This is a genomic window from Desulfatibacillum aliphaticivorans DSM 15576 (assembly GCF_000429905.1).
In the GTDB taxonomy this organism is placed as follows: Bacteria; Desulfobacterota; Desulfobacteria; order Desulfobacterales; family Desulfatibacillaceae; genus Desulfatibacillum; species Desulfatibacillum aliphaticivorans.
The window spans coordinates 1-57,535 of the sequence record NZ_AUCT01000022.1; the positions used below are offsets into that span (position 1 = coordinate 1).

General features: G+C 54.8%; 50 protein-coding genes and 1 pseudogene (1 of these 51 cut by a window edge). 29 read left to right on the top strand and 22 right to left on the bottom strand.

Annotated features, from left to right (window positions below):
- The coding region (locus G491_RS31415) for an IS4 family transposase (RefSeq protein ID WP_028316533.1) at positions 1–313 on the top strand (313 nt) is incomplete at its 5' end.
- Positions 314–536: 223 nt separating this feature from the next.
- On the opposite strand, the gene G491_RS0118390 is transcribed toward G491_RS31415, so the two are convergent.
- The 4 genes from G491_RS0118390 to alr all read right to left on the bottom strand — a co-directional run bounded on the left by G491_RS0118390 (position 537) and on the right by alr (position 5,580).
- Positions 537–2,471, bottom strand: a complete 1,935-nt coding sequence (locus G491_RS0118390; protein ID WP_168161177.1) for a tetratricopeptide repeat protein — start codon at positions 2,469–2,471, stop codon at positions 537–539.
- Between the two features lie 90 nt (positions 2,472–2,561).
- Positions 2,562–3,365: a formate dehydrogenase accessory sulfurtransferase FdhD gene (locus G491_RS0118395; RefSeq protein ID WP_015946976.1), complete on the bottom strand. Its 804-nt coding sequence runs from the start codon at positions 3,363–3,365 to the stop codon at positions 2,562–2,564.
- Positions 3,366–3,367: 2 nt separating this feature from the next.
- The gene (locus tag G491_RS0118400; protein ID WP_015946977.1) at positions 3,368–4,453 is read right to left on the bottom strand and encodes a mechanosensitive ion channel family protein; all 1,086 of its coding nucleotides are present in this window, start codon (positions 4,451–4,453) and stop codon (positions 3,368–3,370) included.
- Positions 4,454–4,488: 35 nt separating this feature from the next.
- Positions 4,489–5,580: an alanine racemase gene (gene alr / locus G491_RS0118405; protein WP_015946978.1), complete on the bottom strand. Its 1,092-nt coding sequence runs from the start codon at positions 5,578–5,580 to the stop codon at positions 4,489–4,491.
- A 130-nt stretch (positions 5,581–5,710) separates the two neighbouring features.
- Between alr and mpl the strand changes: the two genes are divergently transcribed.
- Complete coding sequence (gene mpl, locus G491_RS0118410) at positions 5,711–7,132, top strand: UDP-N-acetylmuramate:L-alanyl-gamma-D-glutamyl-meso-diaminopimelate ligase (protein ID WP_015946979.1); 1,422 nt, start codon at positions 5,711–5,713, stop codon at positions 7,130–7,132.
- Between the two features lie 629 nt (positions 7,133–7,761).
- Here mpl and G491_RS0118415 read toward each other — a convergent pair.
- The gene (locus tag G491_RS0118415) at positions 7,762–9,183 is read right to left on the bottom strand and encodes a tetratricopeptide repeat protein (protein WP_028315629.1); all 1,422 of its coding nucleotides are present in this window, start codon (positions 9,181–9,183) and stop codon (positions 7,762–7,764) included.
- Positions 9,184–9,496: 313 nt separating this feature from the next.
- On the opposite strand from G491_RS0118415, the gene G491_RS0118425 reads away from it, so the two are divergent.
- A complete protein-coding gene (locus G491_RS0118425) occupies positions 9,497–10,540 on the top strand; it encodes a hypothetical protein (RefSeq protein WP_028315630.1) in 1,044 nt (347 codons plus the stop codon).
- Here the strand turns inward: G491_RS0118425 and G491_RS34180 are convergent.
- The 4 genes from G491_RS34180 to G491_RS0118445 form a co-directional block, all read right to left on the bottom strand.
- Positions 10,516–11,121, bottom strand: a complete 606-nt coding sequence (locus G491_RS34180; RefSeq protein WP_051327368.1) for a type II TA system antitoxin MqsA family protein — start codon at positions 11,119–11,121, stop codon at positions 10,516–10,518. The two genes, G491_RS0118425 and G491_RS34180, sit on opposite strands and share 25 nt — an antisense overlap.
- Positions 11,118–11,417, bottom strand: coding sequence for a DUF4258 domain-containing protein (locus G491_RS0118435; RefSeq protein ID WP_084511584.1), 300 nt, complete (start codon positions 11,415–11,417; stop codon positions 11,118–11,120). Before G491_RS0118435 ends, G491_RS34180 begins: the two co-directional genes overlap by 4 nt.
- Positions 11,418–11,464: 47 nt before the next feature.
- Positions 11,465–12,469 (bottom strand): tetratricopeptide repeat protein, encoded by a 1,005-nt coding sequence (locus G491_RS31425; RefSeq protein ID WP_169829468.1) that lies wholly within the window; start codon positions 12,467–12,469, stop codon positions 11,465–11,467.
- A 238-nt stretch (positions 12,470–12,707) separates the two neighbouring features.
- Positions 12,708–15,041 (bottom strand): tetratricopeptide repeat protein, encoded by a 2,334-nt coding sequence (locus tag G491_RS0118445; RefSeq protein WP_169829469.1) that lies wholly within the window; start codon positions 15,039–15,041, stop codon positions 12,708–12,710.
- A gap of 300 nt (positions 15,042–15,341) precedes the next feature.
- Here G491_RS0118445 and G491_RS0118450 point away from each other — a divergent pair, with 300 nt between their 5' ends.
- On the top strand, positions 15,342–16,748 hold the full coding sequence (locus G491_RS0118450) for a B12-binding domain-containing radical SAM protein (RefSeq protein ID WP_028315633.1): 1,407 nt from the start codon (positions 15,342–15,344) through the stop codon (positions 16,746–16,748).
- Positions 16,749–16,751: 3 nt separating this feature from the next.
- A complete protein-coding gene (locus G491_RS0118455; RefSeq protein ID WP_028315634.1) occupies positions 16,752–18,185 on the top strand; it encodes a B12-binding domain-containing radical SAM protein in 1,434 nt (477 codons plus the stop codon).
- Here G491_RS0118455 and G491_RS0118460 read toward each other — a convergent pair.
- Positions 18,171–20,279, bottom strand: a complete 2,109-nt coding sequence (locus G491_RS0118460) for a tetratricopeptide repeat protein (protein WP_028315635.1) — start codon at positions 20,277–20,279, stop codon at positions 18,171–18,173. The genes G491_RS0118455 and G491_RS0118460 overlap by 15 nt on opposite strands.
- Positions 20,280–20,306: 27 nt before the next feature.
- The gene (locus G491_RS0118465; protein ID WP_028315636.1) at positions 20,307–21,041 is read right to left on the bottom strand and encodes a glycosyltransferase family 2 protein; all 735 of its coding nucleotides are present in this window, start codon (positions 21,039–21,041) and stop codon (positions 20,307–20,309) included.
- A 155-nt stretch (positions 21,042–21,196) separates the two neighbouring features.
- On the opposite strand from G491_RS0118465, the gene G491_RS0118470 reads away from it, so the two are divergent.
- From G491_RS0118470 to G491_RS0118480, 3 genes are read left to right on the top strand one after another with little or no spacing between them, the layout of a single operon-like run.
- Positions 21,197–21,577, top strand: a complete 381-nt coding sequence (locus G491_RS0118470) for a DUF2304 domain-containing protein (RefSeq protein ID WP_015946987.1) — start codon at positions 21,197–21,199, stop codon at positions 21,575–21,577.
- 2 nt (positions 21,578–21,579) lie between these two features.
- Complete coding sequence (locus G491_RS31430; RefSeq protein ID WP_051327370.1) at positions 21,580–22,680, top strand: glycosyltransferase family 4 protein; 1,101 nt, start codon at positions 21,580–21,582, stop codon at positions 22,678–22,680.
- Positions 22,677–23,822 (top strand): glycosyltransferase family 4 protein, encoded by a 1,146-nt coding sequence (locus G491_RS0118480; protein ID WP_028315637.1) that lies wholly within the window; start codon positions 22,677–22,679, stop codon positions 23,820–23,822. Before G491_RS31430 ends, G491_RS0118480 begins: the two co-directional genes overlap by 4 nt.
- Here G491_RS0118480 and G491_RS0118485 read toward each other — a convergent pair.
- Complete coding sequence (locus tag G491_RS0118485) at positions 23,819–24,589, bottom strand: hypothetical protein (protein ID WP_015946992.1); 771 nt, start codon at positions 24,587–24,589, stop codon at positions 23,819–23,821. The genes G491_RS0118480 and G491_RS0118485 overlap by 4 nt on opposite strands.
- Before the next feature lie 293 nt (positions 24,590–24,882).
- Here G491_RS0118485 and G491_RS0118490 point away from each other — a divergent pair, with 293 nt between their 5' ends.
- Positions 24,883–25,743 carry a hypothetical protein gene (locus G491_RS0118490; protein WP_028315638.1) on the top strand — a complete coding sequence of 287 codons (861 nt, stop codon included), beginning with the start codon at positions 24,883–24,885 and terminating at the stop codon, positions 25,741–25,743.
- A gap of 266 nt (positions 25,744–26,009) precedes the next feature.
- On the opposite strand, the gene G491_RS36360 is transcribed toward G491_RS0118490, so the two are convergent.
- The 3 genes and pseudogenes from G491_RS36360 to pckA form a co-directional block, all read right to left on the bottom strand.
- The gene (locus G491_RS36360) at positions 26,010–26,720 is read right to left on the bottom strand and encodes a hypothetical protein (RefSeq protein ID WP_248635440.1); all 711 of its coding nucleotides are present in this window, start codon (positions 26,718–26,720) and stop codon (positions 26,010–26,012) included.
- 120 nt (positions 26,721–26,840) lie between these two features.
- Positions 26,841–27,887: pseudogene (locus G491_RS36750) on the bottom strand (site-2 protease family protein); the annotation flags it as partial.
- 212 nt (positions 27,888–28,099) lie between these two features.
- The gene (gene pckA / locus G491_RS0118500; protein ID WP_035219438.1) at positions 28,100–29,689 is read right to left on the bottom strand and encodes a phosphoenolpyruvate carboxykinase (ATP); all 1,590 of its coding nucleotides are present in this window, start codon (positions 29,687–29,689) and stop codon (positions 28,100–28,102) included.
- A 276-nt stretch (positions 29,690–29,965) separates the two neighbouring features.
- Between pckA and G491_RS31435 the strand changes: the two genes are divergently transcribed.
- The 6 genes from G491_RS31435 (at position 29,966) to tnpC (ending at position 35,112) form a co-directional block, all read left to right on the top strand.
- Entirely contained in the window at positions 29,966–30,667 is a 702-nt protein-coding gene (locus G491_RS31435; RefSeq protein WP_035219441.1) for a hypothetical protein, read from the top strand.
- Positions 30,668–30,818: 151 nt separating this feature from the next.
- Entirely contained in the window at positions 30,819–31,022 is a 204-nt protein-coding gene (locus G491_RS0118510; protein ID WP_015946998.1) for a 4Fe-4S dicluster domain-containing protein, read from the top strand.
- Positions 31,023–31,043: 21 nt separating this feature from the next.
- On the top strand, positions 31,044–32,102 hold the full coding sequence (locus G491_RS0118515) for a 3-methyl-2-oxobutanoate dehydrogenase subunit VorB (RefSeq protein WP_028315641.1): 1,059 nt from the start codon (positions 31,044–31,046) through the stop codon (positions 32,100–32,102).
- Positions 32,099–32,866 carry a thiamine pyrophosphate-dependent enzyme gene (locus tag G491_RS0118520; protein WP_028315642.1) on the top strand — a complete coding sequence of 256 codons (768 nt, stop codon included), beginning with the start codon at positions 32,099–32,101 and terminating at the stop codon, positions 32,864–32,866. The genes G491_RS0118515 and G491_RS0118520 overlap by 4 nt, the downstream gene beginning before the upstream one ends.
- Complete coding sequence (locus tag G491_RS0118525) at positions 32,866–33,405, top strand: 2-oxoacid:ferredoxin oxidoreductase subunit gamma family protein (protein WP_028315643.1); 540 nt, start codon at positions 32,866–32,868, stop codon at positions 33,403–33,405. Before G491_RS0118520 ends, G491_RS0118525 begins: the two co-directional genes overlap by 1 nt.
- Before the next feature lie 252 nt (positions 33,406–33,657).
- Complete coding sequence (tnpC, locus tag G491_RS31440; RefSeq protein ID WP_035219444.1) at positions 33,658–35,112, top strand: IS66 family transposase; 1,455 nt, start codon at positions 33,658–33,660, stop codon at positions 35,110–35,112.
- A 59-nt stretch (positions 35,113–35,171) separates the two neighbouring features.
- Here tnpC and G491_RS0118535 read toward each other — a convergent pair whose 3' ends face one another.
- Both G491_RS0118535 and G491_RS0118540 read right to left on the bottom strand, forming a co-directional pair.
- Positions 35,172–35,372 (bottom strand): dockerin type I repeat-containing protein, encoded by a 201-nt coding sequence (locus G491_RS0118535; RefSeq protein WP_157468396.1) that lies wholly within the window; start codon positions 35,370–35,372, stop codon positions 35,172–35,174.
- A 13-nt stretch (positions 35,373–35,385) separates the two neighbouring features.
- A complete protein-coding gene (locus G491_RS0118540; protein ID WP_028315645.1) occupies positions 35,386–36,564 on the bottom strand; it encodes an FG-GAP repeat protein in 1,179 nt (392 codons plus the stop codon).
- Between the two features lie 452 nt (positions 36,565–37,016).
- Between G491_RS0118540 and G491_RS34995 the strand changes: the two genes are divergently transcribed.
- From G491_RS34995 to G491_RS0118560, 4 genes are all read left to right on the top strand, one after another.
- Positions 37,017–38,240, top strand: coding sequence for a DNA methyltransferase (locus tag G491_RS34995; RefSeq protein WP_084511594.1), 1,224 nt, complete (start codon positions 37,017–37,019; stop codon positions 38,238–38,240).
- Positions 38,212–38,706, top strand: coding sequence for a DUF3124 domain-containing protein (locus tag G491_RS0118550; RefSeq protein ID WP_028315646.1), 495 nt, complete (start codon positions 38,212–38,214; stop codon positions 38,704–38,706). The genes G491_RS34995 and G491_RS0118550 overlap by 29 nt, the downstream gene beginning before the upstream one ends.
- A gap of 25 nt (positions 38,707–38,731) precedes the next feature.
- Complete coding sequence (locus tag G491_RS0118555) at positions 38,732–40,123, top strand: MFS transporter (protein ID WP_028315647.1); 1,392 nt, start codon at positions 38,732–38,734, stop codon at positions 40,121–40,123.
- A 102-nt stretch (positions 40,124–40,225) separates the two neighbouring features.
- Positions 40,226–41,035, top strand: a complete 810-nt coding sequence (locus tag G491_RS0118560; RefSeq protein WP_028315648.1) for an EFR1 family ferrodoxin — start codon at positions 40,226–40,228, stop codon at positions 41,033–41,035.
- Between the two features lie 127 nt (positions 41,036–41,162).
- Here G491_RS0118560 and G491_RS34185 read toward each other — a convergent pair whose 3' ends face one another.
- Positions 41,163–44,840, bottom strand: a complete 3,678-nt coding sequence (locus G491_RS34185) for a beta strand repeat-containing protein (protein WP_028315649.1) — start codon at positions 44,838–44,840, stop codon at positions 41,163–41,165.
- Between the two features lie 324 nt (positions 44,841–45,164).
- On the opposite strand from G491_RS34185, the gene G491_RS36130 reads away from it, so the two are divergent.
- From G491_RS36130 to G491_RS34190, 10 genes are all read left to right on the top strand, one after another.
- Positions 45,165–45,437 (top strand): response regulator, encoded by a 273-nt coding sequence (locus G491_RS36130; protein ID WP_211239161.1) that lies wholly within the window; start codon positions 45,165–45,167, stop codon positions 45,435–45,437.
- A gap of 3 nt (positions 45,438–45,440) precedes the next feature.
- Positions 45,441–46,517 (top strand): sigma-54 interaction domain-containing protein, encoded by a 1,077-nt coding sequence (locus G491_RS31455; protein WP_211239162.1) that lies wholly within the window; start codon positions 45,441–45,443, stop codon positions 46,515–46,517.
- 398 nt (positions 46,518–46,915) lie between these two features.
- The gene (locus tag G491_RS0118580; RefSeq protein WP_028315650.1) at positions 46,916–47,359 is read left to right on the top strand and encodes a universal stress protein; all 444 of its coding nucleotides are present in this window, start codon (positions 46,916–46,918) and stop codon (positions 47,357–47,359) included.
- A complete protein-coding gene (locus G491_RS0118585) occupies positions 47,359–48,282 on the top strand; it encodes a sulfite exporter TauE/SafE family protein (protein WP_028315651.1) in 924 nt (307 codons plus the stop codon). The genes G491_RS0118580 and G491_RS0118585 overlap by 1 nt, the downstream gene beginning before the upstream one ends.
- 2 nt (positions 48,283–48,284) lie before the next feature.
- Positions 48,285–49,076 (top strand): TIGR02186 family protein, encoded by a 792-nt coding sequence (locus G491_RS0118590; RefSeq protein ID WP_028315652.1) that lies wholly within the window; start codon positions 48,285–48,287, stop codon positions 49,074–49,076.
- Between the two features lie 74 nt (positions 49,077–49,150).
- Positions 49,151–51,739 (top strand): PEP/pyruvate-binding domain-containing protein, encoded by a 2,589-nt coding sequence (locus G491_RS31460; protein ID WP_084511586.1) that lies wholly within the window; start codon positions 49,151–49,153, stop codon positions 51,737–51,739.
- A gap of 17 nt (positions 51,740–51,756) precedes the next feature.
- Positions 51,757–52,167 carry a response regulator gene (locus tag G491_RS31465; RefSeq protein WP_035219446.1) on the top strand — a complete coding sequence of 137 codons (411 nt, stop codon included), beginning with the start codon at positions 51,757–51,759 and terminating at the stop codon, positions 52,165–52,167.
- Between the two features lie 15 nt (positions 52,168–52,182).
- Positions 52,183–52,995, top strand: a complete 813-nt coding sequence (locus G491_RS0118605) for a hypothetical protein (protein ID WP_028315653.1) — start codon at positions 52,183–52,185, stop codon at positions 52,993–52,995.
- A 44-nt stretch (positions 52,996–53,039) separates the two neighbouring features.
- Positions 53,040–53,921, top strand: a complete 882-nt coding sequence (locus tag G491_RS0118610) for a universal stress protein (protein ID WP_028315654.1) — start codon at positions 53,040–53,042, stop codon at positions 53,919–53,921.
- Between the two features lie 56 nt (positions 53,922–53,977).
- Positions 53,978–55,534: a sensor histidine kinase gene (locus G491_RS34190; RefSeq protein ID WP_051327371.1), complete on the top strand. Its 1,557-nt coding sequence runs from the start codon at positions 53,978–53,980 to the stop codon at positions 55,532–55,534.
- 159 nt (positions 55,535–55,693) lie between these two features.
- Here G491_RS34190 and G491_RS0118620 read toward each other — a convergent pair whose 3' ends face one another.
- The 4 genes from G491_RS0118620 to G491_RS0118635 all read right to left on the bottom strand — a co-directional run.
- Positions 55,694–56,602, bottom strand: a complete 909-nt coding sequence (locus G491_RS0118620) for a CBS domain-containing protein (protein WP_028315655.1) — start codon at positions 56,600–56,602, stop codon at positions 55,694–55,696.
- Positions 56,603–56,699: 97 nt separating this feature from the next.
- Complete coding sequence (locus G491_RS0118625) at positions 56,700–57,245, bottom strand: YIP1 family protein (protein ID WP_028315656.1); 546 nt, start codon at positions 57,243–57,245, stop codon at positions 56,700–56,702.
- Between the two features lie 30 nt (positions 57,246–57,275).
- A complete protein-coding gene (locus G491_RS35915) occupies positions 57,276–57,437 on the bottom strand; it encodes a hypothetical protein (RefSeq protein WP_169829471.1) in 162 nt (53 codons plus the stop codon).
- A 39-nt stretch (positions 57,438–57,476) separates the two neighbouring features.
- Positions 57,477–57,535, bottom strand: partial view of an SLC13 family permease gene (locus G491_RS0118635; protein ID WP_028315657.1) — the 3' end only. 1,795 nt of this gene lie beyond the right edge of the window; the window shows 59 of its 1,854 coding nt (coding positions 1,796–1,854); its start codon lies off the right edge, out of view — the gene reads right to left on this strand; it ends in the stop codon at positions 57,477–57,479.

Genomic DNA, 57,535 nt, shown 5'->3' on the forward strand with positions numbered 1-57,535 from the left:
TGATATTTACAAGGATCGGTGGCAGATTGAGCTGTTTTTCAAGTGGATCAAACAGAATCTGAGGATCAAATCCTTTTTGGGCAATAGCCGAAACGCCGTTCTAACCCAAATTTGGACGGCCATGATCTCGATGCTGATCCTGGCCTATTACAAATGGCGGGCAAAGATAGGAGCAACTCTAACTGAGATGCTCAAACTCCTACAACTTACGCTCATGGAGCGGAGAAATCTCTACGAACTCTTTGAACCGCCAGATCCAGGGGATACACCTATTACTCAGAACCAATTACCCTTGAATTTCAGTATCTTTTAACCGGACAGTAGTGCCCCAACTTTGTTTCTTATAAAAAATATTGTAAATGTCTCCAGTAGTCTATATTTTATCATGAAACAGGGTCCAATACAAGAAAGGCAAGCCCAATAGGAGCAATTACCCTCCCTAACCCGAAACCTTTTTTTTATTCACATAAACTTTTTGCGGAAGTCCTTGATTAATCCACTAACCACCAACTTCGCGGAGTAATGGTTCCCCAAGGCTATTCGGCCAGGCTCGGTTTCAATTGGACTCTTTCCCGCCAGGGCTTTTGGTGTTGATAAAATTCCAGGCGTTGTTCCATGTCGGCGCCGCCGGTTTGATCGCCGGCCCTGACTTTCTCCAGGGCGCGCTGCTGGACGGCGATGGCTTGTTGGAAGTCGCCGGTCTCGGCCAGGGCCGCTGCGAGGGTTTCCAGGTATGAGGCGGGCTTCTTTTTATTCACTAGGCCTTGGGCGATTTCCAGAGCCCGGGCGCCGTCCCGCACCTGATCGTCAAAGCTGACGGAAAGAACCCAGGCCAGCAGCCTGGAAGGCTCCTCCATGTCGGGTTTGCAGTCCAGATACTGCGACAACCAATCCACGGTCTTGAGGTCGTCGCCCATATAGCGAGCCGCGTATGCAGCCTGCAAATAAGCCCCGCACAAATCCGGATTGTATTGCACGGCTTTTTCCAAATCCCGGACCGCGGCCCGGTATTGCCGCAGTTGCATGTGCGCCTTGCCCCTTTCCATATAGGCCAGGGCGTATTCCGGATTGAGTTGAACGGCCTTGTCCAATTGCCTGATCGCGGCCTCCGGCATTTTCAGCAAGCCGTATGCGGTTCCCGTAAAATAAAGCACCAGGGGGCTGTCCGATTTCAGCGCCACGGCCTTTTCACTGTCGCTGACGCCTTCCGCCTTTTTTCCCAGGCGGGCGTTGATTACGGCTCTCCAGGCGTAGGCCATCACATGATTTTCGTTGACTTCAATGACCTTGGAAAAGTGTTCATAGGCCTTTTGGTTGGCTAAACTCTGGGCGTAGTTAACGCCAAGCCTGAAATGCCCTTGCACGGATTGAGGATTTAACTCCACGGCTTTAAGATAGTCTTCCAGGGCCTTTGGCTTTTGCCCCATGATCTCGTAAATGTTCCCTCTTTCAAAATACAGGGAGTCTTTTCCCGGAAACAGGGCGATGGCTTCGTCGGCGTTTTTCAGAGCCAGGTCATAATCGCCCTTCAAGCGGGCCGCATGGGCCTGCCCCAGGTATAGCGCCGGTTCATTGGGGGTGATTTCCAGGGCCTTTGTGTAACTCTCATACGCCTTTTCCGGCTCGTTCCTTTGCGTGTATATGGAGCCCAGGTAGTAATAGCCCAAAGCCTTGTCAGGGTCGTCCGCCACAACCTTTTGGGCGTCCGCCAGGGCCTTGTCATACTCCCCTGCCGCAGCGTAGGCCAAGGCTCTTCTGCCCAGAGCCTGATTGGAACCGGGGTCAAGGACCATGGCCTTGGTATACTGCTCCACGGCCGCATAATGGTCTCCCTCTTTGGAGTAGATCAACCCCATGGTCAGGTAGGGCTCCGCGCTTTGGGGGTCGCTTTTTGCGGCGTTAAGGCAGGTTTGAATCCCCTTTTCGGGATATCCCGCGTCGGCCTGAGCCTTGCCCATGAGGCACATGAGCGCTGCGTTATCCGGTTCAATTTCCAAAGCCTTCAGGTAGTACACCAAAGCCTGACCGTAATTCCCCTGCTGGCTGCAAAACCCGGCGATCTCCCGGTAGGGCCAGGCCTGATCAGGCAGCAAGGCGATCGCAGCGTCAAAATCCGCCCGGGCTTTTTCATAATCGCCCAAGGCGGCGTAGCTTTTCGCACGCTGGACGTAAGCCGCCGGAAAGCGGGCGATCATGTTAATGGCTTGGGTAAAATCCTGGACGGCCTGCTCGTGATCCCCCGTCCGGGCGTAGGCGCCTCCTCGTTGAAACAGGAGCACGGCGTTATCCGGGGAAAGTTTTGCAGCGGCGCTCAAGTCTTCAATGGCCTGATCCATGGTCGCCGGATCCTGGAGCGCCACTCTGGCGCTGTCCGAATAGGCCTGGGCCAGCATCTTGTCTTTGGGGATGCAGCCGGCGTTTAACAGCGCCGCCAGGATGAATCCCGCTGTAATGGCGAGGCTTGCTTTCATGACAGCCTTTTGGCCGTTTGCCGTGAAAAGCCCGATTAGAAAAAGTCGCATAGTTGTTTAGTCCGTTTCAGCAATAGTATGAGCAGGCTGTCAGCCGATGCGCTTCCGGCCGGAAAATACGTACACCCCGCCGTCCCGGGTGGACAGGGCCAGGGTCATGTTCAGTTTGCGGGCCATGAGGACCGCCGCCGTGGTGGGCCGGGATATGGAAAACACCACGGGAATGCGGGCGTTGGCGCATTTTCGAACCACGTCCTTATTCATGCGGCAGCTTACAATGATCACTTCCGCCTGAGCCGTTTTGCCGTCCAGAAAAACCATGCCCAGGGCTTTGTCCAGGGCGTTATGCCTGCCCACGTCTTCAGCCATGCTCAACTGGTTCAGGCCGCGGTCAAAAACAAAGGAGGCGTGGGCGCTTCGGGTGATATGGTGGATGTGCTGCTTGTTCCATATGGCCTGGGCGTGCTCATGGGCCTTAAGCCGGTCCACCTGGGGCTCGTCCGCGGTAAACGGGGCGATTGGGGAGCTTAGCAGGTCCGCTATGTCCTCGTCGCTGGCGCCGGGCGGAAAGGGCTGACCCTTGCCGCGTTCCTCAACCAGCTTTTGAGCTCTTTGAAAAGCCTCATCAGACGCCCGAACCTGAATATGAGTGCTATTTTCCGAGGCGTCCTCTTCGAAGCCTAAAAGATCCTCCCGGCTTGTTAAAATGCCGTCTCCCAGGCAAAGGCCGGCAGCCTGGGCCTTTTCCAACCCGGGAGTCCGCATGGTTGTGGCCAAAGTCAAGCCGTTGACGGAAACGGTCAGGGGCATTTCCCGGATGAGGTCCAAGTCCTCGCTGGAGGATTTGCCGGGGTCCAACCGGGGGATGGAGAAGGTTCTTTTAAAATTCTCCATGCTCACCCCCCTTGCCTGATGACGATGTCCCGCCGGGGAAAGGGAATTTCCACCCCGTGCTTGTCAAACTCCTCTTTGACCTTGTCCGTGATGTACGAAATGGTGTGAATGCGCTTGCGGGCGTCGTCTATCCAAACGCGCACCTGCAGATCCACGGAGGATTCGCCGTAATTGACCACCACGACAACCGGCGCGGGGTCTTTGGAGACCCAATCCATCTGATTGGCCACGTTGATGATCAGGGACTTGGCTTTGGCAATGTCGGCGTCGTAAGCGACGCCCATGTTGATGCGCACCCGGATGCGCTCGGACCCGGAGGTGTAATTGATGATGTCCCGGGTCATGATTTCGTTGTTTGGAATGACGATGGTGATGTTGTCCGTAGTCTGGATTTTGGTGGCCCGCATGCCGATTTCCATCACATCGCCCCAGGTGGCGCTGTTTTTAGGAGAGGTCCAGACCTCGATGCGGTCCCCCACTTCAAAGGGCCTGTCTATCAATAGCAGCACTCCTGCGATAAAGTTGGACAGGGTGTCCTTGGCTGCAAAGCCCACAGCCACGCCCATGACGCTGGCGCCTGCGATGATGGGCATGACGTTGATGCCGATGCGGTCCAGGGCGAATATTATCGCGGCCACATATATCAGCACACCGCCAAAGCGTTTGGTGATGTCGAAAACGATGTCATCGAGCTTGGTTTCGGTTTTTCCGGCGATACGGCTTTCCAGATAGGTCACGGAAAGGTAGATGATTTTTTTGCCCGGGGCTGCAAAAAACACGATCATAATGGCGAAAAAGGGATTTTTCACCGCCTCAAGGCCCAAAACCTCGATGAGGTACATGCCCGTGGCAAGGATGAGCCCGTAAAACAAGGCCTGTCGAGTGGCTGACAACACCTTTTGATTGGACTGGATAAACTCGTATTTTTCCAGCCGCGCGAAGACTACTTTCACCACCTTGCGAAAAATCATCCACAAAATCAGAGAGCCTAAAACGCCGGCGGCGGCCCGCATGGCCGCGCTTTGCCAGATGGCGTGTTCTTTGACCAGCTCTGCAAACATCTCGTTGATTCTATTCCAGAATTCCATTTTAAAATCCGTCTTAAATACGATAAATTGAAGGACTACTCTTTATATTGTCGCGGATTGGCATGCCCAAGGCTGCAATATATTTCGTAGCTGATGGTTCCGGCGGAGGCGGCAAGCTCATCCCCCGTCACCCGCTGCCCGTCCTTTTCCCCCAAAAGGACCACTTCGTCGCCCGGCTGCACCTCGTCCAGGCCGGTCACGTCCAGCATGGTCAGATTCATGCACACGGTTCCCACAACCGGAACCCGTTTGCCATGAACAATGGCCACGCCTTTGTTGGCCAGCCTGCGGAAATAGCCGTCCGCGTACCCCACGGGCACGGCGGCGATCAGGGAGGGCCGGGACGTGGTAAAGGTCATGCCGTAGCTGATGGGGCTTCCCTTGGGCAGGGTTTTGAGGGAGATGATCCGGGTCTTGAAGGTCATGACCGGCTTGAGCAGGTCCGCCCCTTTCATTTCGGGATCCGGCGCCGAGCCGTACAAGGCGATCCCCGGACGCGCCAGGGGAACTCCCTTGGCAAGCCCTTCCAGGACGGCGCCGCTGTTGGCCAGGGTGTCGTTGATCATGGAAAGGGACGCGCTCCGGAAGGCCTCCACCTGGGACTTTGTGTGGGGATGGTCGGGAATCTCCGAAGCGGCCAGGTGGGAGGCGATGCCCGTGACGCGAATTCCCTTCAAGGGCGCCAGGGCCTCCACAAAGGCGGGCAAATCTTCCGGGAATATCCCCAAACGGCCCATGCCGGTGTCCACCTTGATGATGACGTTTCCGGTCTCGCCCTTTTCCAGAAAGGCCTGGGACAGAGCCTGGGCCGCCTCCATGGAGAATATCACGGCGTCGATATTGTTCTTGGCCGCGTCCTCGGCCTCCCAGGGAAAAATCCCGGACAAGGAGACGATAGGGACATGAATCCCCTCTTGCCGGATGACGGCCGCGTCCGCCGGGTCGAATACCCCCAGGGCGTAGGTTCCGCAATCCACAAGGGTGCGGGCGGCCTGCTTCAATCCATGGCCGTAAGCGTCGGCTTTCACCACGGAAACCATTTTCGTCCCGGGCCCTGCCAGATCCGCCAAAACGCGGTAGTTATGCGCCAGGGCTTTTAAGTCTATTTCAAGATATTTGCGTTCCATATTTCGGGCTTAGCACAACCGGACGATGGTTTCAATCCGGCTTTGCATAGGGGATTGTGATTCCGTGTTCTATCCTGTATGGATAGGTGGAATCTGTTTATAAAAAAATCTCCAAATTTAGGGACGTCCTATGAATCCGGAAAAAAACGTCATTCCAGAAAAAGTACAAACCATTCATCTGACAGCCATTTGCGGCACGGGCATGGGCGCCCTGGCCGGCATGCTCAAGGAAGCAGGATACCAAATCACGGGCTCGGACCTCAATGTTTATCCGCCCATGAGCACCTTTTTGGAATCAAAAGGGATTCCGGTCATCCAGGGTTTTTCCGGCGACAACCTGGCTCACACCCCGGATCTGGTGGTGATCGGCAATGCGGTTTCCAAGGACAACCCCGAGGCCGTCGCGGTCATGGAGAAAGGCCTGCATTACTGCTCTTTCCCCCAGGCGATCGACCGGTTTTTCGCCTCCCAAAAGACGCCCATCATGGTCACCGGAACCCACGGCAAGACCACCACCTCGGCCCTCATCGCCTGGCTTATCGCCGCCGTGGGCCTGGACCCGACCTTCATGATCGGCGGCATCCTGACCAATTTCAAGAGCAACCACCAGGTGGGAACCGGAGCGTACATGGTCATCGAAGGGGACGAGTACGACACGGCATTTTTCGACAAAGGCCCCAAGTTTTTGCACTACACGCCGTCCCGGACCGTTTTGACCAGCGTGGAGTTCGACCACGCCGACATTTTCAAGGACCTGGATCACGTAAAAAGTGCGTTTACGTCCCTGGTGAAAAACCTGCCCAGGGAAAGCCTGCTGGTCTTTCAGGAAGCGGACGACAACATCAAGGACATCCTGCAACAGGCGGACTGCTGGCTCACCCCTTACGGATTCGGGGAGAAGGCGCCCTGGAGAATCGGCGAGATGAGGACCGAGCCGCCTTACACCTTCATCGAGGTGTTCCGGCGCGGAGAATTTTTTGCGGAATTCAAAGTCCCCCTCATGGGCAAACACAACGCGCTTAACTGCCTGGCCGCCATCGCCGTGGTGGACGATTTGCGAATTCCCGTGGAGGGCATCCAGGCCGGGCTGGAAACCTTCAAGGGCGTGGCCCGGCGCCAGCAGGTTCGGGGCGTGAAAAACAATATCACGGTCATGGACGACTTCGCCCACCACCCCACGGCCGTACGGGAAACCATCAAGGCGGTCAAGCCGTTTTACGACAAAGGCCGGGTGGCCGCCGTGTTCGAACCCCGGACCAACTCCAGCCGCCGCAAGGTGTTTCAGGATGTGTATCCCACGGTGTTCGACGATGCGGACATTATTTGCATTCCCCAGCCAACCTTGTTGGAAAAAATACCGCCCGAGGAACGGTTCTCGTCGGAAAAACTGGTGGAGGACCTCAAAGCCAGAGGCAAGGACGCCCATTTTTTTGCGGACGTACAGGGCATCATCGACTTTTTGGCCAAGACCCTGGAGCCCGGCGACCTGGCGCTTATCATGAGCAACGGCGGGTTTGAAAATATCCACGAGCGGCTGCTGGATGCCTTGTAGACACGGCGTGGATTGAGGGCCTGTTTTTAGGGTGGCCCAGGCAAGGCTTTTTGTGCCTGGGTTCGTAAGAACAAAAGGCGCGACCGGAAAAGACCGTAGATATCAGGGATGTCCAGCGGGCGTGCAGAGTTATTACAATTCGGGCAATTCATCCAATTATGAAACACATAGATAACAGATAAAAACCATTTGATTTCAAATAGTTTTATATGAATTCCCACGCAAAGCATGGGAACAAGCAAAAAGCAAGATTCAGGGCTTGCCCTGCAATATTTTTTTGGAACGGCCTGTATAGATTGTTGAAATTTGAAATAACCGGCGGATGGAGATGGGGCTCCCTGTTTTTGTATGGTTTTTAATAGATCGTCTGTTCGAAAAACTTCCTGGGCGTCCAGTTAAACCGAGGCCGAACCAAGAGCGCTTGCGCGCCCCGGCAGGATGCTGCTCTGCCGCGGCCCCCCATGCCCATTGGGCGGGATCTTACCTTTTGGATTTTAGAGGCAATGTAGGCGCACAGCTTGCTGTGCTTTTTGTGGGTGCATGGGCGCGAAACCCAACGATAAACAGCTTGGCAAGTTAACTGAAACTGAGTTGGGCTGGCCGGCGAACAGCGTTGCTGAACTCCAGGACTACCTGACAATGCTCCTTGGGGCGTTGTCCTTCATTTGCTCCAGCGTCTCCAGGTACAGGGTCTCTTCCGGTTGGTGAGAAACCGCCTGCTCCATGTCCTCAATGGCGCCTTCGAAATCCCCAAGCAGCCATTTGAGCTTGCCCCTGGCCCACCAAATCAGGTGGAGGGAGGAGTCGGCGCTCAGGATGTCAGTGGCTAATCCCTTAAACTCGACTACTGATTCTTGATATTCACTTTTCTTAGGTTTAACATTTACTGCGATGGAAATATCTTCAATCGCTCCTTTAAAATCTCCATAATGCCAACGGTGATAGGATCTCAACCACCTTTCCATGTGGTCGTCGGGAATTCGAGAAAGAGTGGAGTTTAAGGATTCTATCTGATCCTTATTCTTCATGTAATAGACTTCTTCGGGAGTCTTGCCTATGTACGAGACCTCTTTTTCGGCTTCATTCTTTAAGTTTCGGCACCAGAGCACGTGGGGCTGATAATAATCGGAAGGGAATAATTCCAAGGCTTTGGCCGCATCAGCCAGAACGCCTTCCCAGTCCTCCAGTTCTTTTCGCAGTTGAGCGCGTTCGAAATAGAGCGTTGGATTATCGGGATCATTACTGATGGAATTGGTATATGCTTGCTCCACTTGTTGTGTTCTTTCTAAAACAAAACTATCTACTATAGCCATGTCAGCCAAATAGCCTGTCTCATCTCCCAAAGATTGCTTTGCTATAGCTCGAAGCTCATAATCACGGGTATTGGGGCTACTTGGATGAAGTTCGATACACTCTGTGTAAACATCTATTGCGCTTTGTAATTTTCCAGCATTTTTTAATGCACTTGCTTTTGACCATAAAACGTATCTTTGGCCTTCTTTTCCCACAATATTAAGGTATGCGTCAAAATCATGTACGGCCCCTAAATAGTCTTTTTTACGATTTGCTTTGTAAAAGGCCCTGTTCAAATAGGATTTTGCATTTTGGGGAGCATTTAAAATTTCCTGATCAAGGTCTTCTAAAATATGATCTTTCCCGGAAGCAACTATTTGTTCTATAGCGGCTTCATCTTCCAAAGCGCCGCCTTCGTCGCCGGTTTTTCTTTTTAACCGGGCTCTCGTTTTTAGCGCTTCAGTGTGAGTTGGGGTAAGACCAATCGCCCTATCCAGATCACGCAAAGCGTTATCCAGGTCTCCATTTTCGAAATAGGCGTATCCTCGCACAGCCAGAATATCGGCATTCTCAGGGTAGTATTTTAACATTTCAGTCAAGCAGGAAATGGTGTACTCAGGAGTGGCGCCGACAAAAAAGCAATTTTGGAAATCGTCAGCATAGGCGTCTGGATAAGCCTCCATGGGATGCAGAACCGTTAAGAAACACCATAGGGCCAATAGCGCCAGTGATCGGACAGTCGTAATATTTAGGTTCATATTTTCGCCGCCTCTTGTTCAGAGTTATTTAAAAATTGCCGGAGTTTAAATTTCTCTATCCGACGGAGCCCCCGCATGCACAGCCCATTCCATAGGAAGTTTTTTGCCATTTTATTGCACAATTTTTCCTTATTTCCACAATTTCTCCCCAATTAATAGCTTGTAACAGTCTTTCTCAAAAGATACTGTACCGTCAACCTATGATTTATATAGCGGAATATAGGCGGATTTATGACAGATCCTTGCCGGGTTCAATTTCCTGCACATCCGCTATGTTTCGGCCCTGACCATTTTTTGCCAAAGGAGGCGCCCCTTGAAACAAATCGCTCTTGCCGCTTTGCTGGTTTTTTCCCTGTTCACTGCAGGATACGCCGGAAACAATACAGGATTCGACCAGCCCGTTGAATCCGTGCTCATGCCCTGGGAGGATTATCTTTCCCTGCGGGACCAAGCCGAGGGAGAGGAAAGCGAACGCACCTGGGCATATTCCTATGAAAGCGCCTTATATGAGGCCAAGGGCCGGGTGGAGGAAGAGGAAATGCTGTTGACCTTTTCGGCCTCCATCAGGGTAAGGCTTTTTGGCGAGGATGAAACCGGCGTTCCCTTCCTTTCTTCCGAGCATAACCTGGAGTCCCTGCAAATCGACGGAACGGACGCCTCCTGGGTTAAAAAGGGAAACCGGCTCCTGGCCTATGTTTCGGGCAAGGGCGCCCATACCATATCGGCGGATTTCACCAAAAAAATCAGCGCCCGGCACTGGCCCAGGACTATAGACCTAAGCCTGGTTCCCATCCCCAAAAGCCATATCGTGCTGGACGTCCCGGACAAGGAGGTGGAAGTGCAGTTGGTACCGGGAACATCCCTGTCCAGCGATCCGTACGACGGGGGCTTGATCGTCCGTTGCGGCATTCCCGCCGTGTCTTCGGTGAACATCCGCTGGCATCAGAACAACGCGGAAAAAAGGACCGTGCCCGTGAAGATGAGCGCGACGGTCAGTTCTTACATCTCCCTGGATGAGCAAGGGGGATTTTGCCGGAGCAACGTGGATTTTCGTATTTTGCAGGGAGAAAAGAATTATTTTCAAATCATGGCGCCGGATTGGATGGACATCATTGACGTAAAAGCCGTCAAAGGAGAAGCCGCCATATCCCAATGGTTTACCGAATCCTCGGAAAACGGCAAGATCGTGCACGTCTACAGCCCATATAAGCAGACCAAGGATTTCGCCGTATTGATCGACGGAGAAAAAACCGAAACAAAGACAACGTACTCCATGGACATCCCCCATATCGTCCCCATGGACGTGGAGCGGTGCGAAACCCGACAAAGCGGCTATAAATCATCCCTCGTCTCATGAAAGTCGTTTTTCATCCGGTCGGCCACTAACTGGGAAACTCTGGCGGCGATTATTTCAATATCATTTTCGGAAATTGAAGCTGGCTTTTGAGGCGCCTCAAGGACTGGCTCCATCCAGTCCGCTTTGGAAAGTTCAATTTTCGGCTTTTCCTTTCCAGCGTTTTTCAATGCCTCGGGCCATATGACATCGATCAGTTCTTTGGCGCCAAGCCCGTAATGAGCGGCGCATAAGGCGCGGATGACAAAGTCGACATGGATGTCCGGCTGTTGCTTGCCTTTCTCCCAGCGGGAAACAGTAGATTGCTGGACGCCGATCTTATCGGCAAAATCCTTGGCTTTGAGCCGCATATTTTTTCTGAGAAAGCGAATCTCTTCTCCGCCAAGCAAACTTGGCTGCATGATTAACTTGCGGCCGAGCAAGGCGTTCAGGTCTTTCACCCGGGGAAGGGCCATCAACCTTTCGCCGCAGGAGCACTCAAAGACTTCGACATCGGTAAGAAACACATGATCCAGCCCGGAACCCTTATAGCGATGTCTGCCTGTAATCGCCGCCATTTCCGACTTACATTGCGGGCACTTCATTTTTTAAACCTCTCGTCATGACACGTGATGATCGTTGCCTGCCGCCCATCAACGTTAATTGCTATTTGGATGCTCAATGGGTCTCCTTCAATGTCCACTCCGGTCATTTCCGCTTTCCAGTTTTCAAATTCCGGATCCCATTCGAAGCGAAGAACCTCGCCGCAATCAATGACGTTCTCAACGTCCTCAATTTCCACATTGCGGTCGTCCATCCGCTCAAAGCAATGGTCGCTATAAAAAATCGTTCCAAACCTGGACGCATCTCGAATGAGTCTCGTAAGCTCTTCCCTGGTCATATTATCACCATTTTTTGACCTAAAGTCAATTTTTATTGACTACAAGCTCATTGCTCAATCCTTTCCAACCACGCCTTGGCCGGGGCGTAGCCCAGGGCGGCGGATTGCCGCATGACCTGCTCGGCGCGGTCGTGATCCTCCCGGATGATGAGGACTCTGGCCCAAAGGTACAGGCCTTTGGGATCTCCGGCTTTGGCGGCCTCTTTGGCCCATTCTTCGGCCAGGTCGATCATATCGTTTTCAAAATAGATTTTGGCGAGCAGCACCTGGGCTGAGGTATGGCCCTGCTTGGCGGCCTTGCCGAGCCAAATCACGGCCTGGGTCAAGTTTTCATGCACTCCCCAACGGCCGGTATAGGCCAGGCCCAGGTTTTTCTGGCATTCGGCGTCGCCCATGTCCGCGCCTTTGCGATACCACTCCAGGGCTTGCTTATAGTCCGGGTTATCGCCTTGCAGATATACCGCGCCCAGGGAGGCGAAGGCGGGCCCCACCTTTTGCTCCGCCGCTTTCTCATACCACTTGACGGCTTTTTTCGTGCTTTGGCGGACGCCTTCGCCTTGATAATACATGTCCCCCAGCATATTTTGAGCGGCGCCCAATCCCAGGCCGGCGGCCTTTTCCAGCCATTTGACGGCCTTTTTCGGATTCTTGGGAGTTCCGATTCCCTGGCGGTGCATGAGGGCTGCGTTGTACATGGCGGAGTATTGCCCCTGGTCCGCGGCGCGCTCCCACCATACCAGGGCCTTTTCCATGCTTTTAGGAACGCCCGTGCCGCTGGAATAGGCCAACGCAAGGCCCATCTGGGCCAAGACATGGTCTTGGGCTGCGGATTTTTCCAGCCAGAATATGGACTGCTCCATGTCCAGGGGAAGCCCCTCTCCCTTGGCGTACCGGGAGGCCAGCTCAAACTGGGCGTTGGCGTCGCCGTTCCTGGCGGCTTGAATCAGGGCGTTGGAATCCTGGGCGCAGACAAAGGAGGCGGCGCACAGCCAGGCAAATACGGCCAACAAAAACAAACAAAACGCTTTGGCCGTTGCAATCCTGTTTGTCAAATCGTTCCCATGCTTTGCGTGGGAATGCATATAATAAGACATTGAAATCATATTAATCACATTTTTAGTATCGGGTTGAATTACGCCCTGATGCGCATTCCCACGGGACCGAGAAAAAGACACTGACTCCCCGTTTTCGGGATTGCAGCGTCTTGATTATGCAGGGTTTCAGAGCCCTGTATGCTTGTTTGGACGCAGCTTTCGTATAACATATCCAATACAAAGCTGAAAACCGGATTTACTGCTTTTGCTCCTTTTGGCGGGATTTGATCAATTCCAGGTTCAGGCGGGCGTTTTCATAGTCGGGATTGTTCTTAAGCGCCGTCTCCAGATGCCGGATGGCGTCGTCCTGGTAGCCCAGGTTGTAAAGCACGGCAGCCATTTTATTGTGGGTTTCGGGATGGTTCGGCTTGATCTCCAGGGCCTTGGAAAGGTGGGTGTATGCTTCTTCCAGGCGGCCCAGGCTGATAAGCACGGTGGCCAGAAGGTATTGAGCGTCAAAGTCGTCGGGGGAAATGTAGCACAGGGTCTTAAGCTGGTTCCGGGCGCCCAGGGGGTTGCCGGTTTTCAGCATAAGCAGGGCCAGGTTTCTTCGGACCTCGATGTTTTCCGGCTCGATTTCCAGGATGCGGTTTAATTGATTGGCTCCAGCCTCGATATTGCCGGTCTTGAAATAGATGGACGCCATGTTGTTCAAAGCGTCCACGGATCTGGGGGCCAGGCTGAGGGCGGCCTGCACATAGAAAGCGGCTTCCTTGTCCTGGCCCGCCGCAGCCAGCAAAGACCCCATGTTGTTGTATGCCTCGTAATTTCTGGGGTCGAGCTGGATGGCTCTGGCGAAAAAGTCCCGGGCTTCTTTGGACTCTTCCAGTTTCAGGCTCATCAGGCCCAGGTTGTTGTAGACGTTGCTGTCGTTAGGGGCCAGGTCCCGGGCCATGGTAAAATGCTGCAGGGCCTCCTTAAAACGCCCCATGTCAACCAGCAGCGCACCGATCTTGCAATGGGTCCGAACCTTGTAGTCGGGCAAAAGCAGGCCTTTTTGCAGTTCCGCCAGGGCCTCGTCCAAACGCCCCAGGCGTTTCAGGGAGGCGGCCAGGTTGAACCGGGCTTTTAGGTACGAAGGATTGATCTCCAGGGTCTTGCGGAACTCCTCGACAGCCTGTTCAAAACGGCCCCGGGCCATATACTCGATGCCGATGCAATGATGGGCCAGGTAGTTGTCCTTGGTGTTGTCGCGAGCCTGGGAAAACAGGGTCAGAGAGTTTTGCCAATAATAAACCTGGCGCTTGGCCGCCATGGCCGGCGCGGCGATGAGCAAGGCCGCCAGAACCGCGACGGCCGGCTTGGGGATGTTTTTGCTTTTTAACAGGTCCCCCGCCCCCCATACGAGCATGATAAAAAGCCCCACGCCCGGGAGATACAAGGCCCGGTCCACCATGGCGGGAAACACGCCGGTGCGAAAAAAGAGCCCCAAATAAGGCAGGATGATTCCCAAGTACCAAAGCCAGCCCACGATCAAATAAGGCCGTTTGCGGCGAAGATGCAGGCAGGCGCCGGTTACGAGAACCAGCAGGGCCAGGGCGACCAGGGGCTTGGCCAGGGACATGGTTTCCGGCATGGGATAGAATATGGAAAGATTCGTGGGCCACAGGGCTTTTCCAACATAGGCGATATAGGAATACAGGGCGTTTTCAAGGCGCAGGAAATACCCCACGTCCTGAGCGTCCACAATCTGCCCTTTGGCCGAAAAGGCCAGGTAATTCAAATATCCCACTCCCAGGCATAAAACAAATAAGGGGGCTTTTTCCAAAATCAGGGTGCGCCAGGGCTTGTCCGGCTCGCCGAAAAGGGAAGCCAGGGGAGCGTCTTCCGGACCTTTTAACCAAGGCGTCCGATGCAGCGGCCAGTAGTCCAGCAGAAACAAGGCGAACATCACGGGCATGACCGGCGCCTTGGACATGAGCGCCCCCAAAAAGCACAGGCAAACCCAGGCGTAGCGGCTCCATTGGGGCTTGGCCGTGTATCGGGCGTAGGAAAGAAAAAACAGCATGATGAAAAAGCCGGACAGGGTGCTTTTTCTCTGCACGGCCCAGGCCACGGCTTCCACGTTCAAAGGATGGACGGCGAAAAGCAAGGCGACAAGCGCGCTGGGCCAAAGCCTTTTGGTCATTATTTTCAGGGCGAAGAACAGCAGCCAGGCGCTGGCCAGATGCAATAGCAGGTTGACCAGATGATACCCCCAGGGGTTGAGCCCTCCGAGTTGGTAATTGGCGGCCAAAGAAAGCCAGGTCAGGGGATACCAATAGTCCCTTGGTTGGGAGACGGAAAACATCCAGCCGATGTCCGGGGACGCCAAGCCCCGATGCAGGTCGTTGTTTTCCAGAATCTGCACCTTGTCGTCCAAATTGATGAACTCGTGGCCCGGCAGAGCCCAATATACGAACACGACGGCCATCGCAATCAGCAGGCAGGCCGTCAGGGTTTGGTTGTCGCGCAACAGGTCGGCGAAGCTCTTTTGCGGAGCGGGCGTTTGGTCGCTTATTTTTTTCATGTGGTCGTTGTTGGCATTCAAAGCCGGCAGCCTTTCCGGAAAGGGGCGCAAAAATCGGGAGCAAACCAGTTCGCGGTTGGTTCTTCGCAGTATGGGGCGGCGGCCCCTGCAGTTTTCTATAAATATAAATCCACCCTGCCAATATATAACCGTTTTCACGGGTTAGCGCAAGCCTGATCCCCCGGAAGCATGCAAGGCGCCCAGCCCGCCCGGTTGAACGGCGCCGCTTTTCGTTTTTTTCACCCATTTCATGGGCTTGGGACGACAGGAATATTGACAGGCGCCCCGCGTAAGGCTAACTGTAATATTCGGAGGCGGGACATGAGGGTGGCGTTTATCCAAAATTTTTTTGAAGAACTGACCGGTCCCTTGATTCTTTGCGAATTGCTGGAAAGGCAAGGGCATAGGGTGAAGTTTTTTCTGCCGGAACGCGCTTGGACGCGCAAGCTCAAGGCCTTTTCCCCGGAAATGGTCGCCATGTCCGTGTGCACGGGGGAGCATCCGGGAATGCTGGAGACAGCCTCCTGGGTGAAAAAATTCCTGGACCCGGCGCCCTTGGTGGTCATGGGCGGGCCTCACCCGACTTTTTTTCCCGAAGTGATCGAGCATCCCTGCGTGGACGCCATATGCCGGGGGGAGGGGGAAAACGCCTTTCCGGCCTTTGCCGCCTCCATCAACGGCAAGGGGCCGGCCGTGGACGTAGACGGATTTTGGATCAAAAGGGAGGGACGGGTTTATAAAAATCCGCCGGCGCATCTGGTGGAAGACCTGGACCAGATCCCCATTCCCAGCCGAAAAAACCTCTTTACGGATTATCCGTTCATCCAAAAGCTGCCCTTCCGCAAGATGATAACCGGCCGGGGCTGCCCGTATAATTGCAGCTATTGCTACAACCGGGCCTTGAAGGACATCCTCAAAGGCAAGGGGCGGTATTTACGCCGTCGAAGCGTAACCCACGTGGTGGACGAAGCGGCGTACCTGAAGCGAACCTTCGGGACAAAATTCATCGATTTCAACGACGACATCTTTACCGTGGATCCTGACTGGATTTTGGAGTTTTCCGACCAATACGCCAGCCGGGTCAAGGTTCCCTTTTGCTGCAATGTGCGGGTGGACAGGCTGGACGAGCAAGGCGCCAAAGCCCTGGCCAGGGCCGGATGCCGGGTGGTCAAGTTCGGCCTGGAAAGCGGAGACGAGTATTTTCGGCGCACGGTGTTGAATAAGAGCACCACGGACGACGACATACGACGCTGCGCCGAAATCCTCCATGCAGCCGGGATGAAAATCCAGACCTACAACATGCTTGGCCTGCCAGGAGAAACTTTGCAGCAAGCCATGAAAACCGTGCGGCTGAATCAGGAAATCAAGCCGTATTATGCGTGGTGCTCCCTGGCCCAGCCCTATCCGGGCACGGCCATGGCCGAGCAGTTCGCCCAAGCGCCGGAGCAGGTCAAGGATCAGGTGGAGCATTGCCCGGCAAGCTGGTTCGACACCAGCATCGCTCCTTTGGAAGACCGGGAGCGACTGATCAACCTGCACAAGTTTTTCGCCCTGCTGGTGCGCTTTCCCAAACTGGAGCCTTTGGTCATGAAGCTGGTGGAACTGCCTGAGAACGGGCTTTTTCGCGCCGTCTACCAGGCGGTCTACGGCCTGCATATGAAAGCCATGGTCAAGGCAAGCTGGCCGCGCGTATTGAGCATGTATCTCAAATTGAGAAAGCAGTATTGACTCATGATCCTGAACCCCAAAAAAATCCGGCGGGCGCTGTTTTTGCTGCCCGGCCCTTATGTGTATGAAGACCGGTGCCAGTCGTACATCGGAAAGGGGTCTTTTTTCGGATACCGGGAGCCGGTGGAGGAAATGTATGCGGCCGGAGTTCTGGGGGATCTGGGCCTAACGTGCCGGGTCGTCCATGCGGCGCCTGAGCGTCTTTCCAAGGGCGGGATCGAAAAAATCATTGGGGCCTTCGCCCCGGACCTGGTTGTAATCAGCTCCACCTATCCCGGGCATGTGCAGGATCTTGCCTGGGCCGAAAAAATCAAAAAAGTCCTGCCCCGGGCCATGGTCATAGCGCGGGGTGGACACATGGGCTTTATAGACCGTCAAGACCTGCTAAAGCGCTTTTCCGCCCTGGACGGCGTCATCCGGGGGGAAACGGAATTCACGCTTCGAGGCTTCTTTCAATCCAATGACAAAAGGCTTCCGCCCGGATTCACCCTTCGCCATGGAGATGAATTTGAAGAGACGCCCGATCCCGGCCTGGACAACGACATAACCGCCCTGCCCTTTCCGGCCCGGCGTTTGCTGAACCACAGGTTGTACCGAAGCCCGGTGACGGCCCGGCCCATGGCGACCATCTCGGCCAACCGGGGCTGCTGCCACAGGTGCGTTTTTTGCCCGGCCCACAAAGTGAGTGGAGCGGCCGTCAGGCTTCGCAGCCCGGAGTCCATTGTCCGGGAAATCAGGGAATGCAGGGAGCACTGGGGCATTCAGGATTTTTTTATGCGGGGGGAGACCTTCACAGCTTCCCGGGCCTGGCTGAAGGACTTATGCCGGGAGTTGAAAAAGCAGGCGCCGGGCGTCAGATGGCTTTGCAACGCCCGGGCCGACGCCATGGATTTTGAGCTGGCCGGTCTCATGAAATCCGCCGGCCTTTGCGGGGTGAGCATGGGCGCGGAAAGCCCGAATGCAGACACCCTGGCTCTGATCAGAAAAGATCTCTGTTTCGAAGACGTCAAGAAGGCGGTGGCCGCCTGCCGGTCCCACGGAATCATGACCATGGTTTATTTTCTCATGGGCTTTTTGTGGGAGACCAGGGAGGATATTGTACGCAATATTGAAAAAGCCGGAACTTTGAAAAGCGATGTGACGGAATTTTTCTTTCCCTACCCCTTGCCGGGCGCCGAGCTGTACGAAACCGCCAAAGCGCTGGGCCTGATAAACGATCGCGCCCCCCTGCCCTGGAGCCAGCAGGCGCCGGTTTTCATCCCCCAAGGCCTAAGCGCCCAGGAGTTGATGCAGTTGCGGGCGCGGGCCAGGCGAAATCCGGCCCAAAATATTCGAGCCGCCCGGGCGGTGCTTCGCCAGGCTTCCGGCGCCAGGGAGCTTGCCGCAGTCATGACCCACGGTTTTTTCACCGCAGCAAACGCCTTATTCAGGGCTTAGCGGCTCTTTCTGCGCTTGCACATTCGCCCTGGCCTCGTCTATGCATTTTTTCAATTGCTTGGAAGCCTGCATGTTTTCCGGCTTGATCTTAAGGATCTTCTCAAAAAATTTCGCCGCCTCAACGTATTTCTCCTGGCCCATGTAGATCAACCCAATATTGTACAAAGCGGGAATGTAGTCCGGCACGGCTTGCAGAGTCTCCCTAAAATGCAGGACGGCCTTTTCGTATTTGCCGACGGCCGCGTAGGAGCGGCCGAGCAAAAAGTTCGCCTGGGGATCTCTGGGCAGCAACTTGATCACCTTTTCAAACTCGGCGATGGCCTTGGGATGGTTGTCCAGGTTGCCCAGCAGGATGCCCAGGTTTCGGTGGGCGTCCGCGTAATCCGGGTATATTTCCACGGCCTTTCTGAAATGCTCCAGGGCCTGAGTCACCATGGCCTGCCCGCCCAGGGCCACCCCAAGGTTGTTGTGGGTGGGGGCGTATTCCGGCTCAATCCGCAGGGCCTGATACAAGCGGGTTATAGCGTCTTCCAGCCTGCCCGCGCCCATGTAGGCCAGGGCCAGGTCGTTCAAATACAGGACGTTTTCCGGCTCCTTTTCCACGGCTTTTTCAAAATAGGGAATGGCCTTTTCGTGCTCTTCCTGATGGCCCAGGCTGATGCCGATATTGTAATTGGCCTGTGCGAAATCAGGCTTGAGTTCAACGGCTTTTTGGAATTCCTTGAAGGCGTCGTCGTCCCGGCCGGCATGGGCCAGGGCTAGGCCCAGATTATTGTGCGCCCGTGCGTTTTCGGGGACCTTGGCGACCGTATCCCGCCATAGCGCGACGTCGCTTTGCCAGACCGTGTTGCGCTGATGGGTCCACACCCCAAAAATCACGGCAATGCACAGCAGGCTGGCAATAGCCGGCTTTCGGAGGTTTTCTTTGGAAAGCAGCAAGGCGGCGACTGCGAATATGGGAAAGACCGAAGGCAAATACAGCCTATGTTCGAAGGCCAGGTCCAGGGGGATAAACGAAGACTCCAGGAACAGGGTTATGCAAAACCAAAGAATCGCATAAGAAACCAGGCGGCGCTTTCTGGCAAGCAGTAACGCAGCGGCGATCAGGCCGGCCATGAACAAAATGGAATATATCGTGGTTGCGGGATTTAGAAGCGATTGGGAATGCGGGATGTCATAATCCAAAGTCAGCCTGCCGGGATACGGAAAAGCAAGCAGGCTAAGGTAGTAAACCAGGACCCGCGGCTCGGTCAGCAAACGCTCCTTGAGGGTGAAGTCAAAATTTTTGTAGTCGTACAAAATGCTGTCCAGGGGATGAGACCCCAAAAACAAGTAGGCCCCTATGACGGACGCGGCCAGAAACCCGCCCAGAATCAGCGCGAATTTGCCGGCCCAATCCTTGCGCAAATCCTGGAAGAAAAACCATTCAAAAACCAGCGCTGCAAAAGGCAGGGCCAGGGCGATTTCCTTGCCGGCCAGGGCGAGCATCCATAAGACGACGGACAGGACCCAATACTTCCGCCCCTTGCCCCGCGCGGACAAACGCGCCTTAATGTACATGGCCATGGACCACAAGCAAAACATGGACGCCATAACGGCGGAGCGCTGCACAATATAGGTCACTGCGCCGGTGTGCACGGGGTGGACCAGCCACAACAAGGCCGCTAAAAACGGAGCCCATTGGGAGGAGGCGTTCTTTTGACCTATTCCCGGGACGGCAAGCAGGCATAGCAGCAGGTAGTACATGCCCAGGCCGGCCAGAAAATGGAGGACGATGTTCACCATGTGATAGGCCGCCTCGTTGCCTCCCGAAAAATAATGATTCAGAGCGAAGCTCAGGTTGGCCAGGGGGCGGGTGGAGTCAAAGGCCGCGTTTTTCAGGCTGTCCAGGGACAAGTCGGAGACTGCGATGTTTGCGTTCCTTTGGATGAACGGCACGTCGTCGAACACAAAAGGGCTGGACAGCGTGTTGGAATACACCCACAAAGCGGCCATGGCCAAGACGGCGCCCGCGAGGATTATAAGCAGTTTGTTGGTTTGAGGAGCGGGACGTTCGAGTCCGGCGTTGTTGTTTTCGGCTGTGCTGTGTTCCATGGCAATCCTTGGCTGAAGCCCGGGAGTTTAAAAAGGATTCTTGCGAATGAGGGCCAGAAAAATGGATAAAAACATCTTAAACACATAATACACCGGGGTCATCCCCTTGTGCATGGACCGGCCGTCCGGGTTGGGGTGCATGATAACAGGCGCTTCCAGAACCCGCAACCCTGCACGATGCAGCATGATGATTACATCGGCGTCCGGGAAGTCAGCCGGATAGTGGGGGCTGGCGTAAAACCGCTCCATGGCGGCCCGGTTCAAGGCTTGAAAGCCGGAGGTGGGGTCGGTGATCTTTTTTCGGATCAGCAGGGAAACCAAAACGCGAAACACCATCACCCCGGAGTAGCGCAAAAAGGGCATGGAATATCCCCCTTCCCCCAAAAACCGCGACCCCAGAACCACGTCCGCCCCCCCTTCCTGTAAGGGTTTCAACAAAACAGGCAGGCTTTGGGGATCGTGCTGGCCGTCTCCGTCGATTTGTACGGCGTAATCATAGCCATTGGCCAGGGCGAACTTAAACCCGGTTTGCAGAGCCGCCCCGTACCCCAGGTTGAACGGCAGGCGAATCACCCGGGCTCCGGCCCGCCGCGCCGACAACGCGGTTCCGTCCTTGCTGCCGTCGTCCACCACCAAAGGTTGGGCGAAAGGCGCATGGGTTTGAATGCCCCGGATCACTTCAGCGATATTCTTTTGCTCGTTAAAGGCCGGGATGATGGCAATCACCCTGGGAAATGCGGTTTTTTCGTCATGCCTGGACATTTTGCAGGACTTTTCCTTGAGATATTCCTAAAACTGGCTATTATGGCAATACTTTGATAATCAAGGGCTTAGAGAAAAAAGCTGGAGAGCAAGGCCTGAAGGCGTATTCATATAACGCCCCGGGGCTTTGGTCAAATCATTTAGGGGGGGGGGATATGACGCCGAGGCAAAAAATCTTTGCGCTCATGGTTTGCGTGGCTTTGTTTGGCATCATCGTCAGTCTGGTGCATAAACGCAAACTCAAGGAGGAATACGCCTGGTTGTGGCTCGTCACCAGCGCAGCGCTGTTTGTGCTGGTGCTCTGGTACGACCTGCTGGTGGGCCTGACTAACCTCATCGGGGCGGTTTTGCCCACGACCACGTTGTTTTTGTTCGGCCTGCTGTTTTTCATGCTCATCACCTTGCACTTTTCCATCAAAATTTCACGACTTTCCACCATGGTGACGGAACTGGCCCAGGAAACGGCCATCCTTCGGGAGGAAAACAGGGCGTTAAAAAGCGCCCCGCCCGAACCTGAAAAGGAAGATGAAAAATAACCATGCTCATCGGGATCAACGCCATATTCCTGGCGCCGGGAAAAGGCGGCGGCATGGAGCGCTATCTGGTCAACATGGTCCGGGCCATGGCGCAGACGGCGAAGGGGGACGAGTTGATCGCCTTCGCCTGCCGGGAAGGCCTGCCCGGCCTGGAAGGCGCGGTTCCTGTAATCAAGGGGCCGATCAGCGCCCAAACCCGATGGGCCAGGGTCCTGTGGGAGCAGGTTTTGCTCCCCGGGATCATAAAGGACAGCCATGGCGACGCCGTCCTCTCCTTTGGCAATATCTGCCCTGTCCGCCTGTCGCTCCCCTCGCTGCTTGTCATGCACGACGCGATTCCCTTTGAGCCCATTCACGGTTTTTCGGCCTTGGAAAAAACGGCCATGCAGACTCTTTTCAGGGCGTCGGCCAGGTCGGCGGACCGGATCGTCACGGTGTCCGAGTTTTCTAAAAAGAGGATTTCCGAACATACCGGGGTGAGCAGAGACAAGGTCAGCATCATTCCCGGCGCCTGCGATCCCGTCTTTTTTCCACAAGAAACAAGCCGCAAAAAAAGCGGCGATTACATCCTGGCCAGCGCCAGCGCCCGGCCCCATAAAAACCTGGATCGGCTGCTGCAAGCCTACAAAATTCTGGTGCAGGATAAAAAAGTGGTAGCGCCGTTGGTTTTGGTCCACACCCAGGGTTCGGGGCAGATTGTCTTGGATAAAGCCCGGCGCCTGGGGTTGGGGAATAAGGTGATCGCGTTGGAAAACACCACGGATGGAGAGCTTGCCGGTCTTTACGGGAACGCGGCGCTGTTTGTATATCCTTCCTTGTACGAGGGATTCGGCCTGCCCATCCTGGAGGCCATGGCAAGCGGGACTCCCGTGATCGCAAGCCGGGCCGGCGCCATCCCTGAGACGGCCGGGAACGCGGCGCTGCTTTTCGATCCTTGCAATCCGAAGGAATTGGCCCAGGCCATGGAAAGGGTTTTAAAAGATCCCATAACGCAAAAGGAAATGATCGAAAGAGGTAAAAATCGGGCCAGGGAATTTTCGTGGGAAAATAGCGCAGCCGCCATGCTGGCCCTGGCGCGGGAGACTGCGGGAAAACGCCGATGAAAATCTGCTTTGTCGTGGAATACTACCCGCCCCACGTGGGAGGGGGCGAAAATCTGTTCGCCGCGCTGGCTGAAGGGCTTGCCGCCAGGGGCCATGAGTGCGTTGTGGTTACGTGCGGCCTAAAGGGATCTCCCATGGAGGAAACCCGGAACGGCGTGCAAGTGAAGCGGGTTCGGGTCCCCAAATGGGGAGACCGCATGTGGTTCAGCATTTTGGGCTTGAAGCTGGCCTTGCAAGCGGCCAAGGACGCGGACGTCATCCACACCACCACCTACAACGGCGCCTTTCCCGCCTGGCTGGCGGGGAAAATCCTGAACAAGCCGGTCATGATAACAGCCCATGAGGTCCTGGGGCCGTTGTGGAAAGAGTTGAAGCTGCCCCGTGCGGCCGCCTGGCTTGGCGCTGCGGCGGAAAAAGCGGTGCTTGCCCTGCCCTTTGACGCCTATTCGTGCAACTCCCATAGCACCCGCAAGGGGCTGGCCCGTTACGGAATTCCCAAGGATAAAACCTTTCTGGCATACCCTGCGCCGGACTATACGCGATTCAAACCATTGAAGGGCGGCGGCGAGAATCCAACATCGATCAGAAAAGAGCTTGGTCTGCCTCAATCCCGATTCATCTACTTATTCTACGGAAGGCCGGGAATGCTGAAGGGCGCGGACTATCTGGCGGACGCGGTTCCGAAGATATGCAGGGAGGTCCCGGACGCCTTGCTTGTCATGATTCTTTCCCGGGAGCCGGCTTCCGGATATAGGCGGATAATAGAAAAAGCCGAATCCCTTCCCAAAGGCAGCATCCTGATAAAAGACTCCGTTCCCGGAGATGAACTGCCAAAATGGATTCAGGCGGCGGACTGCGCGGCGGTTCCGTCCATCAGCGAGGGGTTCGGCTTTTGCTGCGCCGAGGCTTGCGCCATGGATAAGCCGGTGGTTGCAACCTGGGCGGGGTCTTTGCCCGAAGTCGTTTCTGGCAGGCATATTTTGGTGGAGCCTGGGAGCGCTGAAGCGCTGGCAGAAGGTATCATCCTGGCCAGCCAGGGGGGATGGACGCAAAAAGCCCGCAAGGCCTTCTCCCAAAGCGAGTTTGTGGAGAATCACCTGCGGGCTTATGAAAAGCTGCTTGAAAAAAGTTCGGCCGGTTAAACCTCAACCGGTTCTTCTATGACCACGGGCTGGCCGTTGCCGCTCCACAGGCAGTCGTGAATGCACAAAAGCGGCCCCACGGAAATGCTGCCGGCCAGGAGCATCCCCATGACCGTGATTCCAAATTGAGGAATGAAGGCGGCCAAAACGCCCGTGAGAACCACAATGCCCAGAACGGCGGGCAGGGTCGGCTTGCTGAACACGGGATTGAATCCGTCGTACAGGGTGTGGTGGAATAAAAAGATGAACACCACGGCCATGACGGCCCCGCCGGCCCACACAACGGCAAAGGCGTGGGAATAGGAAAGGACGCCCGCATTGAAGGGCCCGCTGCTGAAAAAGGCGAAAAAGGCTTTCGCTCCCGGCCACTGCGAGGAGGAGACGGCTTCAAAGGCCACGGGCAGCGCCATGATAATCGTCCAAAGCACCAGCATAAAGGCCCAAAGCCAGTTTATCCAGGCGCCCGCCACCCCGGCCAGGCCTGCCAGAAATCCGTCCGTGACCGTGCCCGCGAAATTTTTCCCCTTGGTCCTGGCGGAAAGCAGGCCGGTGGCCACGCCGATCACGCAGCCGAAAACCGTGATGAACATCAGGGTTACGCGAAGGTCAAAAGGGTTGGCCGTCAGGGCTTCCATGCCGCCTTCCACCCTTCCGGCCAGATAATACAGGCTGAAAATCCAGGTGACTACATAGGCGGCGCAGGTTCCCAATAAGAATTTGACAGGCGACGTAAAGGGTTCGGTGACGATATTTTTTCCCTGGCTCATGATCCCCCCATAAAAAAATAACGTGATGCATTTATGCAGAATAAGTAATTTGGCGTGAGCGGCCCAGGTAGGCATGGCAAGGCTTTTTACCGGGCGGTGAGAAACCTACCAGCAGAAGGCTTATCTGTCAATCAATTTTGAGAAACAGGCCTTGTTTGGGCTTCGTTGCGGGACAAGTTTTCATCGATTGGGGAGGGCTTATTGCCTTTTAACATGGAGAAAAACGCCGGGCTGTGGTAATCTAATTTCAATACCGCCCGGATGGGGCGATTTACCACAAGGAGGAAATCAGATTGCCTGCTCTTATCAAAGAAAATGACTTGTTGATGGAAGAAAAAATGGACGATGAAGCGACAATCGGGGAAGGCATAGTAGTAAAAGACGCCGAGTCCATTATCAATTTGTTTCTTCAATTCGCAGTCAAGGAATACAAAATATACAACCCGAAAACTCTTTTGCCGGAAAAGGAAAAGCCCCTGGTCATCATTTCCGCCCACGGCCCCCAATGGGCGCCGGCGCCCATTATGTTCATCCTGGGCAAATACTTTTTGGACAACGGGCTGGGGGACATCGTGGGCAGCTTCTACCCCCACCCCCTGTTCATGCGGGTTCCGGGCATGAAAGCCATTTTCGGCAGGTTGGGCGTGCCCACCAAGGTCTACGACTTGCCCGGGCTGGTTGACCGCCTGAACGACGGCCGGATTCAGGTCACCGGCACGGCGCCCGAAGGCATATACTGCAACTTTCAATGGGAAGATTACGTGGGGCCGTACGATAACGCGGGCATGGTGGCCGCCGCCGTCTTGTCCCAGGCCAAGCTGGTGCTCATCGCCCATCAGGGCGGCGACGCCTGGAACTTCCAGGCCAATCTGCCCTTTGGCTGGACTCTGCCCATACCCGGCGGCCTCCGGGGGGTGAATATTCCCATCGGGCCGGTGCGGAGGATCGACCGGTACGCCATGCTGGCCAAAAAGTACAAGCCGGCGCTGAAAAAAGCGGAGCTGGAAGCGGCCTCGGCCAAGGAAAGAAAATTGCTGATCGGCCTGGAAGTGGCGAAAATCCGCACCCAGTTGAACCTCATGACCGAGGATTTGCAGCAGCGTGAGGCCAAGTTGCTGGCGTCTAAAAACGGGAAAAAGAAGGTGGAAAAATAGTTTTTTTCGGGGCGGAGATATTGCGGGTGGAGACGGTTTTAATCAGAGCAATTTCAATCAAAATAGCACTTGATTTCAATAGCTTAGTATGCACTCCCTCGCACGGCATGAGAGCGAAAAGACCATGCTCAAGGCTCATTAGAACAGTGTTGCCGCCCCCCCCCTGTGGGCGCTTTGAAAACGCGCACAACGCGTTTGGGGCAGGCACGGGGGCCTGCTGCTACGCACCAAATTTAGCTGTTACAGTTTAAAGATGCTACATAGATTCAGGGCTTGCCCTGCTTTGTTTTGGCGCAGCCGGGAAAAATAGTCTTCACAGGTTCACGTGTGCTACTCCTACCTCTTTTTTGAGCCAGGGCCAATTCCATTTTAAGAACGTCGACGGACATAAGCCCTCCTGGATACGTTTTGGCGGCCGTCCTTATCCAATCTTCGGCAAGATCGAGCTTTCCCTGGTCTTTCAGGACGCAGGCCATCATGGCCGCCAGCTCGCCTTTGAGCAGATTGTTTGTGGTCTGAAAGTACGCTCTTTTGATCAAAGGCCAGCCCATGTCATATTCTCCATCAACGACCAGGGCGCGCCCCATGGTCGCCGTCATCAAAGGCTCCCAAGGCAGGGTTACGTAAGCGTCCCGGGCGTATTGCCCTGCTTTGGAAAAGAATGCTGCGTCGTTGTTTTGATACACAAAATAGGCGAAACTCTGCCTGACCCAGGCGTTTGTAATGGGGTCCAGATCCTCGGCGTCCAGTAATGTAAGGAATAAATCCCGGGCTTCCGCCCATTCCCCCCGGCAGGACAGGGAACCGGCAAGACACCATAAAAGGTAGGGAGCACCCGGATAGTCCTTTAATCCTGCTCTTAACGCATCTTCTTCACGCTCTTCCCAGAGCAAAAAGCGGGAAAACGCCTCTTCAAAAGAACGACTATCCTCTACAGTGGGATTTTTCTTATCAGACTGGATTAACAAACCGATCATTTGCTTAAAATCATCTATTGAAAATAAGGCGATCAAATTGGCAAGGATAAAAACAGGCGTCAAAGGCAAATCGGAGGACTGAAGATTCTCCAATAACAAGGCGGGGCCATACATCCAAATCAATGCTGTCGCCGTCAGTAGATTAGTTGCAGGGCCTGCAAATATCATCAGAAACAGCTTGAACCTCCTGCCCGAGACAGGCCCTCCAAGGGGCCTGACATAAGAAGATAGCCCCCCTTTATTGAAGAAGATGGGCAACTTGAACAAACGTGTTTTCCAGACCGGAGCCCCTGAACCTATCTTTATTTCCAGCAGTCGAAAACCAGTAAGTTTCCCAACTACAGCGTGGCCGAGTTCGTGCAGGGCCACAGCGGGATAAAGGCACCAGAATAGAATAAAACCAATGAAAAACGGATTAGCTCCATTTTGGGAGAAAATTAGCAGGGACGACGCCAGCATAAGGGCGGCCAGCACTGCAGCCATAGTGAAAGGAGCGTCTACGGCAAGGTCGTAACGGGCATTGCATTGGGGGCACAAAAGTTTTTTAGGAAAGCCCCGTTTCCACCAAAAACTTCGTTGCATATAATCGTTAATAAGGACGGATCGCGCTCCGCAGTGTTCACATACCGCCTGGTCCCTGCCTGTGAGTTTTTTGTCAAAAATCTCGAACAGCCTTTTTCGGGCGGGGAGTTCTTTTAAAAAAGTGCGCCATAGGCCCACCCAGCCATAAATCAAACAAGCCCATAAAAAACCCAAAAACGCCATACAGTTGGCATAGTCAAATTTCAAGGGCTCATCAGGATTCATACTGACAACAAAAAAATACGTTGTCAGCCAAAACAAACCGCTTATCAAAAATATGAGACAAGCCCCCACCCCTTCATCTTCAATAAGAGGAGAGATCTTGCTAAAATCCAGGAAAGGCGACTCAGGAGACAGCTTCTCCGTATCTATCGTACGCCTTTCAGCCCGCAGCAGATTGGCGTTGGCAACGGCCCATTTCATGTAGCGGATTGTTATTGCAATGGTGAGAGCCAAGGATAGCGGGAATATAATGAAGGGACTGTTAAAAAAAAGATCCATTATAAAAACAATAAAGTAGAGCGTAATGGGAGCGACAACCAGGGTGGTTGCGAAAATCGTAATGTAATCAGGCTTCTTTTTCATGGGTATTGAATCTCAGGCATTATTCTCCCGGCGGCGAAAAATGCGCTTATCATGCAAAAACATTCATGCTTATGTTTTTCATCGTAATGAAAACAGGATAGTTTGATAAGTAAGACGAATTTATAGCAGAAAAAACCGGATTTGGACAGGGTATAAACGATTTGATAAGGGAGGGCCTCCCTGGCGCCGAAGGCCCTCCTTTTTAGGGCGGTCTATAAGACGTTTTTTACGTCGTCAGGCACCTTGGCGGCGAACTGCTCGAAATTCTTTTTAAAGTCCTCGACCAGCTTTTGAGCTCTTTGGTCGTATTCCGCGGGATCCTTGGCCTGATTCCTGGGGTTCAGAATTTCCCCGGGAACTCCGGGGCAGGAAACCGGGACCTCAAAATTAAACAGGGGATCCTTGCGGTATTCCACGTTGTCCAAAGCGCCGGTGAGGGCGGCCTTGACCAAGGCCCGGCTGTACTTGATGGAAATCCGGTCTGCATTCGAGGCGGGCTCTCCGGCCCAACCCGTGTTTAAAAGCCAGCAATTGACCTCGTGCTGCAAGACCTTTTTCCGCAAAAGATCCGCGTACACATGGGGCTCCAGTGCCATAAAGGGGGCGCCGAAGCAGGTGCTGAAGGTGGCCTTGGGCTCGTTCACCCCGGCTTCCGTGCCCGCCACCTTGGCGGTGTAGCCGGACAAAAAGTGGTATTCGGCCTGGGCCGGGGTCAGCCTGGCCAGGGGGGGCATGACCCCGAACGCGTCGCAGGTGAGCATGACGACATTCTTGGGATGCCCGCACACACCCTCGCGCATGGCGCTGGGAATATGGGCGATGGGGTAGGCCGCCCGGGTGTTTTCCGTCAGGCTGTCGTCGTCCAGGTCCACTCTGCGGGTGCGCAGGTTGATGCCCACGTTTTCCAGGATGGTTCCGAATTTGCGGGTGCATTCGTAGATTTCCGGCTCCGCCGTTTTGGATAACCGGATGACCTTGGCGTAGCAGCCTCCCTCGAAATTGAACAGGCCCCGGTCGCTCCATCCGTGTTCGTCGTCGCCGATAAGCGCACGCTCCGGGTCGGCGGAGAGGGTGGTCTTGCCGGTTCCGGACAGGCCGAAAAATACGGCCGCGTCGCCGTCCTGGCCCACGTTCACGGAGCAGTGCATGGAAAGCACTTCCTTTTGGGGCAGCAGGTAATTCATGAGGGTGAAGACGGACTTTTTAATTTCCCCGGCATAGGCGGTCCCGCCGATGAGGATGAGCTTCCGGCCCAGATTGACGATAATAAAGGCCTCGGAATAGGTCCCGTCCAGCTCGGGCACGGCCTGGAACCGGGGCGCGTTAATGATGGTGAACTCCGGGTAATGGGACTCCATTTCGTCCTGGTCCTTGACCTGCACAAAAAGATTTCGGGCGAACAGGTTGTGCCAGGCGGTTTCCGTGATTACCCTTATAGGAACCCGGAATTCCGGGTCCTGGCCGGCGAAGCAGTCCTGGACGAAAAGGTCCTTGCCCTGGACGTAGGCCATGAGGCGATGCAGCAGGATATTGAATTTTTCCTCGGAAAGCCCTTTGTTTACGTCGCCCCACCAGAGGCGGTCCTGGCTGGAAGGCTCCCGGACCATGAACTTGTCGTGGGGGGAGCGGCCTGTGTGCTGGCCGGTGCGGACCACCATGGGCCCCAGATGGGCCATGACGCCTTCGCGCCTTTTAATGGCTTCTTCGTAAAGGCCGGGGGTGGATAGGTTCCAATACACTTGTCCCAGGTTTTTCAGGCCCAGGGCTTTGAGATCCTGTTTGCGTTTTTCTTCCGGGGACATTTTCAACCTCCTTGGAAAAGGGGAATTGTTCGTCATTATCAAACACCGAAATTTGACGCTTTGACAAATTTCGGACAGAGGGCTTGCACGCTTGCAAAAGGCCTGCAAATCATTAGCATAGGTTGAAATATCAATATCTTAATACAAGTTCTCAACCGATCGAAGAAAAGTCGGCGCACAAAAAGCTTGACAACAAGGTCCTAAGACTAAAAACTGGTGCACTTTACGTGCCACAGACGTCCGCCGACCGGGGCGGGCGAGGCCGGGAGAAGTTCTATGGAAAATAGCCAGGATTTGCTGATAATAACAGGTTCGTATGGCAGCGGCAAGACGGAATACGCTGTAAACCTCGCTGTAGAAAAGAATCAGGGAGGCGCGCCCACCACGCTGGTGGACCTGGACGTGGTCAACCCTTATTTTCGCAGCCGGGACGTACGGGACCAATTCAGCAGTCTGGGCATTGAAGTGGTGGCGCCTGAAGGGGCTTACACCCACGCGGATTTGCCCATGCTATCGCCCCGGGTGAAAGGGGCGGTCAAGCGCACGGACCGGGCGGTTATCCTGGACGTTGGGGGAGACCCCATGGGCGCCCGGGTATTGGGCCGGTTTTCCCAGGACATCATGGCCAGGGCGTACAGCATGACCCTGATCGTGAACACCCGGCGGCCGGAAACGGAAGATTTGGAAAAAGTTCTGAACATGGCGGCAATGATTCAGAGGGCTTCGGGTCTGCAAATCACAGAACTCGTGGCCAACTCCCACCTGATGGAGTTCACCGACACCGAAGTGGTCGTGGAAGGAATTGACGTGACCAGGGAGGCTGCCCGGACTCTGAATGCAAAGTTTACAAGGGTCTGCGTGCTGGAAGACCATCTGGACAACGTGGACGCCTCCGCCCTGGACGCAGAATTGGTGGTGCTGAAGAAGTTTATGAAAAAGCCATGGGAGCCCGGATGCCACAAGGCCTACCGGTGTTAAGACGCACGTCGAAACGCAAGAACGGAGCCCCCGGCGCAATTATTTTATTCTTGAGTGGGTAAATACCCCGCAGCTTGCTGCGCTGATTCCGAGAAACGCTTCACAGCCATAATGAAGTGCACATTCGGACCGAAGGCTAGGAGATTTTTAGATGGCGAGGATGACTGTTAACGAGTTCTATTGCAAAGGATGCGGCTTATGCATCGAAGCCTGCCCCAAGAAGATCATTGAACTTGCCTCACACCTGAACGAAGCGGGATACCATCCCGCCGTTTGCGTGGACCAGGACAAGTGCAACGCCTGCACCCTTTGTTACGTGACCTGCCCTGACGGGGCCATCACCATAGAAAAATAGCTGGCGAGGAGTTTGACGAAAATGGGCAAAAAGGTTCTGATGAAGGGGAACGAGGCAGTGGCTGAGGCCGCCATATTGGCAGGATGCCGCCATTACTTCGCATACCCCATCACCCCCCAAAGTGAATTGATCGAATACATGGCCAAAAAGATGCCTCTGGTTGACGGCACCTTTTTGCAGGCCGAGAGCGAAGTGGCGGCAATCAACATGGTGCTTGGCGCCGCTGCATGTGGAGTGCGGGTTATGACCTCCTCCTCCTCCCCCGGCATTTCCCTTAAACAAGAGGGCATCTCTTACATTGCGGCTTCCAGGCTTCCCGCAGTCATCGTGAACGTAACCCGTGGAGGCCCTGGCCTGGGCAACATCGCGCCCATGCAGTGCGACTATTTTCAGGCCACCCGCGGCGGCGGACACGGCGACTATTACACGCCGGTCTTGAGCCCGTCCACGGTCCAGGAATTCGCCGACATGGCCCCCCTGGCCTTTGAGATCGCCGAAAAGTATCTGACTCCGGTCATGATCCTGGGCGACGGCATGCTGGGCCAGATGATGGAGCCCGTGGAGTTCCCGGATTCCTATGCGCCCCAGAAGGACCCCTCCGAATGGGCTCTGGGCGCACGGAGAACTCCGGACGACAGGCACATCATCAACTCCCTGTACATCGATCCGTACGTGCTTCAGGAAAAAACGGAAACCCTGTTTGAGGTCTACGAGGAAATCAAGAAAAACGAAATCCGTTTTGAGACCTATAACATGGACGCCGACGCCAAATACCTGATCGTGGCCCACGGCACGGCCGCCCGCGTGGCCAAGTCCGCCGTGGACGCCCTGAAGGAAGAAGGCGTGGAACTCGCGTTGATCCGCCCGATTACACTGTGGCCCTATCCCTACGACGCCGTAGCGGAAGCGGCCAAGGGCAAGGAAAAGGTCATTACCATCGAGCTCAGCATGGGCCAGATGGTGGAAGACGTGAAGCTGGCGGTCTGCGGCGAATGTCCGGTGGAATTCATCGGCAAGGCCGGGGGCGTGGTTTTCACTCCCGAAGAGATTGTTTCTTTAATCAGGGAGAAAATATCATGACTGTTTTTAAAGGAAGAACCAAAGGACTCACGGACGCCAAACTGAGCTACTGCCCCGGCTGTCTGCACGGCGTGGCCCACAGGCTCATCGGCGAGTCCATGGAAGAGCTGGGAATCATCGAAAAGACCATCGGCATCGCGCCCGTGGGCTGTTCGGTTTTTGCATACAACTTTTTCGCCTGCGACGTCATCCAGGTGCCCCACGGCAGGGCGCCGGCCGTGGCCACGGGCATGCACCGCGCCCGTCCGGACCGGATCGTCTTCACCTATCAGGGCGACGGCGACCTGGCGGCCATCGGCACGGCGGAGACCATTCACGCAGCCAACCGCAGCGAAAACATCACGATTTTCTTCGTGAATAACGCGACCTACGGCATGACAGGCGGCCAGATGGCGCCCACCACCCTGCCCGGCATGAAGGCGACCACCGCCCCTTACGGCAGGGACGTGAGCGACACAGGCTATCCCATGAGGCTGTGCGAGATCCTGTCTCAACTGGAAATGACCAATTACATCGAGCGGGTGTCCCTGCTTTCGCCCAAAGACATTTTGAAGGCCAAAAAGGCCGTCAAGAAAGCTCTTCAGTACAACATTGACGGCAAGGGGCTTTCCTTTGTGGAAATGATCTCCACCTGCCCCACCAACTGGGGTATGGATCCCCTGAAGGCAAGGGAGTGGGCCAAGGAAAACATGCTTCCCGTCTTCCCCCTGGGCGTGTTCAAGGACAGGGCGGCTGAAGAAGCCAAGGAAAAGGAGGCGGAATAATGGCGACCACAAGAATTCTTTGCGCGGGATTCGGCGGACAAGGCGCACTCCTGATCGGCAAGCTGGTTGCCGAAGCCGGCATGGCCGAAGGCAAGTTCGTAACCTGGCTGCCTTCCTACGGCCCTGAAATGCGCGGCGGAACCGCCAACGTCATGGTGGTGGTCTCGGATAAGCCCGTGGGCTCCCCCATCTTCACCAAGATGGACGTGCTCGTGGCTCTGAACCAGCCCTCTTTGGAAAAGTTCGCCAAGGACACCAAGGACGGCGGCCTCATCATCACCAATTCCGACCTGTGCGGCGAGCCGGAAAACAAGGATAAAATCAAGCTGGCCCCGGTGCCCTTGACCAAAATCGCCGAGGAAATCGGCAACGTCAAGGCCGCCAATATGGTGGGCGTAGGCGCTCTCTTGCAGCTCACCGGCTGCGTGGACCGCAAAAGCGTGGAAGATTATCTTTCTCACATGATGAAGGAAAAGAATCCCGCCCTGTTGGAAACCAACATGGCGGCCATCGACAAAGGCGCATCCTACGTGTCCTGATAGCCCTAAGACGAATTGATCCTAAAAGGGGAGGAGGCCGGAATAATAAAGGCTTCTTCCCCTTTTTTTGGTTAAAGCGTTGGGAGGGCGTCCATTCGACTGGAGTCCCGGGTTTCAGGCGGCGTAAAGGCCGAACCTCATGTGCCGAGGCGCCCTGGCAAAAAGATTCGTAAGCGTTCAGGGGGTTAAAAAAACACTACATAGGAATCATTCCTACTAGACATGCCCTCTTTTATGTGCTAGGGTTATTTCATGAAACCCAAGCGCCCCATATCCAACCTGGACTGGCAACTCACTCCCCAACCTGTGCGTGAGTATGTGCTCTATCTGGAACGCACCGTCCAACAGCTTCAACAATCCGTGGACCAACTCACCCAGCTTGTTCAGGAACAAGGCCAAATCATTCAACAGCAAAACAAACGCATTGAAAAGCTGGAAGCCCGGCTCAACAAGAACTCCGGCAATTCCAACAAGCCGCCTTCCTCCGATCCGCCGTACCAGGGTCCCAGGAAGACAAGCGCCCCCAAGAAAACCGGTGCAAGGAAGGGCGGCCAAAAAGGTCACAAAGGACATCGCCAAGCCCTTATGAAGCCCACCAGCACCGTGGACGTCCTGCCCGTCCAATGCTCCTGCGGGTGTCGTGACCTGTCCCCCTGCAGGGAAGAACCCTTTCATACGCATCAGGTTGTGGAGTTCCCGGAAATCCCCATGGACATCACCCATTTCCATCTGTTCTCCGCTAAGTGCCGCCATTGCGGGCGCAAGGTCAAGGGACGCATCCCGGAGGAAAGCAAGACCGGCTACGGCCCCCGGTTCTCCGCCCTGGTCGCCCAACTTTCCGGCGTGTGCGGGGAGTCCAGGGAAACGGTCCGGGATTTTGTCCGGTCCGTTCTGGGGGTTCCCATTTCCACAGGGGGGATCCAACGCATCCTGGACAGGACGTCCCAGGCCCTTTCCCCGGTTTACGACGCCATCGCCCGCGAAGTCCGGAACGCCCCGGTCAACCATGTGGATGAAACCTCCTGGAAAAACGAGGCAAAACTCGAGTGGCTGTGGGTCATGGCCAACCGCAGGGCGGCGTTCTTCATGATCCACAAGAACCGCTCTTACCAAGCCTTTTGCCAATTGGTGGATGCCTGGGAGGGCATCCTGATTAGCGATGACTACGCCCTTTACCGCAAATGGGTTAATGAGCGGCAATCCTGCCTGGGCCATCACACCCGCCGGGCCAGGGACCTCTCCCAAAGAAAAGACCCTGAGTTGGCCCGGTTCGGAGCCCATCTCAAAAACGAGTTGAAACGCCTCATGAAATGGGAGCATGAAACGCCCGCCATGGGCGAGTGGCGGGCCTTCATGGCCCGGTTCAAGGGACTTTTGAACAAGCACTGTCAACGCAAGGATGAGAGCGGGGTCTTGTCCCGGCGCCTCGTCAAGGAGATGGAAAGCCTGTGGCTCTTTTTGTCCGAACCCGAGGTGGAGCCCACCAATAATCGGGCGGAGCGGGCCTTGCGTTTCGGGGTGCTGTGGCGCAAACGCAGCCTGGGAACCCAGAGCGAAAAAGGCGACCGCTGGGTGGAGCGCATCCTCAGCCTCAAGCATACCTGCGGGATGCACGGCATCCCTGTGTATCCCAGGCTCGTCCAAATTATCTCCGACTTCCTCAATGGCCGACCAACCGATCTTGCATGGATCAGCAGTCTGGGCTAAATACCCCCTGAAGGCTTACAAAGATTCTTTGCCAGGGCCGCCCAATTTTGTTTCTCAGGCTATTTGCTTGCGCGAATAACCTGGAAGATATACATCACCTCGGCCAAGCCGATCATGCCGTCGCCGTTGAAATCGGCTGCATCGCAGACCTCCCCGGCCGTCTCCATCCCGGCCAGGGCCTGAAGGGCAAGCACGGCGTCCGTCAGGTTGACCGCGCCGCTGTCGTTGACGTCGCCTAGCGAAACAAAATGGGGCGACATGTCATCGGTTTTTTTAACATACAATCTCATCAATGAGATAATAATCGTCGGAAATGCAAATATTCCCCCCGCCGAAGCCCGGATTGGCCGTCCCGGTCACGTCAACAAGCATGTCATCGTAGGACCAGCCTCCTCCATGTTTATACCGGTATACAGCTCCCATATATGGCAGGTTCCGATACCCCGGAGCTCCGATTAAAGCCGTATCCCCGGATATTGCGATGGCCGCCCCAAAAGCGTAATTCGTTCTCGCTTCGCCTCTGTAACTCTGCCGCAGCTCCCATTGTCCACTTATAGGATTCAGGTAAAAGTGGTGAACGACCCCGGCATAATCCGCCTCGCTGCTTTCGTCGCAATCGCCGACCAGAAGGTCTCGCGTCACGTGGGAAAGGGCCACTTTTCGTCCAAAATAGATATACTCCGGCGTGCTGACAGGATTCTCAAGATATTGTGCAACCCCATAGGGGTTTCCTTCCGAATCCTCAATACTTTCATCAAAGACCCATACACGTCCCTCTCTTGAGCCGTTATTCTTGTCTCCAGGAGCGGAGGCGACGGCGTATTTTCCATAAATGCCCACATCCTTTCCTAAATTGGAGCCGGTAAAGCCGAAGACGGTGGATGGTTTTCCCGTGTGCGTCCTCAAGACCTCCCCGTTGGACATATTCATTATGGTGACCATGCCCAGGCGTCCTCCGTAGTAATGCCGCGGCGCGCCGACAATGATTGTATCCTGAAAACAATCAACGGAAACTCCAAAGTGGGCGGAGCTGCTGCAGTTCTCATTGCCGTATTTAGTCCCGGAGCCCCAGTGCCCGCCGGAAAGGTTGAACTTATATATGGCGCCGCGATTATAGCCTTCGTACTCGGCGCCATAAGCGCCGACAATCAATGTTCCGGAACCGTTATAGGACACTGCATACCCAAAATAATCGCTTTGGTCGCCATCGGAAGCGTGAATGGTTGTGGTGTGCTCCCAGGTATTGTCACCCGTTCTTTCAAAAACAAGGACTGCGCCCTGGGAAGCGTTCTCTCCTACTGTTACACCGGGCGCTCCCGCAAAAATGTAGGAATCGTCCATTGCATAGGAATGGATGCTTATGCCATCCGGAATAGGCAGCCGAAACGGAACCGCGTAGGCGCAACTCACCCAGGCAATCAATATGATTACCGTTTGAAATAAAACCTTCATTCGATCTCCCTCATTTTTCTTTGCAGGCTGTTGAAGACACTACGGGGGCGTCCCCCTTGCAAAACAGGAAGGGGCAATTGGGACAAATCGCCTAAGGCGGAATTTACCTGCAATTTTTTAATTTTATTACACCGACCTAAAGAGCGCTTTGGGGAGGGACTTTACTTAATAGCTGGTTCCGGTCTTCACCGCACCAAATACTTCGCAAGGCGCCCTACAACAAAATGCTGCTCCACAGCAGGCGCGTAGAATAGCGGCCCCCTCCTCTGTAGTCAAGATGTAAGTCAAACGCCCGGGAAATTTGAAACGCTTCCATAACATTACGCCGCCCCATAGTCAGTCGGGCAAAACAGCCTCCGTATATGATTTCCATTGAATATCCAGGCCCGGCCGTGGTAATTCTTTATATTGGCCTGTTTCGCAGGCCTTCATACTCATTATTGGAATCAGCCATGCCAAAACCGCCGTTGGAACTGCAAACCACCACGTTATGGGAATACCCGTCCCAGCATTACGGAGACGGAAATCAGGGCGACAAAAACTACATCGGCGCCACGCCGTCCTGGATCATCTGGAACCTTTTACAGCGCTATACCAATCCCAAGGATCTGGTAGTGGACCCCATGGCCGGCAGCGGCACCACCCTGGACGTGGCCAGGGACATCTCCCGCAGGGCGCTGGGCTACGACCTTCAGCCCACCCGCAAGGACATATTCAGGTCCGACGCCCGCAAGCTGCCCCTGGAGAATGAAAAGGCGGATTTTGTCTTCATCGACCCGCCCTACTCCACCCATGTAAAATACTCGGGCCTGCCCGATTGCATCGGCGAGCTTTCCGCTAACGAGCCGGATTACTACAAAGCCATGGAAATAGTGATCAAGGAGATCAACCGGATTTTACGGCCGGACCGGTACATGGCGCTGTACGTTTCCGACTCCTTTGAAAAGGACAAGGCTTTCAACGCCATTGGATTTGAATTGTTCAAGCGGATGCAAAAGTACTTCGATCCCGTGGACATCATCTGCGTGGTTCGGCATAACGCCAAACTGAAAAAAAACAACTGGCGCGCGGCGGCCGCGGAAGGGAATTTTTTCCTGCGCGGATTCAACTATCTGTTCATCATGCACAAGCCCTTGAAAAGCAAAGCGGCGCCCAAGAAATGGGCGCCCGAACGCAGGCCCAGGCAGGAAGTCAAGGATCATGTGGAATCCCGGAAGCCCAGAAGGGATGGGGCCAAACCAGCTTGGGAGAAAAAAAAGGACGGAGATACACCGGCCTGGGAGAAAAAAAGAGACGGGGCCAAACCAGCCTGGCAGGGTAAAAAACAAAAGAAGGATTTTGTGGACGGCCGCGGCAAGTCGCCGGACTTCAAAAGAGGCCGACAGCAGGGTTCTTATAAGGACGAAGATCAGCCTGATTTTTCGGAAAACTCAGGAAGGGGCAAGCCCTACCGCCAGGGCAGGCAAAGCAGGCATTCAGGATCGGACCAGTGGGAGCAGCCGGACAAAAGGCGCAGCGGAGGAGGATTTCAAAAACCCGGCAAGAAAGACGGACCGGAAAGGCCCGGCCCGAAGAAGGGCTCCGGCAAGCCTGCCGCCAAAGGGTCCGGCCCCGGGCGCCCCAAAACCAAACCAGGGAGGAAGCCTAATGCACCGAGGAAAAAAAATCGCCCGTAGACGTCTTGTATTTTTCAGTCTTTTGCTTGTTTTTATTTTACCCGGCTTGACCCCGGCCATGGACCAGCCTGTGCTGTCCAAGGGCCAAACCGTGTATGTGCCTGTATATTCAAATGTTTATTCCGGCCCAAGGGCTAATGTGTTTCAGCTCGCCGCCATGGTGAGCATCCGCAACACCGATCCTAAGGAGTCCATCAAAATCGTTCGTGCGGACTATTACGACAACGAAGGCAAGCTGGTGGAACGCTATTTCCCGGGAGGAAAAAACCTCGCCCCCTTGGCATCCACGCATATTTACATTAAGGAATATGATGAAAAGGGAGGCCCGGGCGCCAATTTCATCATTACCTGGCAGGCGAAGGGACAGGTTAATGAGCCTGTTATTGAAGCCCTGATGCTGGGCCTTAAGGGCGGCCAGGGGATTTCGTTTTTATGCCCGGCGAAGGTCATTGACGTCCAAAATTAAATAAGAAAGAAGATTTGGGTCAGCAATGCAAAGCGAAAAAAAGCCGTCTCCGTTTGCCTTACGCAACGTCAAATTATTTGTGGCCTTTGGAGTCTTTTTCAATTCCCGGTTTTATTACCCGGTTTTTTCCATCCTGTTTTTGGATTTCGGCCTGACATTAAGCCAGTTCGCCATATTGAACGCCATCTGGGCGGCGACCATCGTCATGTGCGAGGTGCCTTCCGGCGCCTTGGCCGACGCATTCGGCAGAAAGCGCCTGCTGGTGCTGGCCGGCGCGCTCATGGTGCTGGAAATGCTTTTGATCGCCTTTTGCCCGCGGGGCAACCCCAACCTGTTGTTTCTGGTTTTTGCAATCAACCGCATGTGCAGCGGCGTGGCCGAGGCTTCGGCCAGCGGCGCGGACGAGGCCATCGCCTACGACACGCTAAAAAAATATGGAGATCCCAACGACTGGGGCGTTATCATGGACTGGCGCATCCGGTTCAAGTCCGTGGGCTTTATCTTCGCCATGATTTTGGGCGGCATCGTCTACGACCCCACTGTGGTGCAGAAAGTCGTTTCGTGGCTGGGTTCGGATATGGTCGTCACCCAGGAAACCACTTTGCGCCTTCCTATCTACATGACCTTGGTCCTGGCCGTGATGACTCTGGCCGTCACCCTGATGATGAAGGAAGAACGGGTGGACGATGGCGGCCAGGGAGAGGACTCCGCTCCGTCGATCAAGGACGCCTTCGCCATTACCTTTCGGGCGGGACGCTGGATTTTGCGCACGCCCTTTGTGCTGACGGTTATTATCGCCGGCCTGCTGTTTGACAGCGTGGCCCGCATGATCGTCACCATGGCCAGCCAGTATTACCGCTTGATCGACGTCCCGGAGGCCCTGTTCGGCTTGATCTGGGCGGGCATTGCCGTCATGGGTTTTTTCGTGCCCCGTCTGGCCAGATACCTTTCCGAAAACAAAACCCCGCTGTTCAACCTGGGCTTTATGGTTGTTGTCGTGCTTATCGGGGTTTCGGGCATGTCCATGTTCATCCCCTGGTGGGGCGTGATTCCGGCCATGCTTTTGTTTGCTAACATGAACGTGCTGGATTTTTTCCTGAGCTTTTACATTAACCGGGCCACCCGGTCGGACAGGCGGGCAACGGTGCTGAGCTTCAAGGGGCTTGCATTGAACCTGGGCTACGGCGCCATCGGCATTCTGTATTCCCTGCTTCTGGCGCGGCTGCGCACCGGACTTTCGGCGGATCAGCCGGGCATGGAGGAACTGGCCCTGAAAAACGCCGTGTTCATTGATTCCATGATTTACTTTGTGGGGTATTTCCTGGTGGGGCTGGCGATTCTGATAATCCTGGGCGCCTGGCTGCTTCGGGGATCCAGGGAGCATAAGGAAATCAGGCCTCAGCAGGAGCTTGGATAAACCCCCAAAAAATAGTCGGACGGAATTTGGCATTGGCTGTACTATGCCTTAATCTCATATTGGTATTTTATAATTAACCCAATCTGTTAAAGGAGTCCGCATATGAATTTTCAGGCCTTGAAATTAGCGTATTTCTCCCCCACGGGAACCACCAGAAAAGTCCTCCAGAGCATCGCCGAAGGCATTGGCGCGGAAAATGTCGAGCACATCGACCTGACCCTGCCGCAATCTGACGACGGAAGCATTACCGCAAAATCCGATGAATTGGTTGTTATGGGCGTCCCTGTTTATGAAGGCAGGGTCGCCAGAGCCGCCATTCCCAGATTGGAGCGTCTGAAAGGCGACAAAACCCCGGCTGTGATCGTCGTCATGTACGGCAATCGGGATTTTGAAGACGCTTTGATCGAACTGAGCGACCTGAGCAAGGAATGGGGCTTTTTGCCCATTGCCGGCGGCGCTTTTATCGGCGAGCATTCTTTCGCCAGCGAAGACAAACCCCTGGCCAACGGACGCCCGGACGCAGAGGACCTGGGAAAGGCCAAGGCCTTCGGCGCCCAGATCCGCGCAAAGATTGACGGCCTGGAAGCGGTTGACGACGCGGCCTTGGTCGAAGTTCCCGGCAATAAACCCTATATCTTTCGCGACAGAAGCGCCTGGGAGCACATTGCCGCCTCCACCATTGAAGAAACCTGCACCCTGTGCGGAGACTGCGTGGACATGTGCCCCATGGGCGCCATCACCATTGAAGACGATGCGGTCAAGACCGACAACATGGCCTGCATCCTGTGCTGCGCCTGCATCAAGGGATGCCCCGTCAACGCGCGGGAGGTGAACAATCCGGACATTGCTAAAATTTTCGGATGGGTGTGCAAGCATTACCAGGAGCGCAGAGAGCCCCAGAGTTTCGTCTGATCAGAACAGCCGCTGTAATTCTGGTTTGAAGTCAACCGGAAAGATGCAAGAAACTCCCTGTTAAAAAGCCAAAGGCGCCCTGACCTGCTCAGGGCGCCTTTCCCATTTCAAAAATCCCGGGCCGTTTCTACTTCAGCACCTCACGCATGATATACAGGCTGTCCGTCAACCCCAGCACGCCGTCCCCATTAACATCCGCATTCCCATAGACAGGCGCGGCGGTTTCCAGCCCGGCGGTCGCCTGGATAGCAAGGATCAGGTCCTCCATGGCAACCAGGCCGTCGTGATTCACGTCTCCGGGCGTAAGATTTATGTACACCACGTAAGTCACGGATGTTCCATCCTGGGCGGTCACAATAAGCTCCTGGCGGGAGATGACGGGATCGGTCAAATCCGACGAATCCCAGGACTGGTATTCATCCCCTGCCGTGAGGGCCGCCAGGAAGTCCGCCAGGGATATTCCGAAAGGAACGTTGACAATGGTCTCGATGGCCGTTCCGCCGGCGCTGACAGTATAAACGGCGCTGGTTATGGTATTATTGGAACTGGGAGGATCCAGGTTGATTGTCACACCGTAATCCTGTGTGGAGGTATCGTACGCGGTGACGGTGTAGGTGATAGGAACCCCGTCCGTAAAATCCTGGGCTGCGCCCGAAGCCGGAGAGACCGAGACGCCCGTTACGGCGATGGTGGGTGTAAGTCCGATGAGGCTTGTCCCATAAGGCGCCGTAAGCGTGACAGACTTGGCGTCTTCGTCAATTTCTCCTATAGCTGATAGAGACTCGATAATGAAAGACGTGATCGATTTCGGAGGAATGGGATAAATGGTTCCGATCTCCCCGTTTTGATAACCGGCTCCGCCGATAGCCAATTTGGTCAGGTCGGAAGTATCGGTTACGGCTTCAATGGCGATTCTGCCGCCGGCTCCGCCCCCGCCGCCGTTGTAGGCGGTGGACCCAGGCCCGCCATTGGCAGTGATGCTTCCCGCGCCCTCCAGGGTATTGGCGTCTATCCATATGCTGCCTCCGGACCCGCCGCCTCCGTCGCCGGAGCCCATGCTCAGCCCGACCGTACCGTTGCATGTTATGGCGCCGTCCAGGGTCAATATCCCCTCAACCGTCAGCTTGATAACGCCGCCCCCAACGCCTCCGGCGGAGGAGTAAAAGGTATTGTAGCCGCCGCCTGACCCCGGCGTCTCTGGAGTTGTCAGTGAACCGTATATACTGCCCCCTGCAGCTCCGGAGCCATCGCCTCCGGTTCCTCCATGGCCTGCGCCGCCGCCTCCCACTCTGAAGCCGTCCGTCGTATTCCCAGTTCCTCCCCCCTGGCCGGATTCAAGCCCTTTGGCGTCGGCTGAAATACCGCCGCCGGACCGGATGTCCAAATTCCCGGTCAGGTGCAAATTCAAGGAGTGATCCAAAGTATTGGTGTTGGCGTTATGGGTTAAAAGGCCTGTATCCAAAATGGTTAGGTTGGTCATGGTGATGGGTGTATCCGGCGTAAGATTTTGAAATTCAAACGTGGAGTTCGCCCCAATGGTCAAATCTGTAAGGTCCTCAAAGGTTCCGTTGGAATAAAAACTGGAGGACGCTAACTCCAAACTCGCCAGATTTGCAATAGTTCCATTATTAATAAACGTAACATTGGTAAGCACGGTGGATGTCGTCAAGGTCACGGCGCCGTTATTGGTGAGAACTCCGCTGGAGTTGCAGTTGATAAAAACGCCTTCTATGCATAAAGCAGTACTCTCCGGCGCCACGTAATATCCATTATTCCGGAGTGTAAAATTATCCAGGGTGAGTGTGGAGGTGAGCACCTGATTGGTGTCGGCCCCAGAGACGCCGTTGTTGTCAATGGTCAGGTCGCCGTACAAGGCCGATGCAGCTTTTGTGAACACGGTTCCCGCCCCGCCGTACTGGACCTCGCTCCACCCGCCGTAGGCCTGCATGCTTACAGACGACGTGTCATGGGTATAATAAACAGCGATCCGGCCTCCGGAACCGCCGCCGCCGCCGTAGTATGCGTCAGAGCCCGGCCCGCCATTGGCCGAGATGCTTCCCTCTCCATCCAGGGTATTTGCGTCTATCCATATGCTGCCTCCGGAACCGCCGCCACCCGCGCCGGACCCCATGCTCAGCCCGACCGTACCGTTGCATGTTATGGCGCCGTCCAGGATAAATATCCCGTCAACCACCAGCTTTATGACACCGCCCCCGGTTCCGCCCGCGGAGGCGTAACTTGTATTATAACCGCCGCCGGATCCTGGAGTCTCAGGAGCCATGAGTGAACCGTACTCACAGCCGCCGGCGGCATTGGATGATCCTTTGCCTCCGGTTCCTCCGTGGCCCCCGCCGCCGCCTCCGGCCCTGAAATCCGCCGTCATGCTTCCCGCGCCGTCTCCCTGTGCGGACGCAAGTCCCTTGGCGTCGGCGGAAATGGCGCCGCCGGACTGGAGATCAAGATTCCCGGTCACATGCAAATTCAGGGAATTGTCCAAGGCCCCGGAATTAGCTTCATGAGTCAAAACGCCCGCATCCAGAATCGTAACATTGGTCATGGTGATGGATTTACCGGGTGTGAGGTTTTGAAACTCAAACGTGGAGTCTGCTCCTATGATCAAATCCGTAAGATCCCCCATGGCTCCATTCTGATAAATATTGGATGAGCTCAGGGTCAAATTCGCCAGATCATTTATGGATCCGTTATTATACAATGTGATGTTGGTGAATGTTGAGGTCCCTGGCAATGACAGGGTTCCGTGGTTGGTTATGGATGCATTGGTTGTAGAGTTGATAAAACCGGACAGTATGTTCAGTTCACAGCCGGCCGGCGCCGCGAAATGTCCATTATTTCTTAGAGTGAGATTATCCAATGTTAGCGTGGAGGTGGGCACCTGACTGGTGTCGGCCCCGGAGACGCCGTTGTTGTCAATGATCAGGTCGCCATACAAGGCCGATGCGGCTTTTGTGAACACGGTTCCCGCCCCGCCATACTGGACTTCGCTCCATCCGCCAAAGGCCTGCATGACCGTTGTGGAATTGTCCGTATTATAATAGACGGCTATCCTGCCTCCCGCCCCGCCGCCTGCGCCGTAGTAGACGTCAGACCCAGCCCCCCCATTAGCCGTTATGCTTCCCGCGCCTTCCAGGGTATTGGCGTCTATCCAGATGCTGCCTCCGGACCCGCCGCCCCCGGAACCGGAGCTCATGCTGAGTCCATTGCCGCCGTTGCAGGTTATCACGCCGTCCACGGTCAATATTCCGCCGACCGCTAATTTAATAACGCCGCCCCCGGGACCGCCTTCAGAGGCCGACGCCGTATGAAAACCGCCGCCGGATCCAGGCGTCTCAGGGGTTTTAAGCGAACCGTAAACACTACCGCCGGCGGCTGAAGGTCCTTGGCCTCCGTTTCCGCCGTGGCCCGCCCCCCCTCCTCCGGATCGCCATCCATCCGTCATGCTTCCCGCGCCCTCTCCCTGGCCGGAAGCGAACCCTTTGCCGTTGGCGGAAATGCTTCCGCCGGATTCAATGGTGAGATTGGCGGCTGTCAGGCTGGATAGGTTCCCCTCAATGGAGCCGCCGGACTCGATGGTCACATCCCCGTCCATGTGGATGAAAAAACTCTCTCCGGCATTGGTGGTCAGGCTGCCCCTGTCGGCTATAATCAAGTCACCGGTTCCGGAAATGACCTCGCCGTTTGCCATGAGTTGCGTCGAAGAGATAACGCAGGTTCCGTTCAAATCGCCGGAATCGCATGTAAACGCAAAGGACGCTCCGGGAGATGCCGTGCAAGCCAGGAAAACCATTGCAGCAACACTCCAAAAACACAGTCTGCTTACAAGTTTCGATGTCATCGCCATTGTATATAAACCACTGAAAGTTATTTGTTTTTTAGTAGTATTGCAAAACATTTGAATTAGGTCAAAAATTATTGTGCTTGGTTGTAAGGCATCCCTTCTTTTAATTCAAATGGCGAAAAAACAGAGGCCCCTTCAAAATAAAGGACAAAGGTAAGTATTCCAATTGAAGACAATATATTGTATGTCTTTATAACATGGTGCATCTTGGCGCTGAGGCCGAATTCTCAGGGATAATAAAGCAGCCGATGCTTAAGTGAAAAGGAAGCGGAAATGGGCGTGCGAATAGCCATAGTTGATGACGAAGCCACGGTTTGCAAGCGTCTTACGAGCGTTCTGGAAGTGGAAGGCTTTGAAACTGAGGCCTTTCAGACCGCCAAACCCTTTCTGGACCGCATGGGCAGGCGGGCCTTTGACGTGGTTTTTCTCGACCTGTCCCTCCCGGACATGAACGGCATGCAGGTTTTGTCTCAACTCAAGGCCGGCTGCGAGGACGTGGAAATCATCATCATCACCGGGCAGGGAACCATCGAGTCCGCTGTGTAAGCCATGAAGCTCGGCGCCTTCCATTACGTATCCAAACCGTTCCGGCTGCATGACGTGCGATCCCTGGCCAAGGCGGCCAGCGAAAAAATCCAGCTTCGGCGGGAAAATAAAAGCCTGCGGGCCGCTTTGGTCGGCTCGGATTTCATCTCCGGGTTTATCGGCGCCAGCCCCAGGATGCAGACGGTTTTCGCCACCATCAAGAAAGTTGCGGCCGTGGACTGCAACGTGCTGCTGCAGGCGGAGACCGGAACCGGCAAGGAAATGGCCGCCCGGGCCATTCACAAACTGAGCCCGAGAAAAGACGCTCCTTTTGTATCCTTCAACTGCGGAGGATTTACCGAAGAGCTGATCTCCTCCGAACTTTTCGGGCACGAAAAAGGAGCTTTTACCGGCGCAACGGCAACCAAAATCGGTCTGTTTGAATCCGCCGACGGCGGCACGGTGTTTCTGGATGAAATAGGCGAGATGCCCCTATCCATGCAAGTGCGCCTGCTGACCGTTTTGCAGGACAAACGCATCCTGAGGGTGGGCGGCGCCCGGCCCATTGAGCTGAACGTCCGCATCATCGCCGCCACTAACAAAGACCTGAAGCGCGCCGTGGAAAAAGGGGAATTCAGAGAGGATCTCTTTTACAGGATCAATGTTGTGGAAATCAACCTGCCCAAACTGGAGGAGAGGCTGGACGACATCCCCCTTCTCGTCTCTCATTTCATCGAAAAATTCAATCAGGCTTTTGGCAAAAAAATCAAAAAGATATCCCCTTCCGCCTTGTCCATCCTCATGGGGTACAGCTTTCCCGGAAACGTGCGCGAGCTGGAAAATATCATACAAAGGGCCGTGGCTCTGGCGGAAAAGGACTCCATCCAAATTCAGGATCTGCCGCCGGACTTGCAGGAACTGGAATTTTCGGGCATGAAGGGCGAGGGACTGCTCACCCTGGCTGAAATGGAAAAACAGCACATCGCCCGCGTTTTGTCCGTGGCAGGCTCCAACATCGGGCTGGCGTGCAACATCCTCGGGCTTCCCCGCACCACCTTATGGCGGCGGATGCGCAAGTACAATCTGAGTAAGGAGGAATGAACGCTGCTAACCAAGTTTTCAATGTGGAACAAGCCCTAAGCCTTATAACATCTTGAATTTTATAAAATATCCAAAAATCACAAAATACCTTCCCTTTCTTGTTTCAAAATGGAACCAAAATCCGCCGCCTCAGCCCGCAATTCTGACGTTTTTCCGGATTTTCCATCTTTTAAGCGCCTCGAACAAAATATTTTTCCGCGCTTGAGGCGCCGCCTTCAACGCTGGGGTGTTCTCTTTTTAACCTGCTGGTATTATTAACTTTATCCATCTTCATCTTTTTCTCAAAAATAGAGTCCTTTTTCGAAAAGCAACGCCCAGGCCTCCTTCACTTACAGCATGGTGGCGCCCTAATTGCCATTTAGCGGGGAGCAGGTGGAAAACGGGAGAAATGGTCAGCCATGAAAAAGGTATTGGTTGGAATGGATTCTAGGACAGAGAACTTTTGGCCCTTCATTTACGCCGTGAATCTGGCGAAGCGCGTGCAGATGAAACTCTATGTGCTGCTTGTCATGAGTCCCCAAAAATCCTCCTCCGAAAGCGAAAAAGGCCCGAAAGGCGGTTCTTCCTTCCGCAAACGCCTGGAAACCCTGATTTCCGACGGGCGCTCCATGGGAATTTCCATCGAATATTACATAGCCAACGGCTCCTTCAAGGAAGAGCTGATGGGCTTGATTCAGGATCAGAAGATATCGCTGTTGGTGCTCGGGGCTCCTCCGGCCGGGACCAGGGGCGATTTGGAAAAGATGGACAGCCTATTGGAGGAGATCAAGTTCCGGACGTCGTGCCGGATTGAGGTTGTTCATCCCAGAAACCCAGCCCAAGAAGAGATAAGGAACGGATAATGCCACACTTGTACTTACCAATTGCCGGGAACAGCATCAATGTGCTGGTGATCTTCGCCGTGGGGGGAGGAGTAGGCCTTCTTTCAGGCATTTTTGGAGTCGGCGGGGGATTTTTAATGACCCCGCTGCTTATCATGCTCGGAATCCCGCCTACAGTGGCGGCGGCTTCCGACTCCAACCAGATCGTAGGCGCCTCCACGTCCGGGACCCTGGCCCATTACAGATTGGGCAACGTGGATTTTAAAATGGGCATCCTCCTTTTGTTGGGAGGCGTGGTAGGCGGGACGCTGGGCGTCCAGTTGATCAAAATCCTGCGGGCTTCAGGCAACGCCGACTTTCTGATCAACATTACCTATGTGGTCATGCTGGGCTTTGTGGGCGGCTACATGTTTTTCGAAAGTCTTCAGGGGCTGAGAAAAAAGGAAGCGGCGGCTCCTCCGCCGGAGCCCAAAAACAACGCCTATGCCAGGATGATGGAAAGCCTCCCCTGGCAGACCAATTTCGAAAAATCCGGAATCCGGGTTTCTTTGATGCTGCCTTTGTTTTTGGGAACCATGGTGGGGGTTTTGGCCGCCATCATGGGCGTGGGCGGAGGCTTCATCATGGTGCCGGTCATGGTTTATCTGCTTCGGATGCCCATGCACGTGGTGGTTGGCACCACGCTATTTCAAATTTTGTTCACGTGCATCAACGTCACTATCATGCAGGCTTCCACCAACCACACCGTGGATTTCGTCCTGGCGGTGATCCTGCTGGCGGGCTCCACCATCGGAGCGCAATTCGGGGCCAAAATCAGCCGGAAAATGGGCGGCGACCAGTTGAAGATTCTGCTGGCCGTCCTGGTGCTGCTGGTCATGTTTAAAATGTTGTTTCACCTTTTATTCCCGCCTGAAATCATGTTAGCGTATATGGGAGGGCACTGATTATGCGTAATAAAATCCTGCCGGCGATCGGCCTGGCCCTCGTAATGCTTCTTGTCTGCGCTGCGTCCGGCGCAGCTCAGACCTCATCATCCATCCATCTGGAGCCGGGTACGGTATCCATCGGCGCCATGTACAACGGCGCGCAAGTCACGATTACAGGAACGATTCCCGCCTCGGCCCAGGTGCTTGTGGAAGTCAAGGGGGAGCGCAACAACGTGGTCCTTTCCAAAAAAGGCAAAGCCTTTGGCCTGTTGTGGATGAACACGGGCGAAGTCTCCCTGGAAAACGCCCCCAAAGTGTACATGCTCAATCTGCCCGAGGCCTATTCCGCAGAGGAAGACGGCGGCGATGACGCACTAACCAGCCTGGGCGTGGGTTTTGAAAAGCTGGCCGGGGAGGTTTCCATTGAGTCTTCCGACGGCGACGCAAACGACAAAGCCCTGTTCGAGGAATTTGTGAAGCTAAAAAAGAAGGAAGGGCTCTACGCCCTCAATAATAATGCGGTGAAGTACACGGGCGAGAAAAAAGGCGTCCGTTCGTTCTCCTGCAATATTTTTCTGCCGCCGCGTATGAAGCAGGGGGATTACGTGGTTACGGCGGTGGTTATTAAGGACGGAAAAGTGGTTGAAAGGGATGACAGGCCCCTTGAAATCAAGCGGGTCGGGATTCCCGAGTTTATGGCGAAAGTCGCATACGAGCACGGCGCTCTTTATGGAATTATCGCCTCGGTCATCGCCATTATGGCGGGGCTTGGCATGGGGCTGATTTTCGGCGGCGATGGCGGAAGCCACTAATCCATAAGTCGATCCGCCTGCCCAGGCTTGTTGAACAGCCGGGCAGGCGGATTGGCGCCCTAAGGAAAAGAATTATGGAAGGTTTTTTTAAAAAAGGACTGTTTTTCAAACGGAGCGGATCCAACGCCGCTCGCGACGGGCAGAATCCGGCCAAACGTCCTTTTTCAAAAACCTTTGATATCTTTCAAAAAACGCTCAATCTGAACAATCAGGCCCTGGAGGCCATTGCCATGCTCGGAGACGTCCTGAGCGGGGACTACATCTTTGACCAGCACTTCATAGAAGTGAAGAGCCGTGAACTGGCGGAAACCGTGTATCAGCTCATAGCCAGCCTGAACACGTTGTCCCCCAAGTTTCAGGGCTTGTATGAAGTGTTCCAGCGGATCAATGATGAAATCGAGCAGGAGCTTTCGGGCAGGTTGGTGATCCCCAAATCCGATTATGTCATGCCTTATTCCGCGGCAAGCCGGGATTTTCAGGACGTTGTCGGAGCCAAAAACGCCAATCTGGCTGAAGTGGCCAATGCATTGGGGCTTAAAACGCCTCCGGGCTTTGTGGCTACCACCCGCGCTTTCGGTGCGTTCATGGATCACAACGATCTTTGGGAAAAAACCGAGGCGCTGACAGGGGCCTGGAAGGCCGGGGAGATTTCCCTGGAGGAGGCGTCCGAAAAAATCCAGTCCATGATCCTGGACGCGGAGGTTCCCAAAGAGGTTCGGAAGGAAATCCAGCAGGCCGTGGGCAAGCTGGAGCGGGAGCAAGGCTTTAAAAACCTCTATTTCGCCGTTCGCTCAAGCGCAGGAGGCGAAGACGGGGAGCACAGCTTTGCAGGCCTGCACTTAAGCGTGCTGAACACGCCTCCTGAAGAGTTGCTGGACGCTTACAAGCGAGTGATCGCCAGCCTGTATTCCGGGGCGGTCATGGAATACCGCAAAGACAAAGGTTTTCTGGAAAGCGAAGCGGTTATGGCCGTGGGATGCCTGGTCATGGTGGACGCCCAGGCGAGCGGCGTGGTCTATACCATGGACCCCATGAACCCCGATAGCGGCAAGATGGTGATCTCTTCCGCCAGGGGGCTGGGCGCATCGGTTGTCTCCGGCGACGTCTCGGGGGACAGGCATCTGGTCTCCCGCACGGGTCCTTTCACCATTGAGACGGTGCAGACGGAGACCCAAAAGAAACTTTTGTCCCCAAAGCCGAACGGCGGCGTCGACTTTACCCCTGTGGAGGAAGCCCTGCAAGGCAAACAGGCCCTCAGCCGGGAGCAGTTGCAGACATTGGCGGAAGCCGCCCTTCAAATAGAGCGGCATTTTAAAAGACCGCTGGACATTGAATACGCTTTTGACAAAGAGGGCGAAATGTACATCCTGCAAGCGCGGCCGTTAAGGCTGCAGACGGAGTGCATCTTGCTGGCAAGGGATTTGCCCGCCCTTTTATCCGATTACAAAATCATCTTCAAGGACCAGGGAACCGTGGCCCAGCGCGGAGTGGGCGCAGGCAAGGTGTTCCTGGCGACGCAACGCGATGAAGATTTAGACGACTTTCCCTCCGGCGCAATCCTTGTGGCAAGACACACATCCCCTCGTTTTGCCAAGATTATTCGCAAGGCGAGCGCCATCCTAACTGATGTAGGTTCGCCTACAGGCCACCTGGCTACCATCGCCCGAGAGTTCCGAGTCCCTGCCATTGTGGGAAGCCAGGTGGCCACCAGCCTACTCAAACACGGCCAGGAAATTACAGTGGATGCGGAAGGAAACATCATCTACGACGGAATAGTCAAGGAGTTGGAGACATACAACCTGTGCGAGGAGCATATTGAAGAAAGCCATGAGTACAGGCTGCTTCGCCGCATATTGAAAAAGGTCGCCCCTTTGAATCTGGTAGACCCGCATTCCAGGAGCTTTTCGCCCCAGGGCGCCCGGACTTTCCACGATATCACCCGGTTCGTGCACGAAAAGGCGGTGGAGGAGTTGATCAACCTTCAAAACGTCCACCGCCACGATCCGGACACGGTTTCGGGAAAGCTGAAAATCCCGGTTCCTTTGGATCTTGTACTGATAGACATCGGCCATGGGCTTGCAAAGCGAGAGAACAAGCGGGTTATCACCATAGACGACATTCAGTCCTTGCCCATGAAGAGTTTTTTAGACGGCCTGATCAAGCCCGGCGCATGGAGCACGGCCCCTGCGAACGTGGATTTCAGCAGTTTTATGTCCAGCCTGACCCGCACCTTCGCTTCCGGCCTTTCCAGCCCGGACATGGTCGGCCAGAACCTGGCCGTCATATCGGACAACTACGCGAATATCAGCCTGAGGCTCGGCTATCATTTCAACATGATCGACTCCTATATCGGCGACAATCAAAACAGCAACTACGCCTACTTTCGGTTTATGGGCGGGGTTACGGACACAACCAGACGCTCCCGAAGAGCCCGCTTTTTAGCGGAACTGCTGAGCATTGGGGATTTTCGGGTGGAAATCCGGGGGGATCTGGTGGTGGCGCGTCTGAAAAAGCTGCCCAGCGCGGTCATGCAGGGGAAATTGTATTTTCTGGGAGTCCTGGTGGCATACGCAAGGCAGCTGGACGTGCAGATGACCAGTGACAGCCATGTAAGCATGTACGTTGATATGTTTAGAAATTTGATGCAGTCCAACGCAGCATAGGACAAGGAGCGCCCGCCATGGAACAAAAACCCTTACGCATCCTGATACTGGATGACGAACCCATCGTGTGCAAACGTTTGCAGCCCGCCTTGGAAAAAAACGGTTACGAGGTGGAGATTTTCACTTCCAGCATGGAGGCTGTGCAGCGTTTTCGCAAGGCCCAATTCGACATCGTGGTCACGGACTTGAAAATGAAGGAACTGGACGGCCTGCAGTTTCTTACAGAGGTGAAGGAAAGCTCTCCCAACACCGAGGTGATAGTAATTACCGGGTTCGCCACCATGGAAACCGCCAAGGAGTCTTTCCGCAAAGGAGGGTTTGATTTTCTTTCCAAACCTTTCAAAATCGGGGAGATGCTGGAAGTGATCAAAAGAGCGGAGGCGAAAGTCAGGCAGCGCCAGGCCGAATCGCCTTCGCAGGAAGGGTAAGAGAGGTGAACCGTTATGATTAATGCACTGGTAGCAATAGACCTGGACCTGGGATCGAGCCTCGCCATCCGATATGCGGAGAGCATTTCCGACCTGATAGACATGACCGTCCAGAGCGTCCACGTGGTGGTCCCGGATAAAAGCGGGCCCGAGCCTGGCATGGGGTGGGTGCGCAAGACCTGGGAAACCGCCATGAAAAACACGGACCGGGAGGACATCGAGAGGTTTCTTGAGTTGGAAAACGCGGTTCGCCCCAGGTTCTTTAAGCCGAAAATTTTATTAGGCGATCGGCAGGAGGAGCTGCTTCACGAGCTTCAGGCGGGAGACTACGACCTGTTCATCGAAGGCGCCCTGCCCACGTTCAATCCGGCCGACTTTAACGCCTTGGTCAATTCGCGCCTGTACAAGCAGATGCCCTGCTCTGCGGCCATGATCGTTAAGAACCTGGTCTCTCCGCAGAAGGCGGCCTTGCTTCTGGCCGATGACATTGATTATTCGCCCCTGGTTTCCTCTTTTCTTTCCGTGTTTAACAAACCGGTGATGGAACTGGACGTCTATTACTGCCGGTTTGGTAAAGGTTCGGATTTGGAAGTGGTAAACCAGGCGCCGGACTCTCCGTTGTTCGCCAAGGCGGCGGACAAACTGAAAGAGGCCGGCTGGGAGCCCAAGGCATGCCGTGAAATCACCGGTTCTCCGAAAGAAATTTCGGAAGCGCTGCGAGAATACAGCCTGGCCGCGTCGGCTTTAAAGCATTCGACCACCAAAAAGAATCCCATGGCGGAAACTCTGGCCAGGGTGCTGTCCTCCGTCCTGCTCTGCTGGGGATAGGTTGCAAATAACGCTTAAATATTTTAAAAATCCGGGAGGCTATCATGAGAATATTAGTGGCCCTGAACGGCAGTCCATCCAGCATACACATGGTTCGCGAAGCAGCCCAGTTGGCCCGGAACACCTGGGCGGACGTCACGCTTTTGGGAATAACGCCCGTGGACTCCTCGCTTGCAAACCATAATGGCGGAGAGCCTCCCAGGGGGTTCCGTCAGGTTATGGAAGGCTTTCTGCACGATTTCCTGGAAATGGTGAACGACCCGGAATCCCCCTATCCTCAAAGCCTGACCGAATACAAATGGAAGGATGCGGAGAAGGGCGCCTGGGACCTGGATTGCCAGCAACCTGCTCCGGGGAAAAAGCAATTGAACCTGCGCATGCGGGCCGGAAACGCCGCCAAGATCATCCTGGCTCACGCCCAGGCCCTGGAAAGCGACATCATTGTAATCGGATGCGGCAAAGGGGTGGGCTGCACCTGGGACGGATCCCTGGAAGTGCCCCGCACTATCGTAAACAATGCGTCCTGCTCGGTCTTCGCCGTCAAGGAGGAAAAGCAGCCTCGCATGGTGGTTTGCTGCCTGGACAACGATAACGTGAGCCAGGCCTCTTTGGAATTGGTCAACCAGCTTGTTACCATCTATCACGCGGAGTTGGGCCTGGTGGGCGTCACCGGCGCGGAAGGTCTGAAAGAAGAAGTGGACCGCAAGATGGGCCAGTTGTTAGATTATTACGCCGGGAGCGACATCCGGGCTTGGGTCCAGTTGGTTGAGGCGTCCTCCCTGGAGTCTTACATCGCCCAGGCCGCCCAAAAGGACCTGGTGGCCTTGTGGATGGGCAAGCAGTCTTTTCTGGACAAAATCTTCTTTAGACAGCGCCTTGGCAAGCTGATAGAAACGGCTCAGTCTTCGGTGTTGATCCTTAGGTAATGTATCAAAATAGCGCCCTAACAGGCTTTCAAACCTAAAACAGCGCATGGGTACTTATGTCGAACAAGGACGAACAAGCATCCTTTGATCCGGTGATTGCGCCTTCGAGCCGTTCCGTGGCCGATTCCATCACGGCCATTGAAAAGGCTCTTTCGGAAAGGCCTAAATTGAGCATTCGTATTCGCATCACCATGGCTTTTACCATTGCGTTCCTGTTCTCGTTCGCAATCGCCATATCCTCCATTGTGTTCATATCACGCCTGAACGCCAACCAGGAGCACCTGGACCGGGTCGGCGCCCTGGTTTTCAACATAGAGCAAGCCCGCCGGCACGAAAAAAACTTTTTCCTATACGGCGCCAAGACGGACATCTTTGACGCTCTCGCCAGCATCCAACTGGCGACGGAAGCGTTTCACGGCAAGGCGCAGGGAATCAGGCCCCTGGTGAGCGAGGACATCTTCACTCAGGTGGAAGCGGAGCTGAAGGAATACTCGGCTTTGCTGACCGAAATAAGCCATGCGCCCGCAATGCCGACGGCGCAGGAGGACGGCGACAAAGGATTGGAGGCCAGGGTGCGCGTGGCCGGGCATCAGGTTATGACCCACGCCACGGACCTTATGAATCAGGCCCACCTCAAAGTCCGGGCCATGGCGCATATGTTCATGGTCGCCGCTATTTTCATCATCATCCTGAATCTCATCGTGATGATTTGGGTGGCCACGGAAATGGCGCGCCAGATCCTGCAGCCTTTGGGAAGGTTTGTGGGATATGCGGAAAGAATCGGCGCCGGGGATTTTCGTCCGGTCACGCCCCAGCGGAAGTATCGGGACGAATTTTCCAACCTGGCCATCGCCATCAACAGCATGGTGCGGGAGCTTTTGGAGAAGCACGAAGAGCTTCTGCAATCCCGCAAAATGGCCGCCGTGGGCACTCTGACCTCGGGCATCGCCCATGAGTTGAACAATCCCCTGAACAACATAAGCCTGACCACGGAAACCCTGTTGGAAGGGATGGAGGATTACACCCGGGAAGAAGCCCTGGAAATGCTGAGGGATATCTTTCTCCAGGTGGAGCGGGCCAGCGGCACGGTGAAAAACCTCCTGGATTTCACCCGCAAGGATCAGGCGAGATTCGAACCCGTGGACCTGGGCGAGGTTGTGGAGTCCAGCTTTCAACTGGTGGAAAACGAATGCTCCCTGAACGAGGTGGAGACGCAAAACCTCATCGACATCGGCCTGCCGAAAGCCCGCGCCAATTTTAGAAACCTTCAGCAAGTCCTGTTGAATATGTTCCTGAACGCCATCCACGCCATGCCCGAAGGCGGCAAGATCGATGTGGAATCCCATCTGGAAGGCGATTGGCTGAAAATGGATATCGCCGATACCGGCAGCGGCATCGAGAAAAAAAACCTGGAACGCATTTTCGATCCCTTCTTCACCACAAAGGAAGTGGGCCGGGGCACCGGCCTGGGCCTTTCCGTCAGTTACGGGATCATCGAGAAAATGGGCGGCAGAATTACCGTCGCCAGCGAAGTGGGCGAAGGCACGACCTTTTCCATTTTCCTGCCCGTCTGGGAGGAAGATGCTTTGGATCACGATGCGCACGAGCATTAGTTGGAAGGGGTCGCCGAACCGACCATCATTGGAATTTGATTTTTTATTTGTATGCAGCTTTGAGCAATAGAATGGGGACGCCCGGGAATATTGCCCCGTATTCCACGGACGCCCCCCTGGGTTTATCTTCCGACAGGAGTCAAACCCAATTCGATTTTTTTATTCTTTCAAAATCCTGCCCATTTCAAACAGGATGTCCTGTTTCCGTATGATGCCCAGAACCTCTCCCTGGTCCGTCACGGCCAGTCTGCCGGTTTCATTTTGAAGCATGGAATACACGGCCTCCATGAGATTGGCGTCGGCGTCTATGGTGAGCGGCGCCGGGCTCATGATATCCTTCAGGCGCGTGTTGGCGTTTTGCGCCAGTTGGGCGCATAGAATGCCTCTCCAGAACATGGGGGAATACTGGATGCTGTCCGCCGTGGACGGCTTGGGGGCCGAAAGATAGGCGGGCACCACCGCGTTAAAGATGTCCTCTATGGCCAGCACGCCCAGCATCTTTCCGGAGGAGGACAAGACCAGCAGGGAATTGTGCCCCGACTCCGTCAGGCTGGAGGTGTTGTCCCGGCCCAGGTAGGACTGTTTCAGCGTAGCCACGGCGTCTTTCAGGGTGGCGTTTTCCGCCAGGGTGCTGTAGGCGCTGATGGGGATCATGACGTCCCGCACCAGCTTTTCGGAGTCTCCGTTTCCCGCGTCATGCCCGCTTTGCCGATATGCGTCGGTAATGCGGGAGGCCAGCAGATCCATGGAGCAGGGCTTGGACAGGTAGTCGAAGGCGCCCTGATCCTTGGCTCTTTCCGCCGACGGCAGGGCGCCGTGGCCGGTCAGCATGATCACCGGAGTATCCGGGCTGATTTTTTTGATTTCCTTCAAAACCTCATGGCCGCTGATTCCCGGCATTTTAATGTCCAGGATCACCACATCAGGCTTTTCCTTGATCATAGTCAGGGCCTGCTCTCCGGTGGCGGCCGCCAAGGTTTCAAAGCCTCGTTTATCCAGGATCCTTTTCGTAGTGGCCCGAAATTGATCCTCGTCATCCACCAGCAGGACTTTTATGGACTCGTTCATATATTTCCTCCCGCGCAGGCCGGAAGATTATCCGGGCCTGCGCCAAAAAAGGGCGATTTCGCCGTGGGCGATTTCCTCTATTTTCACCAGGCTTTTTTCAAACCCCTTTCAAACCTGCTATGGCAAGCATGAGGGACCAGAAAAAAACATTGGTCGTCACAAAGGCGGCCAACGCCGCCAGGATTGATTTCAGCCAGGATATTTTACACGCCTTGACCGTTCCAAGAATAATCAAGATCCATCTCCAGGGTTCGGTAAACCACACAAACAAAGGAATCCAGGCGGCCAGCATGGTCACGCCGGAAGCATAGGCGTGTACGGCCATGACGGCTCTGAATTTGACTGTCCGTCCCGTGAACATGGTCATGAACAGGAAGCATACCGCGGCGGAAACCATGGGCATAAACAAGGCGTTAATAAAATACACGCCCGCCATGATCGCGTAATCATGGGCTATACAGGTGAGGCTGGCGCCTGTAAAAAACAGGGCGCTGGCCAGCAGAAATCCCAAGGGTTTGGTTATGGGCGCATCTTCGTCCAGGGATTCAAAAAATACCCCCGGCCTGCTTAACACCCCGGTCAGGGCTTGAAAGTAGCCGATAATTCCCGAGTTATTAGGTCTTGCTTTTTCCGCCAAATCCATAATTTCCGTCTTCCTTTGCTGATAGGGGGTTTACAAAACGCCCAATCTGCCCAGAACTCCCAGGAGCAGCATGACTCCTGTGAGCACAAAGAAGATGAGCCTTTCCGTATCCCGGTCAAAGTAGGTCCGTCCTTTTTCGTGGACAAACCGCTTGGCATTGTCGTCTCTGACCTTTCCTTCAAATGGATGCATGCGCATTTCCTCCTTGGCTGAATGTTTTTCCCGGCGGCCTTAGAAAGCCGGCAAGCCGGAGAACCCCCTGAAGCACCAGTAAACCGAAACTAATAGGA

Excerpts from the sequence above, each read along its gene's own strand:
- G491_RS0118390 (WP_168161177.1), bottom strand. The coding sequence starts at position 2,471 with ATGAAAGCAAGCCTCGCCATTACAGCGGGATTCATCCTGGCGGCGCTG.
- G491_RS0118395 (WP_015946976.1), bottom strand. The coding sequence starts at position 3,365 with ATGGAGAATTTTAAAAGAACCTTCTCCATCCCCCGGTTGGACCCCGGC.
- G491_RS0118400 (WP_015946977.1), bottom strand. The coding sequence starts at position 4,453 with ATGGAATTCTGGAATAGAATCAACGAGATGTTTGCAGAGCTGGTCAAA.
- alr (WP_015946978.1), bottom strand. The coding sequence starts at position 5,580 with ATGGAACGCAAATATCTTGAAATAGACTTAAAAGCCCTGGCGCATAAC.
- mpl (WP_015946979.1), top strand. The coding sequence starts at position 5,711 with ATGAATCCGGAAAAAAACGTCATTCCAGAAAAAGTACAAACCATTCAT.
- G491_RS0118415 (WP_028315629.1), bottom strand. The coding sequence starts at position 9,183 with ATGAACCTAAATATTACGACTGTCCGATCACTGGCGCTATTGGCCCTA.
- G491_RS34180 (WP_051327368.1), bottom strand. The coding sequence starts at position 11,121 with ATGAAGTGCCCGCAATGTAAGTCGGAAATGGCGGCGATTACAGGCAGA.
- G491_RS0118435 (WP_084511584.1), bottom strand. The coding sequence starts at position 11,417 with ATGACCAGGGAAGAGCTTACGAGACTCATTCGAGATGCGTCCAGGTTT.
- G491_RS0118450 (WP_028315633.1), top strand. The coding sequence starts at position 15,342 with ATGAGGGTGGCGTTTATCCAAAATTTTTTTGAAGAACTGACCGGTCCC.
- G491_RS0118455 (WP_028315634.1), top strand. The coding sequence starts at position 16,752 with ATGATCCTGAACCCCAAAAAAATCCGGCGGGCGCTGTTTTTGCTGCCC.
- G491_RS0118460 (WP_028315635.1), bottom strand. The coding sequence starts at position 20,279 with ATGGAACACAGCACAGCCGAAAACAACAACGCCGGACTCGAACGTCCC.
- G491_RS0118465 (WP_028315636.1), bottom strand. The coding sequence starts at position 21,041 with ATGTCCAGGCATGACGAAAAAACCGCATTTCCCAGGGTGATTGCCATC.
- G491_RS0118470 (WP_015946987.1), top strand. The coding sequence starts at position 21,197 with ATGACGCCGAGGCAAAAAATCTTTGCGCTCATGGTTTGCGTGGCTTTG.
- G491_RS31430 (WP_051327370.1), top strand. The coding sequence starts at position 21,580 with ATGCTCATCGGGATCAACGCCATATTCCTGGCGCCGGGAAAAGGCGGC.
- G491_RS0118480 (WP_028315637.1), top strand. The coding sequence starts at position 22,677 with ATGAAAATCTGCTTTGTCGTGGAATACTACCCGCCCCACGTGGGAGGG.
- G491_RS0118485 (WP_015946992.1), bottom strand. The coding sequence starts at position 24,589 with ATGAGCCAGGGAAAAAATATCGTCACCGAACCCTTTACGTCGCCTGTC.
- G491_RS36360 (WP_248635440.1), bottom strand. The coding sequence starts at position 26,720 with ATGATCGGTTTGTTAATCCAGTCTGATAAGAAAAATCCCACTGTAGAG.
- pckA (WP_035219438.1), bottom strand. The coding sequence starts at position 29,689 with ATGTCCCCGGAAGAAAAACGCAAACAGGATCTCAAAGCCCTGGGCCTG.
- G491_RS31435 (WP_035219441.1), top strand. The coding sequence starts at position 29,966 with ATGGAAAATAGCCAGGATTTGCTGATAATAACAGGTTCGTATGGCAGC.
- G491_RS0118510 (WP_015946998.1), top strand. The coding sequence starts at position 30,819 with ATGGCGAGGATGACTGTTAACGAGTTCTATTGCAAAGGATGCGGCTTA.
- G491_RS0118515 (WP_028315641.1), top strand. The coding sequence starts at position 31,044 with ATGGGCAAAAAGGTTCTGATGAAGGGGAACGAGGCAGTGGCTGAGGCC.
- G491_RS0118520 (WP_028315642.1), top strand. The coding sequence starts at position 32,099 with ATGACTGTTTTTAAAGGAAGAACCAAAGGACTCACGGACGCCAAACTG.
- G491_RS0118525 (WP_028315643.1), top strand. The coding sequence starts at position 32,866 with ATGGCGACCACAAGAATTCTTTGCGCGGGATTCGGCGGACAAGGCGCA.
- tnpC (WP_035219444.1), top strand. The coding sequence starts at position 33,658 with ATGAAACCCAAGCGCCCCATATCCAACCTGGACTGGCAACTCACTCCC.
- G491_RS0118535 (WP_157468396.1), bottom strand. The coding sequence starts at position 35,372 with ATGTCGCCCCATTTTGTTTCGCTAGGCGACGTCAACGACAGCGGCGCG.
- G491_RS0118540 (WP_028315645.1), bottom strand. The coding sequence starts at position 36,564 with ATGAAGGTTTTATTTCAAACGGTAATCATATTGATTGCCTGGGTGAGT.
- G491_RS34995 (WP_084511594.1), top strand. The coding sequence starts at position 37,017 with ATGCCAAAACCGCCGTTGGAACTGCAAACCACCACGTTATGGGAATAC.
- G491_RS0118550 (WP_028315646.1), top strand. The coding sequence starts at position 38,212 with ATGCACCGAGGAAAAAAAATCGCCCGTAGACGTCTTGTATTTTTCAGT.
- G491_RS0118555 (WP_028315647.1), top strand. The coding sequence starts at position 38,732 with ATGCAAAGCGAAAAAAAGCCGTCTCCGTTTGCCTTACGCAACGTCAAA.
- G491_RS0118560 (WP_028315648.1), top strand. The coding sequence starts at position 40,226 with ATGAATTTTCAGGCCTTGAAATTAGCGTATTTCTCCCCCACGGGAACC.
- G491_RS34185 (WP_028315649.1), bottom strand. The coding sequence starts at position 44,840 with ATGGTTTTCCTGGCTTGCACGGCATCTCCCGGAGCGTCCTTTGCGTTT.
- G491_RS36130 (WP_211239161.1), top strand. The coding sequence starts at position 45,165 with ATGGGCGTGCGAATAGCCATAGTTGATGACGAAGCCACGGTTTGCAAG.
- G491_RS31455 (WP_211239162.1), top strand. The coding sequence starts at position 45,441 with ATGAAGCTCGGCGCCTTCCATTACGTATCCAAACCGTTCCGGCTGCAT.
- G491_RS0118580 (WP_028315650.1), top strand. The coding sequence starts at position 46,916 with ATGAAAAAGGTATTGGTTGGAATGGATTCTAGGACAGAGAACTTTTGG.
- G491_RS0118585 (WP_028315651.1), top strand. The coding sequence starts at position 47,359 with ATGCCACACTTGTACTTACCAATTGCCGGGAACAGCATCAATGTGCTG.
- G491_RS0118590 (WP_028315652.1), top strand. The coding sequence starts at position 48,285 with ATGCGTAATAAAATCCTGCCGGCGATCGGCCTGGCCCTCGTAATGCTT.
- G491_RS31460 (WP_084511586.1), top strand. The coding sequence starts at position 49,151 with ATGGAAGGTTTTTTTAAAAAAGGACTGTTTTTCAAACGGAGCGGATCC.
- G491_RS31465 (WP_035219446.1), top strand. The coding sequence starts at position 51,757 with ATGGAACAAAAACCCTTACGCATCCTGATACTGGATGACGAACCCATC.
- G491_RS0118605 (WP_028315653.1), top strand. The coding sequence starts at position 52,183 with ATGATTAATGCACTGGTAGCAATAGACCTGGACCTGGGATCGAGCCTC.
- G491_RS0118610 (WP_028315654.1), top strand. The coding sequence starts at position 53,040 with ATGAGAATATTAGTGGCCCTGAACGGCAGTCCATCCAGCATACACATG.
- G491_RS34190 (WP_051327371.1), top strand. The coding sequence starts at position 53,978 with ATGTCGAACAAGGACGAACAAGCATCCTTTGATCCGGTGATTGCGCCT.
- G491_RS0118620 (WP_028315655.1), bottom strand. The coding sequence starts at position 56,602 with ATGAACGAGTCCATAAAAGTCCTGCTGGTGGATGACGAGGATCAATTT.
- G491_RS0118625 (WP_028315656.1), bottom strand. The coding sequence starts at position 57,245 with ATGGATTTGGCGGAAAAAGCAAGACCTAATAACTCGGGAATTATCGGC.
- G491_RS35915 (WP_169829471.1), bottom strand. The coding sequence starts at position 57,437 with ATGCATCCATTTGAAGGAAAGGTCAGAGACGACAATGCCAAGCGGTTT.